The organism is Pseudomonas sp. NFPP04, from assembly GCF_900113815.1.
GTDB lineage: Bacteria > Pseudomonadota > Gammaproteobacteria > Pseudomonadales > Pseudomonadaceae > Aquipseudomonas > Aquipseudomonas extremorientalis.
In genome coordinates this window covers 1-56,901 of the sequence record NZ_FOQS01000006.1, presented here as the reverse complement: position 1 = coordinate 56,901, position 56,901 = coordinate 1, and the positions used below count along the sequence as shown (strand labels likewise).

Below are 56,901 nucleotides of genomic sequence, written 5' to 3'. Positions count from 1 at the left end.
CTGGGCGATCAGTTCCTTGGCCCGCTGGATGCGCTGTTGGCGGATCCATTCCTGCGGCGACAGCCCGGTGGTGCACTTGAAGGCACGGGAAAAATGGCTGCGCGACAGGGCGCAGGCCTGGGCGATGTCGGCAATGGCCAGGCTTTCGCCGAGGTTGGCCAGGATCAGTTGCTTGGCGATGCGCTCGCGTCGGGGGCACAGGCCCCCGGTGGCGGACAAGCGAGGGGAGTATTGATCGAGTCGGGCCATGACAGATATCCGCAGTCGATGGGAGCGTTCCCGGTGGATGGATGCAGTGTAGACGTGGCCAATCTTGTTGCCGGACCGTCCGGCTGACGAGTTAATCGTTGTTAATTTCGCCAGGTGCACACCAGGAAAAGACAGCACAGGCGTGCAATGTGGCCGGCGCCTGGCGTGGTTATCTGTGAGCTTGCCAACCGTGTGGATATCACCATGAATCGCAACGACCTGCGCCGCGTCGACATGAACCTGCTGGTGATTTTCGAGGCGTTGATGTTCGAGAAGAACCTGACCCGGGTCGCCGAAAAACTCTTCATGGGCCAACCGGCGGTGAGTGCGGCACTGGGACGCTTGCGCGATCTGTTCGACGACCCGTTGCTGCTGCGCAACGGGCGGGGCATGGAACCCACGCCACGCGCCGTGGCGATACTCAAGGAGTTGCAACCGGCCATGGACACCATTTCCGGCGCGGTCAGCCGTGCCAAGGATTTCGACCCTTCCACCAGTTGTGCAGTGTTTCGCATTGGCCTCTCGGACGACGCTGAATTTGGCCTGTTCCCACCGTTGCTCAGCCAACTGCGCGAAGAGGCACCGGGGATCATCGTGGTGGTGCGTCGGGCCAATTACCTGTTGATGTCGTCGCTGCTGGCCAGCGGCGAGATTTCGGTGGGGGTGAGCTACACCACGGAATTGCCGGCGAATGCCAAGCGCAAGAAACTGCGGGATATTCCGTGCAAGGTCTTGCGTGGGGATGACGGTGTTGAACCGTTGACCCTCGACGACTACTGCGAACGGCCCCATGCGATGGTGTCGTTTTCGGGGGATTTGAGCGGCAACATCGACCTGGACCTGGCGCGCATTGGTCGTACCCGCCGGGTGGTGCTGGCGGTGCCGCAGTTCAGTGGGTTGCGGGCGTTGCTTGCCGGTACGCAGATTATTGCGACGGTGCCGGATTATGCTGCGTGTGCGTTGACGGAGGGCACATCGCTACGGGCGCAGGACCCGCCGTTTGCGATCGATGCGGCGGAGTTGTCGATGGTGTGGAGTGGGGTGCATGACAATGATCCGGCGGAGCGGTGGTTGAGGGGCAGGATTGGGGAGCATATGGCTCGGGTGGTTTGACTGAGTACATATCCGATGCTTCGGTAATGGCTACTTATGGTTCCGCTCTTACAGCGGCTCACTTTTGAAGAGCGCAAAAGTAAGCAAAACGCTCTTGCCCCAAGGTGTGCCCTCTCTCCGGCTTGAATCCGTGGGCCACGGATTCAAGCCTGCGTTCGGCCAGCGTGTTTGACGGGGCGATCCCAGATCAAAAGCAAGAGCGCGGCGGCCTTAGAGCCGACCGGATTGTATGGCCGGTACTCGGTCAAAGTGTGGGAGGGGGCTTGCCCCCGATGGCAGTGGGTCAGTCACTGATGAGTTGGCTGACACACCGCCATCGGGGGCAAGCCCCCTCCCACAGTTTGATCTTCATGTATCAGTTGAAGGGTGGTTTGCTCTGGCTCTGGCTTTTGATCTGCTTTTGATTTTGATCTTAGGCCCCCCAAATCACTGTCGGATTACGGGCACACCGAGCCTAGGCGAGGTGCCGAGTGTTGGGGCAAGAGCCTTTTGCTTACTTTGGGCTGGGCCGGCATTCCGGCTTTTCCAAAGTGAGCCGCTCTAAGGGCGGAGCCATAAGCGGCCGTTACCTAAATAACGGATATGTACTCACAAAAATTGGTCACCCATTCTTACCCAGAATTGGCTATTTCTCCCCCAAGGCCCGATGACTAACCTAGCCATCAATCCCCACTGCCCTGGAGCATCACCATGCAACCCCGTACCGATTTCTACACCGCTTCCCCAGACGCCATGAAAGCCATGCTCGCCCTGGAAGCCGCCGTGGGCAAACTCTCCATCGAGCTGCCACTGCTGGAACTGATACGCCTGCGCGTCTCGCAGATCAACGGCTGCGCCTTCTGCCTCGACATGCACACCGCCGACGCCCGCAAAGGCGGCGAGACCGAACGTCGCCTGTACACCGTGTCAGCCTGGCGCGAAACGCCGTTCTTCACCCCGCGTGAACGCGCTGCATTGGCTTGGGCTGAAAGCCTTACCCTGATCAGCCACACCCACGCGCCCGACGAAGACTTCAACGCACTGGCCGCCGAATTCAGCGCCCAGGAGCAGGTCGACCTGAGCGTGGCAATCACCACCATCAACAGCTGGAACCGCCTGGCCGTTGGCTTTCGCAAGATGCCCAAATGAGGTCTCAACCTGATTTGAAATAACCGCGCGGCGTGGTGCCGGTCATGCCCTTGAAGAAGGCGATCAACACGCTGTCGCTGGCAAACCCCAGCTCAAAGGCGCAGTAGCCGAGGCTGCGCCCAGTGGCGAGCAACTCGATGACACGCATCAAGCGCCACTGCTGGCGCCATTGCTGATACCCCAGGCCGGTTTCTCGCAGGAAGATCCGGCCGATGGTCTTGGTGCTGGCGCCGATCTGCTTTTCCAGGTCTTGCAGCGTCGGCGGCAATCGCTCCAGATTGGCCAGCAAAGGCGCCAGACGTTTGTCCCTTGGCAAGGGCAGGAGCAGCGGTTGCTCGGCCGCCTCCTGAATTTCTTCCAGGCACAACGCCAGCAAATGCGCGTAGCGGCCTGTCTGCCAATGGGTCTCGAAAGGGGCCATGGCCATCGGTTCCAACACCGCCCGCAACAACCCGCTCACTTCGATCACTCGCACCTGTGCCGGCAACCGGGCCGCAATGGCCGGGCTTACATACAGCGAACGGTAATCGACGGTCTTGCTCATCACCGCACGGTGATGCACGCCGCAAGGGATCCACGCCGCACGGGTCGGCGGCAGCAGGCACAGTTGATTGTCCAGGGTAATGCGGGTGCAGCCCTGCTGGGTAAACAGCAGTTGACCGCGCTGGTGCTGGTGCAGGCCGGAGTCGTGGTCGCCGAGCAGGGCGGCGATGCCAATGACGGGCGCCGGGTACTGGTCCGGGTCGAATGATGCGTCGGCAGCGAGCCAGGCCATGGGTTGTCCGATTTGATGGGTAATTTGTCGAAGTCTGGATAATACCCCAAGCCAGTCTGCTTAGAATCCTCACGCTCTTTTCTCGTGAAGGATCTGTTCATGTCATCTAAATACTTGCTGGTACTGGCCGTGGCACTGCTGATGTTCCCGCAGTTGGCTCAAACCCTCTATAGCCCGGCCCTGGGTGATATTGGCCAAGCCTTCGCGGTCGGGCCTGAACGGGCCGGGCAGGCCCTGTCGGTGTACTTCCTGGCGTTTGCATTCGGCGTGGTGATATGGGGCCGCTTGTGTGATCGCTGGGGCCGGCGCCCGGTGATATTGGCCGGGCTGGGGTTGTATGTCGCCGCCATGCTGCTGGCCTTGACTGTGAGTACGTTCAACGGCTTGTTGTTGGCCCAGGCCATCGCCGCCTTTGGCGCGGCAGTCGGTTCGGTGGCGACGCAGACGCTGTTGCGCGACCGATTCCAGGGCGCACAGTTGGCCCAGGTGTTTTCCATAATGGGCATTGCCTTGGCTGCCAGCCCGGCAATTGGCCTGTTCACTGGTGCGACGTTGGTGCAGTACTTCGGCTATCGCGGCGTGCTCACAGGCCTGTTGCTGATGGCAGGGCTAGTGTGGACCACCTGCCTGTGGGCATTACCCGAGACGCGTCCCGCCTCCTTGGCGAACTCGCCGTTGGGCGAGACCGTGGGCCTGATGCTCAGGGACGCCGGAGTGTGGCGTTCCGTCGGCCTGGTGGCGGCGTTCAATATTGCGCTGTTCAGCTACTACAGCGTGGGGCCGTTTATCTTCGCGCGGCTGGGATTGTCCGCTGCCGAATTCGGCTACAGCGGTGTGTTGCTGGCGCTTGGATCAGGACTCGGGGCGTGGCTGAACAACGGCTTACTCAAGCGTGGGCTCAATAGCGATCAGTTGGTGTTGGCCGCCGCCGTGCTGGCACTGCTGGGCGGCCTGTCAGTCCTGATGCTGCAACACAGTTGGCTATTCGTATGGTCGATGCTGCTGGTGGTGCTGGCATTCGGCATGGCGATTCCCAACGTGCTGGGGGCGGCGCTGGTGGCTTATCAAGACCGCCTGGGCACCGCCGCCGCGATATTTGGCTTGCTCTATTACCTGGTGATTGGCGCCGGGCTTACCCTGGTCGCCTGGGCACAGGACCTTGGCTGGAGCCTGTTGACCTGCGGCCTGACGGCATTGTGGCTAGCGGCGGCGCGGGTCTTCAGAAGTTGACCGAAGCACTCAGGCGCGCCGTCAATGGCGCGCCCTGGAACAGGTAGTCATCGCCCATGTACTCGCCCGCGTCGCGCCAGTAGCGCTTGTCGAACAGGTTGTCGACGCTCAGGCGGAACACCGTGTCATAGCCGCTCACCTGGGTGGTGTAGCGGCTGCCCACATTCACCACCGCGTAATCCCCCACTTGCACATTGCCGCTGCGGTTGGCGTACTTCTTGGCGCTGTATTGCACACCGCCCAGCACCGCCAGGCCGTTCACCCAGGGCAACGCATAATCGGCATACACACTGGCGCGCAGCTTGGGCACGTTGATCGCCTGGTGGCCTTCGTAGTCCGCTGTGCCGCTGCCGGTCACTCGCGCACGAAACGCCGCCACGCTGGTTGCGATCTGCAGGCGTTCGGTGGCCCAGCCGTTGGCTGACAATTCCAGCCCGGTGTTCTTTTGCTCGCCTTGCTGCACGTAGTCGAATTTGCCCGTGCCATCTGGCTTGGCGTACTGATAGGCCTGGCGGGTCTGGAACACGGCGGCGGCAAAGCTGATTCGGCGCCAGTCGTATTTCACCCCGGCTTCGATTTGGCGTGAGGTGGTGGGGGCGAGGGTTTCGTCGGCGTTGTTGGCGAACCACGGCGCGGTGCCGCCCAGGGACAGGCCTTTGCTGTAGCTGGTATAGAGCGAGATGTTCTCGACAGGTTTGTAGATCAACGAGGCCTGCGGCAAGAACACGTATTGCTGGGTGTGCCTGGCCTGGTTGCCGGTGACGCTGTCGAAGGCCTTCTCATCCAGGCGTACTTCGCGACCGCCCAGAATGGTTTGCCATTGCTCGTTGAAGCGGATGCGGTCGGTGACGAACAGGCCGTACTGGCGACTGTCGAGGTTGCGGTGGCTGTCGTTCAGTGGCTTTTCGGTCGGGGTAAACGTCGGGGCGTCCACGTCGATGCTGGTGGTGCCGATGTATTCATTGACGGATTTGCGCTTGTCGATCACCCGGCGGAACGCACTGGTGCCGAAGGTCAGTTCATGGCCCAGGCCGGCGGTGTCGAACAGCCCTGTCATGGCCGCCTGGATTTCATCGTCACGGCGGGTGTCGTCAGGGCTGCGGTAGTCGTAGACATCATAGTTGCCTTCGGGGCTGAAGTAGTTCGGCACGCTCGACGTGCAACGGGTCGAGCCATAGCAGCCCCACGCAAACGAACTGTAGTCATCGATCACCACCTTGCTGCGCGCCGCGCTCACGCTGCCTTTCCACTGATCATTGAAGCGGTATTCAAACTTGCCGTTGAGATTCAGCGAATCAATGCCCACCTGCCTGGACCCGCTCTGGTGCCCCAGCAGTTTCTTCGGTGAGGCCCCGTGTGGCACCTCGGTGCCGCCCAGCAATTGGTAGCCCGGCACCGAGCGTTGTTGCTTGTCCTGGTACTCGGCGTCCAGTTGCAATACGGCATCGGGGCTGATGTTCCAGTCAAAGGCCAGGGACACAAAATCGCGCTGGCCATTGGCGTGTTCCACGTAGGAGTTGAGGTCTTCGTGGGCGACGTTGGCGCGCAGGCCGAATTGTTGCTCGCTGCCGAACCAGCCACCGACGTCGGTGGCGACATAGCCGCTGCCGCGATCATCGGTGGAGACGGTCACCGAGCGCACGTCTTCCGGGCGCTTGGTCACGTAGTTGATCACGCCGCTGGGCTCGGAAATCCCGCTCTGCAGGCCGGCCAGGCCCTTGAGCACTTCGACCTGCTGCTTGTTCTCCAGGGCAACGTTCTGCTCGCCGGTGATGGTGCGTCCATTGATTTTGTAGCTGCTCGCCGCATTCAGCGAAAAGCCGCGCACCACGAAGTTCTCGTAGTAGCCGATGGGCGCATAGCTGTCGCCCACCGAGGCGTCGTTGCGCAGTACTTCACTGAGCAGGCGTGCTTGCTGGTCCTTGATCAGTGCGGCGTTGATCACCGTGATCGAGGCCGGGGTGTCGAGCAGTGGCGCTTCGTCGACGCCGCTCACCGAGGCGGTGTCGCTGCGGTAGCCGGACGCATCCTGGCCCTGGACCTTTACCGCCGGCAGTTCAAGGTCTGCCGCCAGGCTGTGACCGATGCCGCCGCTGAGCAGCAGACCGAGGGCGAAACGTGAGGTGACGACGGGACGAAAACGCAAAACCATGGGGGCAGGGCCTTAAAGCGCGGGCGGGGGGCGCATAAGCTAGGCATAAGTGCGCACTTTTACAAGAATGATTCGCACCTTGAGACATCCCGTCTCAGGCCGCATGCCAATCCATGTGCACCTCGACAGCCCGCAGCGCACCTGCGATAGACAAGGCTTCCCTCATCAATTGCAGGAGAACGCCATGAGTATTGCTGGAAAAGTCGCGCTGGTGACCGGCGCCGGGCAGGGCATTGGCCGGGCCATCGCCTTGCGCCTGGCACAGGACGGTGCCGATATCGCCCTGGTGGACATCAATGGCGCCAAGCTCGAAGCCGTGGCCGCCGAAGTCGTCGCGCTGGGCCGCAAGGCCTCTGTGTTCGTCGCTGACGTGTCCAAGCGCGAACAGGTGGTGGCGGCGGTGGAGCATGCGCACCTGACCCTGGGTGGCTTCCACATCATCGTCAACAATGCCGGTGTGGCGCAGATCGATTCGCTGTTGGACGTCAGCCCGGAACAGGTCGAGCGCACCCTGGGCATCAACGTGCAGGGCGTGTTGTGGGGCATCCAGGCCGCCGGCAAGAAATTCAAGGCGCTCAAGCAGAAGGGCAAGATCATCAACGCCTGCTCCATCGCCGGCCATGAAGGTTTTGCGCTGCTGGGGGTGTACTCGGCCACCAAGTTTGCCGTACGTGCCTTGACCCAGGCGGCGGCCAAGGAGTTGGCGAGCGCCGGGATTACCGTAAACGCCTACTGTCCGGGCGTGGTGGGCACCGATATGTGGGTCGAGATCGACAAGCGCATGGCCGAGATCACCGGCGCCGAAGTCGGTGCAACCTACAAGAAGTATGTGGATGGCATCGCCTTGGGCCGGGCGCAGACGCCGGAGGATGTGGCAGGGCTGGTCGCGTACCTGGCCGGGCCGGATGCGGACTACATGACCGGGCAATCGCCGCTGATCGACGGTGGCCTTGTCTACCGCTGACATCTCAGATGTACCCAGTCCAATGTGGGAGGGGGCTTGCCCCCGATAGCAGTGTGTCAGCCACTGGAAGTATTAGCGGGTCCACCGCCATCGGGGGCAAGCCCCCTCCCACAGTGTTGACCCCGTTGTATCAGCGGGTTTTGTTCGGCATGTCGATGCCCAGTTGGTTGACGCGGCGGTACAGGGTCGCCCTTGAGATTCCCAGCGCCTGCGCGGTCGGTAACGGCTTCCAGCGATGGCGAATCAGCGCATCCAGCACCACCTGGCGCTCGGGGCTCACGCTCGCTTCAACCATCTCCCGCACCCGCTCCCCACGCACTTCCACCGGCAAATCCGCCACCTGCACCGTCCCGCCCTCACACACCGCACAGGCATACGCCAGCACATGTCGCAGTTGCCGCACATTGCCCGGCCACGCGTACCCCAACAGCAACTCCAATGCCGCCTGGCCGATACCCACCGTGATACCGCTGTTGCGCGCTTCCTGTTCCAGCAAACGGTTGATCAGCGCCAGTTTGTCGGTGCGCTCGCGCAGCGGCGGCAGGCAGAAGCGCGCGCAGCCGAGGCGAAAGTACAGGTCCTCGCGAAAGCGGCCCTCATTGACCAACACCGACAAATCGCGGTGACTGGCGCAAATCACCTGGATATCGACGGTGCGGGTTTTCGCCGCGCCCAACGGTGCCACTTCACCTTCAGCCATCACCCTCAGCAGGCGCGTCTGCAGGGCCAGAGGCATGTCGCCGATTTCATCGAGGAACAAGGTGCCGCCATCGGCCTGCACCAGCAGCCCGGCCATGCCTTTGCTGGCAGCGCCGGTAAAGGCGCCGGCCACATAGCCGAACAGCTCGCTCTCGATCAGGTTTTCCGGAATCGCCGCGCAGTTCACCGCCACGAACGGCCCACCGCGCCGGGCGCTGCGCTCGTGCAGTTGGCGGGCGAAGACTTCCTTGCCGGCGCCGGTTTCGCCTTGCACCAGTACCGGCAGGTTGCGGTCCTTGACCCGCACGGCCAGGCGCAGGTGTTCTTCGACACGGGCATCCACCAAGGGCACCAGCGGCGCACGCGCCTGTTTGCGTCGGGGCGCGTTGACCCGCACGTGTAGCGCACCCGGTTCTCCCAGCCAATGCAGTTGCTGGGTGGACTGGTCGGTGACGGCGCGCAAGGCGCTCAGGTCGAACACCTCGCCGATGTGCGCCGGCACCTGGCCAAAGCGCCGGCGCAAGGCCTGGCGCGCCTTGCTGTTCAAGGCCTGCAGGCGGCCGTCCTGGTCCCAGGCCAGCAGCAGGTCGGGCTGGCTGTCCACATAACCCGGTGTGCTGTGGGCTTGCAGCACCCAGTGCTGCTGGGCGCTGTGCATGAAGAAGGCGTTCTCGATGGCCTCGGCACTGTGCGCCACCAACTGGCGTATCAGGTGCTGGCTGCGGCGGTCATCCGGCGATTTGAGCGCCGAGGCGTCCATCACTCCCAGCAGGTTGCCCTGGGGATCGAAGATCGGCGCGGCGGAGCAGGTCAGGCCGATGAAGGCGGCACGGAAGTGGTCGCGTTTGTGCACTGTCACCGCCGATTGACTGGTGAGCACGGTGGCCACGCCGCAGGTGCCTTCTTCGGCTTCCGACCAGCAGGTGCCGAGGTACAGGCCGGCCTTGCGGCAATCGCTGCGGATCGAGGCGTCCACGCGGTGGTCGATGGTCTGGCCCTGGGCATCGGTGAGCATCACGCAGTAGTCGGCCTGGCGCACACGGTGATGCAGTTGCCCGACGGCTTCGCCGGCAATGCGCATGAACAGTTCGGCGCGTTCGCGGCATTCCTTGAGCAAGGGTTCGCTGAGGATGCGTGGCCCCTGCAGGGAGCCGGGGTCCAGGTGGTGTTGCTCCATGGAGCGCCGCCACGAATCGAAGATCAGCGACGGCACCGGCGCCTGGGGCAGGCGGTCGGCATTGCGGACCACGCGACTGACGCAGTCGACGTGCTCCCTGGAGTTCGCGGCGAGCATAAGGCCTCCGGTTCTCGGTCTTTGTTGTTATGCCCGCCATTAAGCGCGCATGTGTCGGGCGCGACAAGCGCGGCCTGACCAACAGCCCGGGCTGAGACGCAGCGTCTCAAACCGGCTGAGACGCCGCCTTCGAGTCGCAATGCCGCGTCTCATTCTGCGATCCCGGCCCGGTTGCGACAACCGCTCTGGATCAAGGTTATGCCAGGTTTTTTACGGCCTTGGCACAGGCTGTGCTGAAGGCCCTGTAGCTGACCATGATCAGCCTTCTGTGTGCCGAGACAACCTGGAGAACAACAAGATGTCCACTCACCTGTCCACCGATCAACTGCTGCATGCCTACACCGTGATGCGCACCATCCGTGATTTCGAAGAACGCCTGCACGTGGAATTCGCCACCGGCGAGATCCCCGGTTTCGTGCACCTCTACGCCGGCCAGGAAGCCAGTGCCGCCGGAGTCATGGCTCACCTCAACGATGAAGATTGCATCGCCTCCAACCATCGTGGCCACGGCCATTGCATCGCCAAGGGCGTGGATGTGTTCGGCATGATGGCCGAGATCTACGGCAAGAAAACCGGTGTGTGTGGCGGTAAAGGCGGCTCCATGCACATCGCCGACCAGGAGAAGGGCATGCTCGGCGCCAACGGCATTGTCGGCGCGGGTGCACCGTTGGCGGCCGGTGCGGCGCTGGCCTCCAGGCTCAAGGGCAGCCAGGGCGTGGCCGTGGCGTTCTTTGGCGACGGTGGCTCCAACGAAGGTGCGGTGTTCGAAGCGATGAACCTGGCCTCGATCATGAAACTGCCGTGCCTGTTCGTTGCGGAAAACAACGGCTATGCCGAGGCCACCGGATCCGGTTGGTCGGTGGCGTGCAAGGACATCGCCGAGCGTGCCGTGGGGTTTGGCATGCCGGGGGTGATCGTCGATGGCAATGATTTCTTCGCCGTGCACGCAGCGCTTGGTGTTGCCGTGGAACGTGCGCGCAAGGGCGACGGGCCAACCTTGGTCGAAGTGAAATTGAGCCGCTTCTACGGCCATTTCGAAGGCGATGCACAAACCTATCGTGGCCCCGATGAAGTGAAAAACCTGCGGGAAAACGCCGACTGCCTGGCGCTGTTCCGCCAGCGTTGCAGCACTGAAGGCTGGCTGGACGCGGCGCAATTCGAGCGCATCGATGGCGAGGTCGCCCAGCTCATCGACGACGCCGTGCGCCTGGCCAAGTCGGATCCCAAGCCCCAGGCCGCCGACCTGCTCAGCGATGTCTACGTCGCCTACCACTCATAACAACAATTCGTGGAGAGAATTTCATGGCTCGCAAAATCAGCTACCAGCAGGCAATCAACGAAGCCCTGGCCCAGGAAATGCGCCGCGACCAGAGCGTGTTCATCATCGGCCAGGACGTGTCCGGCGGCACCGGTTCCCCTGGCGAGCAGGACGCCTGGGGCGGTGTGCTTGGCGTGACCAAGGGCCTGTACCCGGAGTTTCCCGACCGCGTGCTTGATGCGCCGCTGTCCGAAGTCGGCTACGTGGGCATGGCCGTCGGCGCCGCCACCCGTGGCATGCGCCCGGTGTGCGAACTGATGTTCGTCGACTTTATCGGCTGCTGCCTCGACCAGTTGCTCAACCAGGCCGCCAAGTTCCGCTACATGTTCGGCGGCAAGACCACCACGCCGCTGGTAGTGCGCGCCATGTACGGCGCCGGGCTGCGGGCGGCCGCCCAGCATTCGCAGATGCTCACCTCGATGTGGACCCACATTCCCGGCCTCAAGGTGGTGTGCCCGGCCACGCCCTATGACGCCAAGGGCATGTTGATCCAGGCGATCCGCGACAATGACCCGGTGATCTTCCTCGAGCACAAGATGCTCTACAGCCTGCAGGGCGAAGTGCCCGAAGAGCTGTACACCGTGCCTTTCGGTGAAGCCAATTTTGTCCGCGAGGGCAGGGATGTGACCCTGGTGACCTACGGGCGAATGGTGCACATCGCCCTGGAAGCCGCGACCAGCCTGGCGCGACAAGGCATCGATTGCGAGGTGCTGGACCTGCGCACCACCAGTCCGTTGGATGCAGACAGCATCCTCGAAAGCGTGGAAAAAACCGGGCGCCTGGTGGTGATCGACGAGTCCAACCCGCGCTGCTCGATTGCCACCGATATCAGTGCATTGGTCGCCCAGCAGGGTTTTTCTTTCCTGCGCGCGCCAATCGAAATGGTCACTGCGCCGCACACGCCGGTGCCGTTCTCCGATGCGCTGGAAGACCTGTACATCCCCAACGCCGCGAAGATCGAAGCCGCGGTGCTGAAGATCGCCGACAAGAGGAACGCCGCATGATCCATACCTTGACCATGCCCAAGTGGGGGCTGTCGATGACCGAGGGGCGCATCGATGTCTGGCTCAAGCAACCCGGCGACCGGGTGGAGAAGGGCGAAGAAGTGCTGGACGTGGAGACCGATAAGCTCTCCAGCAGTGTCGAGGCGCCGTTCAGTGGCGTCCTGCGCCGTGTGTTGGCACTGAGCGACGAAACCCTGCCGGTGGGTGCGTTGCTGGGGATTGTGGTGGAGGGCGAAGCCACCGAAGAGGAAGTCGATGCGGTGATCGACAGCTTCAATGCCGGGTTTGTCTCCAGCAGTGCCGAAACCGAAGCTTCGGGACCGAGTGCGCAGAAAGTCGAGATAGGCGGGCGTCTGTTGCGCTATCTCGAGCTGGGCGAGGGTGGCACGCCGTTGGTACTGATTCACGGATTCGGGGGGGATCTGAACAACTGGCTGTTCAACCAACCGGTATTGGCCGCCGAACGCCGGGTAATTGCCCTGGACCTGCCAGGGCATGGCGAGTCGGGCAAGCAACTGCGCAGCGGCGATGCCGAGGAGCTGAGCCTTGCGGTGCTGGCCTTGCTCGATCACCTCAGGCTCGACCGCGTACACCTGGCCGGGCATTCCATGGGCGGGCTGGTCGCACTGACCGTTGCCGACCAGGCGCCCGCGCGTGTTGCCTCATTGACTCTGATCGCCAGCGCCGGCCTCGGCCAGGAGATCAACGGCGATTACTTGCAAGGGTTTGCCGACGCCAGCAACCGCAATGCGCTCAAGCCGCCACTGACCCAACTGTTCAGCGACCCCACGCTGGTGACGCGGCAGATGCTGGAGGACATGCTCAAGTTCAAGCGCCTGGAAGGGGTGGACAAGGCGCTGCAGCAGCTCAATACCGCGTTGTTCGAGGGCGGACGACAGAAGCTGGACTTACGTCATCGCGTGGGCCGGCAGCCGAGCCTGGTGATCTGGGGCAGTGACGATGCGATCATCCCGGCCCGGCATACCGAGGGGTTGGATGCCCAGGTGGAGATTCTGCCGAGGCAGGGGCATATGGTGCAGTTGGAGGCGGCGGAGCGGGTCAACCAGGTGATGGCCGCCTTCCTCAAATCCCAACCTTGAAATGCAATCAACTGTGGGAGGGGGCTTGCCCCCGATAGCGGTGGTTCAGTCAATCTTTGTGGCGACTGACACACTGCAATCGGGGGCAAGCCCCCTCCCACCATTTGGATTGGATTTCAAACGGAACGCTTCAGGGTCTCGCTCGGCAGTTCTTTGAACAACGCCCGGTAGCTATTGGAAAACCGCCCCAAATGCCAGAACGACCAATTCATCGCCACCTCGGCCACGGTGGTCCCGGTTGAATTGAGCAACTCCCGCCGCGCCCCATTCAACCTGCGCAAGCGCAACCACTGCGCCGGGCTCATTCCGGTGTAGGTCTTGAACCCCTGTTGCAATTGGCGCAACGGCACCCCGGCAATCTGCGCCAGTTCCAGCAGGTTGACCGTTTCGTCCGGCGCGTCTGCTGCCCATTCGCCGATGCGCGCCATCAGCCGGCGTTCTTCGTTGCGGCGCTGCAAGGAGCTGCGGTCCAGGCACACGCAGGCGTTGTCGAGGATGAACAGGCAATCGTCGAGCAATTGCTGGATAAGCGCGGCGGGGTCGCTGACCGTGGACAAGCGTGTCAGCGTGCCACTGAGCCAACGGGCGAACAACGCGTTCTGCTGGCCGGTCAGCGGCGCCATGAACAAACCTTCCAGCGTCGCCACCTCCAACCCATGGCGCTGCACGAACTGCGGGCCGAACACCACCGCTACTTCACGATAGTTTTCCGGGGTGATCCAGGTGTTGCGGCTTTCGCCATTGAGCAGGTACAGCGCGTTGTCGCTGCCGTCGAAACAGAACGCCAGGGAGCCGGCGGGCGCATTGAAATGCTGTTCGACGCGGGTGTTCATGCTCTCTTCGTACACCTCCACGCCTTGCAGGTCGAGGTAGCGGATGCGCCCGGCAAAATGCCCCGGGGACATCTGTTGGTACTGCTGCACCCAGCCGGGTGTCGCACTGCATTGAGCGGCCACATCACCGGTGGTGAAGGCCTGTACGCGCAAAGCGGTTGCCTTTGTCATGGGAAGCCTGGGCGCACTCTATTGGTGCGTTGTGGTGCGTGCAAAGTGGATAGATGCCGGGGTGCGGCGGCCTCAAGATAGACCTCAATGCGCCAGGAGTACAAGCCGGTGCATGCACCCAACCCATGACGAGGTCCTTATGAACGCCCCCTTCGATCAGCTGTCCGCCTGGCTGAAAGAACACAAGATTACCGAAGTCGAATGCGTGATCAGTGATTTGACTGGCATCGCCCGCGGCAAGATTGCGCCCACCAATAAGTTCCTGCATGAGCGAGGCATGCGCCTGCCGGAAAGTGTGCTGCTGCAAACGGTAACCGGGGACTTTGTCGACGACGAGATCTACTACGACCTGCTCGACCCCGCCGACATCGACATGGTCTGTCGCCCGGTGGCCCACGCCACTTATGTGGTGCCATGGGCCATCGAGCCCACCGCGATCGTGATCCACGACACCTTCGACAAACAGGGCAACCCCATCGAGCTGTCGCCACGCAATGTGCTGAAGAAAGTCCTGCAGCTCTACACCGACAAAGGCTGGCAGCCGATTGTCGCGCCGGAAATGGAGTTCTACCTGACCCAGCGCTGCGAAGACCCGGACCTGCCGCTGAAAACCCCCATTGGCCGCTCCGGCCGCGCGGAGACAGGCCGCCAGTCGTTTTCCATCGACGCCGCCAACGAATTCGACCCGTTGTTCGAAGACGTCTACGACTGGTGCGAAGCCCAGGGCCTGGACCTCGATACGTTGATCCACGAGGACGGCCCGGCGCAGATGGAAATCAACTTCCGCCATGGCGACGCCCTCGACCTGGCCGACCAGATCACCGTGTTCAAGCGCACCCTGCGCGAGGCCGCGCTCAAGCACAACGTGGCTGCGACCTTCATGGCCAAACCGGTGGCCGACGAGCCGGGCAGCGCCATGCACCTGCACCAGAGTGTGGTCGACATAGCCACCGGCAAACCGGTGTTCGTCGACGCCGAAGGCAACAAGAGCCCGTTGTTCCTGCATCACATCGGGGGCCTGCAGAAGTACATCCCCAAGCTGCTGCCGATGTTCGCGCCCAACGTGAACTCGTTCCGCCGCTTCCTGCCGGACACTTCGGCGCCGGTCAATGTCGAGTGGGGCGAAGAAAACCGCACCGTCGGCCTGCGCGTGCCTACTTCCAGCGCGGACGCCATGCGCGTGGAAAACCGCCTGCCCGGCGCCGATGCCAATCCGTATCTGGCGATTGCGGCTAGTCTGCTGTGTGGCTACCTGGGCATGGTCGAGCAGATCGAACCGAGCGCAGCGGTGGAAGGCCGCGCCTACGAGCGTCGTAACCTGCGCCTGCCGTTCACCCTCGAGGATGCGCTGGCACGCATGGAGGACTGCGACACGGTCAAGCAGTACCTGGGCGATAAATTCGTGCGCGGCTACGTCGCGGTCAAACGCGCCGAGCACGAGAATTTCAAGCGGGTGATCAGTTCCTGGGAGCGTGAGTTCCTGCTGTTGAGCGTCTAAAAAACCAATAAAGGGGTGTCGATATGCGTCTAGTGAAACAGCTTCTCCCGCTGGCCCTGATGGCCGCGTTCAGCGCTGGCGGCCAGGCGGCGCCGACAGTCAGTATTTATAACTGGACCGACTATATCGGCGAGACCACCCTGGCCGACTTCCAGGCCAAGACCGGGATCAAGCCGATCTACGATGTGTTCGACTCCAACGAAACCCTGGAAGGCAAGTTGCTCGCCGGCCGCACCGGTTATGACGTGGTGGTGCCGTCGAATCACTTCCTGGCGCGCCAGGTCAAGGCCGGCGCGTTCCTCACGTTGGATCGTGCGCAATTGCCCAACTTCAGGAACCTCGACCCCAAGCTGCTCGCGCTGCTGGAGAAAAACGATCCGGGTAACGCGCATTCGGTGCCGTACCTGTGGGGCACCAATGGCATCGGCTACAACGTCGACAAGGTCAAGCAGGTGCTGGGCATCGACCACATCGATTCATGGGCGGTGCTGTTCGAACCGGAGAACATCAAGAAGCTCAACCAGTGCGGCGTGGCCTTCCTCGATTCGGCAGATGAGCTGTTCCCGGCGATCCTCAACTACATGGGCAAGGACCCGCGCAGCGAGAACCCGCAGGACTACAAGCAGGCCGAGGCCAAGCTGCTGACGCTGCGGCCGTACATCACCTACTTCCATTCGTCCAAGTACATCTCGGACCTGGCCAACGGTGATATCTGCGTGGCGTTCGGGTATTCCGGCGACGTGTTCCAGGCCGCCAACCGCGCCAGGGAGGCCAAGAACGGCGTGAACATCGCCTATTCGATTCCCAAGGAAGGTTCCAACCTGTGGTTCGACCTGCTGGCGATTCCCGCCGATGCGAGCAACCCCAAGGAAGCTCATGCGTTTATCAATTACCTGCTCGATCCTGAGGTGATCGCCAAGGTCAGCGCCTCGGTGGGCTATGCCAACGCCAACCCGGCGGCCAAGGCGTTCATGGCCCCGGAACTGGTGAACAACCCCGAGGTGTACCCGCCGCAGGCGGTGCTCGACAAACTCTACATTTCGACCACGCCGACCCCGGCGACCATGCGCCTGATGACCCGCGCCTGGAGCAAAGTGAAGACCAACAAATGATGCAGTCAACCGACCACGCCCGGTCTTACTACCGGGCTACGGCCAACGCCATGCCCGAGCGCCCCGCACTGGGCGGCGACCTGACCGCCGATGTGTGCGTGATCGGCGGCGGCTTCACCGGCGTCAACACCGCCATCGAGCTGGCGCAACGCGGGCTCTCGGTGATCCTGCTGGAAGCCCGGCGCATCGGCTGGGGCGCCAGCGGGCGCAACGGCGGGCAACTGATTCGCGGCATCGGCCATGACGTGTCGGGGTTTGCCAAGTACGTGGGCGAGGAGGGCGTGCGTTACCTGGAGCGTGCCGGTATCGAGTCGGTGGCGCTGGTGGGTGAGCGCATTCGCGAACACGGCATTGACTGCGACCTGCGCTGGGGCTTTTGTGAATTGGCGAACACGTCCGCGCAGTTCGCCGCGTTCAAGGGCGAGCAGGCGCACCTGGCAGCGCTCGGGTATGCCCACGAAACCCGCCTGGTGGGTCCGCAGGATATGCAGCAAGTGGTGGGCTCGTCGGTGTATGCCGGCGGCCTGGTGGACATGGGCTCCGGGCACCTTCACCCGTTGAATCTGGTGCTGGGTGAAGCGCAGTTGGCCGAGTCTCTTGGAGTGCGGATCTTCGAGCACACTGAGGTGCTTGAACTGATCCACGGCGACACGGTGCAAGTGCGCTGCTCAGGCGGCACGGTACGCGCCGACCACCTGGTGCTGGCCTGCAATGCCCATCTGGAGGAACTGGAACCGCGCCTGAGCGGCAAGGTGCTCCCGGCGGGCAGCTACATCATCGCCACCGAGCCGTTGTCGGAAGATGTGGCCAACCAGTTGATCCCGCAGAACCTGGCGCTGTGCGACCAGAAAGTCGGCCTGGATTACTACCGATTGTCCGCTGACCGCCGCCTGTTATTCGGCGGCGCCTGTCATTACTCCGGCCGCGATCCGGTGGACATCGCCGCTTATATGCAGCCGAAAATGCTCAAGGTGTTCCCGCAACTGGCCCAGACCACCATTGAGTTTCAGTGGGGCGGCAAGATCGGTATTACCGCCAACCGCTTTCCGCAGGTGGGGCGGTTGAAGCAGTACCCTAATGTGTTTTATGCCCAGGGCTATTCCGGGCATGGGTTGAACGTGACGCACTGGTGTGCGAGGCTGCTGGCCGAAGGTATTCATGGCGGGCACAGCACGGGCCTGGATATTTTCAGCCAAGTGCCGCATATGACCTTTCCGGGGGGGAAGGCATTGCGGTCACCGTTGTTGGCGTTGGGGATGATGTGGTTTCGGTTGCGGGAGCAGTTCTCCTGGAATTGAGGGGGCATTTTTCATTGGATTCGCCGGACTTATGGATGTTGTTTGTTAGTGTATAGCGAGTTCCCTGGCAATTTAGTAAAAGAACCCAGAAATCGCGGCAGTGCCGTCAGATTTTCAGCTATTACATCACTGTCTCTGATAGCGCCCTTATGGACGTACCTATTATTCAAAAAAAATCTATTTTTTTCCGGGCTATAGAGTGGTGCTGCAGTCACACCCGTAACCACGCTGACTCCAAAGCAGATCGATGCCGCAAGGCACAGCTCACGGGTATTGAGCCTGAATGTTGTCCATAGGACCTGAATAACGCTTTTTCTTGGCTTCATGGCAACTTGGCCCCCACCGCAGTGAAGTTGAAGGTGGCGCCGGTCGCCGACCCGACTACATAGGTGCCTGCGGGTGAAATAGCGTTCAAGTAGCTCGCCAGCCCGCCTGAAATGGGCGATATGGGGACTGTTCCCAGCAATGGAGTCCAATAGCAGCCGGTTGGGTATTCGCTGCTGTTCACGCAATTCAGGGCGACGGTGTCGTTATCGGCAAAGGCAGCCACTTGAACCACATCGCTACCAGGTAGCGGGGGAATGGACTGCACGCTGAAGGAATTTGTGGGGTCGTTCCAGTAAAGAGGTCTCTGAAATCCCGTAGGGTCATTGCCATAGGCCAATACATGCCCAAGGTTGTTGATTGCCACCGCGTGGTTTTGCGCGTTCAAGGGCATCGTCAACAGTAAAGGCGTGCTGCTTGCGGTACTCCAGAATGCGGTTTGTTGGGTGTCGGCGGCGGTTCCTGGAAACGTGCAGGTGCCAACGAATTGACCCTGGTCATTCATGTCGACCCCCTCGCAGTCAAGTGCACCCGCTGGTAGCGACGCCGGTGTTAACACGTACTGATTGCTGCCTGTACTCCAAGTGGCCAGGGTGAGAACAGGCTTGCCACTTGGTCCTGGGCAATTCAAGAGAATGCGCGGCCAACCATTGGTCAAGGTTTCCGTCAAGTCGACGCCATAACAGTTGTCGCCCCAGTCTGATACGCGTTGGGGAGTAGTGCTGCCTGCGCTATAAACCACCACAGTTGCGTCAATATCCGCACTCAGGCTCACCGCTAGGACGGCTCCATTGCGGTTCTGTGCAGTGGGTGCTGTTTGCGTATCGGCAGGGCGCACTTGAATCAGCAACAACCACCTGGCCGGTAGCGGAGCCAGGGTGATCGGCGTGATACCTGGTGTCGCTGCATTCCACAACACGGCGAAAAACAGATTATTGGCATTGGCACAATTGCCTACCACCCAACCACCATTGTTGGAAATAGCGCTCACCTCACAAGGTTTCCGTGAGGACAACGGCGCCAGGGCTTGCTGGGGACCTGCCAGTGTCGACGAGTACCATGGGATGGCATTGGCACTGGGGGTGGCCGAATTGCATTTTCCGACAGTTTGTTCACTGTCGTTTACCCAAACCGTCTCACATTGCGGCCCGGCCGGAAAAGCTGAAGGCACGTAGGTCGCCGCACTGGCACTCAATCCATACCCGCAAAGCAACACACCCACACTCAACACCATCGGTGCAATCAGTTGTCTCAACAAACGTTGCATAATCCGGCCCTCCCTGGCTGACAAAATGACCCTCTGGGGGTGAACCCCACAGTCCCTGATCACCAGTAAACGCCCGGTTCGATGGACGCACAACTGTCACTTCTGACAGGTACAGGACGAGTTGCTTAAGCCTCGGTCAACACCTTCCTGAACGTCTCCACCAACGGCCGCAAATTGACCCGATGCCACGCTGCCCACAGCGGCGTGGTGTAGCTCAGCCACGGCAACTCCCGCAACACCACACCGGGTGGTGCATTGCGACTCAGGCCTTTTTGTACCATCGCCACGCCCAGCCCTGAAGCCACCAAACCCAACGCGGTAAAGGGTTCACCGGCTTCCATTGGGATCTGCGGGGTGAAGCCGGCGCGGATGCAGGCGGCGACGAAGTCGTCGGCGGGGTTGGCGCCGGGTTTGCGCTGCACGCCGATCCACTCCTGGTCGGCCAGGTGTTCGGGCAACAGTTCACTCAGGTGTGCGAGGGGATGGTGCTCGGGCAACGCCAGCAGCATCGGCTCGTCCAACACTTGCAGTGCGATCAGGTCCGGATCATCCGCAGCCGGCGGTTCGCCAACCAGGGCGATATCCAGGCTGCGTTGGCGCAGGCCTTCGAGTTGTTCGAGGGACGGCAGGTTATACAGCTTGATGTGCACGTTCGGCCGGTCGTCGCGCAGTACCCGCAGCGCGTTGGGCAGCACACCGGCATGCATGGCGTTTTCGATATAGCCGATGCACAGGCCACCTTCTTCACCGCGGCCCAGGCGCTTGCCCAGTGATTCCAGGCGGTTGGCGTGAGTCAGCAGCGCCTTGGTTTCTGCCAGGAACGTCTGGCCGTCACGGGTCAGGCGGATGCGTTGCTGGCTGCGTTCGAACAGGGTCAGGCCCAGGCGTTCTTCGAGCTGGGCGATCTGCCGGCTCAGCGGCGATTGGGAGATGTGCAGGCGTTCGGCGGCGCGGCCGACGTGTTCGCGACCTCGGCGAAAAAAGCGGTGTGTTCGAACACGGTCGCCCGAACAAGATGCTCAACGACTACAGCGCCGATGCCACACTGCGTTCGATTGAAGACAGCCTGACTCGCTTGAAAACCGATCGGCTGGACATCGTGTGGATCCATGACATCGCCCAGGACTTCTACGGCGACCAGTGGCTGGAGTATTTCAACCAGGCCCGCACCGGTGCCTTCAAAGTGCTGACCCGTCTGCGCGAAGAGGGTGTGATCAAGGCCTGGGGCCTGGGCGTGAACCGCGTCGAGCCGTGCGAACTGACCCTGGACCTTACCGAAGCCCAGCCCGACGGCTTTTTGCTGGCCGGCCGCTACACGCTGCTGGACCACGACCGCGCCCTGCAACGCCTGATGGATGCGGCCCTGGCACAGAGCGTCGAGATCGTCGTCGGTGGCCCCTACAGCTCCGGCGTCCTCGCCGGTGGCGCGCACTTCGAGTATCAGCCAGCGAGCCCGGCGATTATCCACAACGTCGAGCAGATCAAGGCGATTGCCCAGGGGTTCGGCGTGAGCGTGAAAGCCGCCGCGCTGCAATTCTCCCTAGCCCATCCGGCGGTGGCCGCAGTGATTCCAGGTGCCAGTCGTCCGGGGCGGATTGCCGAAGACGTCGCGGCGTTGTCTGAACAGATCCCGGCAGCCTTCTGGCAGGCCCTGCGCGAGGCCCGACTGGTTTCGGACCGTGCGCCCCTGCCGCTTTAAATTCAGGAGTTCAACCGATGAAAATTGATGTGAGCGGTAAAGTAGCGATTGTCAGCGGCAGTACCGCCGGCATAGGCCTGGGAATCAGCCAGGCGCTTGCAGCCTCTGGCGCCACGGTGGTGGTGATCGGACGTGAAGCCGGCAAGGTCGACGATGCACTGGCGAGCATCCGTCAGGCTGTCCCGGGCGCAGACCTGCGTGGGCTGGTGGCTGACCTTGGCACCGCAGAGGGCGCAGAGAAACTGTTTGCCGCCGAACCGCGTGCCGACATCCTGGTCAACAACCTGGGCATCTTCAACGATGTGGATTTTTTCGAGGCCTCGGACAGCGAATGGACGCGTTTCTATGAGGTCAATGTGATCTCCGGCGTGCGCCTGGCGCGGCATTATGTGCCGGGCATGGTCGGGCAGGGCTGGGGTCGGGTGATCTTCGTGTCGTCGGAGTCCGGCGTGGCGACACCGGCGGACATGATCAATTACGGCGTGACCAAAAGCGCCAACCTGGCGGTGTCCCATGGCCTGGCCAAGCGCCTGGCGGGCACGGGAGTGACGGTGAACGCCGTGCTGCCCGGCCCGACCTTTACCGACGGCCTGGAGCAGATGCTCAAGGAAGCCACACAAAAATCCGGGCGCAGTGCGCGGGATGAGGCGGATGTGTTTGTGCGCAATGCGCGGCCGACGTCGATCATCCAGCGGGCGGCGAATGTGGATGAAGTCGCCAACCTGGTGGCGTACATTGCTTCACCGCTTTCTTCTGCGACCACAGGGGCTGCATTGCGCGTCGACGGTGGTGTGGTCGACAGCATGGCGATCTGAGTTGTTTTTCATTTTCTGGAGTATTTATCGTGGCAACAGCGTCTTCTGTGATTGAAATCCCGGTGTCGGCCGATCAGGTCTGGCAATTGGTCGGCGGCTTCGACGGCCTGCCGGACTGGTTGCCGTTTATTGTCAAAAGCGAGGCGGGCGATGGCGGCCGTGTGCGTCACCTGCAAACGGCGGATGGCGCAGTGGTCGTCGAGCGTTTGCAGCGCTTTGATAACGTCGGGCGTACCTACAGCTATACCATCGAGCAGTCGCCGTTTCCGGTGAGTGCGTACCTGGCGACGTTGCAGGTCGAGGCGCTGGGCGAGGCGTCAGCGAAAGTGACCTGGTCAGGTGTGTTCACGCCGGTGGCGGGGACTACGGATGCGGCGGTGGAGGAATTGTTTGCCGGTGTCTACAGCGGTGGCCTTGAGGCCCTGCGCGCCAACTTCCCGGCCTGATCCAGTCCAATGTGGGAAGGGCAAGTCCCCTCCCATATTGGGACACCAGTGGTCTCAGGCCTCGGGCATCAGTTGCTGGCGGCACTCCAGGACTAACCGGGCGCCGCCTTGTTCGCTCGTACCCACGTCCAACTTGAACCCATGCAAGTTGATGATCGCCGCCACAATCGACAGGCCCAAGCCGAACCCGCCTTGCTGGTCGCTTTCATCCACCCGATAGAAACGCTGGAATACCGCATCCCGCTCCGCCGCCGGTATGCCCGGCCCGGAGTCGTGCACTTCGATGCGCGTGCTGCCCGCATCATTGACCCCGCGCAGGATCACCGTGCCGCCCGGTGGGGAGAACTTGATCGAGTTGCTCAGCAGGTTGGCCAGGGCTTCGAACAACAGGGCGCGGTCGCCGGTGATCCACGGCAGGGACTCCGGGGTTTCGAGCTTCAGTTGCAGCTCGCCTTCCTCGGCCAGGGGCAGGTAGAAGTCGTGCAATTCGCGCAGTAGCGGCAACGGGTCCATGACCAGGAAACCTGAGCGACGCTGATGGTCTTCCAGCTCGGAGATACGCAACAGCCCGCGAAAACGCGCCATCAGGGTGTCGGTCTCGGCAATCGCGTCGTCCAGTTTCACCGCGTAGCCAGACTCTGCTTCGGCCTCCTGTTTGATGCGATACAGCTGCGCACGCAGGCGCGTCAGCGGGGTGCGCAGGTCATGGGCGATGTTGTCGCACACGCCCTTGACCTCGTTCATCAGCTTCTCGATACGGTCGAGCATGGCGTTGACGATGGCCGCGAGCATGTCCAGTTCGTCACGTCGGTTGGACAGTGGCAGGCGGTGAGTCAGGTCGCCGGCGACGATGGCTTCGGCACTGGCCTGGATCCCACGGATTCGCCGCAACGGGCGGCGGCGCAACAGGTGCCAGCCGGCGGCGCCCGGAATAATTGTCAGGGACAGTGCCCAGAGCAGGGCGTGCCAGATGATGCGGGTCACACCGAACAGTGAGCCGTTGGCCCGCACCAGCACCAGCCAGCGGCCGTCTTCGGTGTGGGTGGCCACGGCATCGCAGCTGTCCTTGGGCAACTTGGGGTCGTCGGACTCGACACAGTTGACCAGGGCGTGGATCTTGCCGTCCAGGGGCAGGTCCGGCGGCACCGCGCGGATCGGCCCGCTCAAGGGGCGGAATTGCTCATCGAACAGGCCGTAGGCATCCACACCCTTCATGTCGAAGGTCATGCTGGTGGTCAGGGCTTCCACCAGTTCTTCGCCGTCGAAGCGCTGGAACAGGTGCTGGCGTTGCATCAGGGAGTGGCGCGACAGGTCGCCCAGGTAACCGGACACCTCGTAATACAGCACCCCCATGAGGATGCAGCTCCAGGCCACGAACAGCGAGCTGTACAGCGCCAGCAAACGGCTGCTGGAAGAGCGCCAGCCCTTAGAGGGGTTCAGCAATGACATAACCGGAGCCTCGCACCGTGCGGATCAGCGGCGGGAGGCCCGGTGGGTCGATCTTTTTGCGCAGACGGCCGATGTGCACGTCGATAAGGTTGGTACCCGGGTCGAAGTGATAGCCCCAGACTTCCTCGAAGATCATCATTCGCGACAGGATCTGCCCGGTGTTGCGCATCAGGAATTCCAGTAGCTTGTATTCGGTGGGCAGCAGGCTCAGGGGTTGATCGGCGCGGCTGGCTTCGCGGCTGATCAGGTTCAGTTCCAGATCGGCCACGCGCAGGGCGGTTTCGAATTCCTGGACCGTGCTTTTGCGCCGCAGCAGCACTTCGACGCGCGCCGCCATTTCATCCGAGGCGAACGGTTTGGTGAGGTAGTCATCACCGCCGGCACGCAGGCCACGCACACGTTCGTCCACATCGGAGAGGGCGCTGATCATCAGGATCGGCGTGGAGACGCCGATGGTGCGCAGGGTGGTGACGATGGCCAGGCCATCGAGTTCCGGCAGCATGCGGTCGAGGGTGATCAGGTCGTAATCGCCGCTCACGGCGCGGACCAGGCCTTCGCGGCCGTTGTCTACCCAATCTACATCCAGTCCATGGCTACTCAGCTCGGCGACAATCTCGCGGGCCGTTACGGCGTCATCCTCGATGGTCAAAATTCGGGTCATGGGATTACCTTTACACTGGAAGACCGCAATCGCCGGTAAGCCGGCTCCTACAGAAGTGGGGGCATTTTGCCAAGAAATGGCTGAATGCTTCCTAAATAAAACTTCATGTTGGCAAAACTGACACAGATTTCATCGCCGGGCCGGGGAGTGCATAACGCCCGCTTCAAACCGCCATTTCTTGCAAGTTGCATGGATCAGGTTAGTTCAATTTACTTAACTATCTGAAATGTAAGGGATTTATTTTTTGCGCCGACTGGCATGGTGCCTGCACTGTCTGTTTTGAGACTTGTAACACTATTTTTCTGCCTTGGAGCAAAACAACAATGATCACATCCTCATCCACGCTGCAAGAGTCGAGCGCGCTCTCCGGGGTTTCCTGGGGGGCGATTTTTGCCGGGGCCGCCGCCGCGGCTGCGTTGTCGCTGATCCTGGTGCTGCTGGGCTTCGGCCTGGGCTTTTCGGCGGTGTCGCCGTGGGCCGACAGCGGTATCAGCGCGAAAGGGCTGGGCATTTCCACGATTGTCTGGCTGGCCTTTACCCAGATCGTCGCATCCGGCCTGGGTGGCTACATCGCCGGTCGGTTGCGTGTGAAGTGGGCCAATATGCACGGTGATGAGGTGTACTTCCGCGACACCGCCCATGGCTTCCTGGCCTGGGCTGTTGCCACGTTGATCACGGCGGTGCTGGTAGTCGGTTCGGTCGGCAGTGTGGTCAGCGGTGGTGTGAAAGCCGGCGCCAGCGTTGCAGCCGGTGCAGCCAGTGGTATCACCCAAGCCGCCGGCAGTGCCGCCAAAGGCGTCAACGGTGGCGATTTCGACTACTACGTCGACAGCCTGTTCCGTGATGATCGCCCGGTCGCCGTCAGCGATGACGCCGCCCACGGTGTGGTAGCGCGCATCTTCACCCGCACCCTCAGCAACGACGGTCAGCTTGCGCCAGAAGACCGTGCCTACCTGGCACAGCTGATCAGCCAGCGCACCAACCTCAGCCAGGCGGATGCCGAAGCGCGTATCGACAAAGTCTACGGCGATGCCCGTAAAGCGGTGGAAGACGCCAAGCTCAAAGCCAAGCAAGCCGCGGAAACCGCCGCCAAAGTCGCTGCGTACACCTCGCTGTGGACCTTTGTCGCGCTGTTGATCGGTGCGTTCTTCGCCAGCCTCGCCGCTACCTTCGGCGGTCGCCGCCGCGATGCCGTGGTGTATGTCGAAACCGAACACTTCGTTCGTTAATCAATTCAAGGAGAACAACATGCGCTCATTACTGCTCTGGTTCCTCGGCGTGCCTATCCCGGTGATCATCCTGATTGCGATCTTCATGCACTGATCCCGAGCCTGGCTCGATCCCTGGTGGGAGCGGGCTTGCTCGCGAACGGGGTGTGTCAACAACTGCTGCGTTGACTGACACGCCCCGTTCGTGAGCAATTCCGCTCCCACATTTGTTTAATGGTGGCTTAACCCGCGCTTGGCTAGACTCGCGCCCCATGAGCCGCCTTCTGCGTTTAGTCCTCGTCCTGTTGTTGAGCCTCACGCTTCCCCTGACCGGGATGGCGGGGATGCCGTCAAGCACCGAGCCGTGCCCGATGAAGATGTCGGACATGCCGATGATGAGCGACATGTCGCCTGACTGCTGCCAGGACGGCGCGGATCATGGCAAGGCCTGTAAACCCGGTCAGGAATGCAAGACCGGTGGCGTGCTGCAATTCTCCCTGCCGCTGCTCAAGGCTCCCTTGAGCCCGGCCCATCCGCTGCTCGTCGGCACCGCTTCCGATTTTATCCCCGACCGCACGCCGTCCGGCGTCTGGCGCCCACCCCGGGCCTGATTCCTGTTGCACCTCAAGACGCATCCCCTGACCGGGATGGTTTTGCTGTGGGCCGCCTGACGCGGTGCACAGCGCAACGGAACAGGAATTTTCAACATGAATGCCTCCTACATGCGCGCCCTGGTGGTGGGCGTGCTGGCGTGGCCGGCGTTGGCGAACGCGCTGACCCTGGACGACGCCCTGCGCCTGGCGCAAAACAATGCACCGTCGCTGCTGGCCGAGTCGGCCAAGTTGCAGGCCGCCACCCAGGCGGCGATCCCGGCGGGCGAATTGCCTGACCCGAAGCTGGTGGTCGGCCTGCAGGACTTTCCCATTGGCGGGCCCAATCGCGGCACGTTGTATGGCGACTAGATGACGCAACAGATGATCGGCATCCAGCAACAGGTGCCTAGCCGCGACAAACGCAAGGCCCGGGTCGAGCTGGCCGATGCAACCGTCGAGCGGGCGGCCGCCGAAGGGCGCATCGAGCGCCTCAACGTGCGCCAGGCCACGGCCCAGGCGTGGATTCGTGCGTATGCGGTCGCGCGCAAGCAAGCCCTGTTCAAGGACTTCTACCAACAGAACCGCCTGTTGCAAGACACCGTGCGTGCGCAGTTGGCCGGCGGCCGTGGCCAGGCCGCCGACGCGGTCATCCCCCGGCAGGAAGCCGCGGAGCTGGCCGGGCGCGAAGATGAGTTGACCCAGCAACGTACCCAGGCCCGCGCCGCGCTCAAGCGCTGGATCGGCCCGGCCGCCAACGAAGCCCCCAGCGGGCAACTGCCCGACTGGACCTTCGACCCCCATAGCCTGAACCACAACCTGCATCAGCATCCGGCACTGCAAGCCTACGTGCCGCGCACCCGTGAAGCGCAGGCGCGGTTGCAGGAGGCCAAGGCGCAAAAGACCTCGGACTGGAGTTGGGAGGTCGATTACGGGCACCGCAGCCGTGAGTTCGGTGACATGGTCAACGTGCAGTTCACCTTTGACTTGCCGATCTTCCCCGGCCGTCGACAAAACCCCGGCATCGCCGCCAAGCAGGCCGAGTTGGACCAACTCGACGCCGAGCGCGAAGCCGCTACCCGTGAGCATATCCAGATGCTCGATGATGACCTGGCCGACTACCAGCGCCTGGACCGTGCGGTGCAGCGCAGCCAGGACAGCCTGGTGCCGCTGGCCGAGGAAAAAGTCAGCTTGAGCCTGGCCGGCTATCGCGCCGGCAAAGGCGACTTGATGACGCTGGTCAACGCGCGCCGTGAACTGATCGAAGCCCGTTTCAAACAGATCGATGCCATCGAGCAACGCGCCCTGGTCGGTGCGCAGCTGTATTTCGCCTATGGGGAACCCGCCAATGAATAATTCAATCGTGGCCGCTGTATTGCTGCTGGGCCTGGGAGCGGGCTACGGGCTGGCGCAGTGGCAGCCCGGCGCCTCATCCATGCCCGCCAAGGCCGACAGGCGGGCGCTGTACTGGTACGACCCGATGTTCCCGCAACAACAGTTCGATAAGCCCGGCAAGTCGCCGTTCATGGACATGCAGTTGGTGCCGCGCTACGCCGACGGGGCCGCATCGGCGGCTACGCCGGCGGTGCAGATTGACCCAGGCCTGGCGCAGAACATCGGCGTGCGCCTGGCGAGCGTGAGCCGCGGCGTGCTGACGTCCCGCCTGGAGCTGTCGGGCATTCTGGCCTTCAACGAGCGTGATGTGGCGGTGGTGCAGGCGCGGGCGGCGGGGTTTGTCGAGCGGGTCTACGCACGGGCACCGGGGGATGTGCTCAAGGCTGGCGCGCCATTGGTGGACCTGCTGATACCCGAGTGGGCGGCCGCCCAGGAAGAGTTCCTGGCCCTGCGGCGCAGCGGCGAGCGCGGCTTGATCGACGCTGCCCGCCAACGCCTGCGTCTGAGCGGGATGCCGGCGGGGTTGATTGCGCAGATGGAGCGCAGCGGCCAGGTGCAGTCGGTCCTGACCGTGACCAGCCCGATCAGCGGCGCACTGCAAACCCTTGAGGTGCGCGAAGGCATGACGGTGACGCCGGGGCAGACCCTGGCGCGGTTCAACGGCCTGGATCAGGTGTGGTTGCAGGTCGCCGTGCCTGAAGCCCAAGGCGCAATGTTGAACGTGGGGCAACGGGTGCAGAGCCACTTTGTCGGTTTACCGGGCAAGACGCTCGACGGCACGGTCAGCGCGATCTTGCCTGCCACCGCCATGGACAGCCGCACTGTGCAAGTGCGGGTCGAGCTGCCCAACCCCGACGGCGCCCTGCGCCCTGGCATGACCGCCCAGGTCAGTCTGGCGCAGACCGGCGGGCAAGCGCTGTTGCAGGTGCCCAGCGAAGCGTTGATCCGCACCGGCAAGCGCGTGCTGGTGATGCTGGCCGAGGAGGGCGGGCACTATCGTCCGGTCGAGGTTGAAACCGGGGTAGAAAACCAGGACCACACGGTGATCCTCAGCGGCCTGCAGGAAGGTCAGCAGGTGGTCGCCTCCGGGCAGTTCCTGCTCGACTCCGAGGCCAGTCTCAAGGGCGTTACGGCCACCGCGGCCGAAGCAGCGATGAACATGCAGCCGGGAGCCCAGCCATGATCGCCCTGTTGATTCGCTGGTCGGTGGCCAATCGTTTTCTGGTGCTGCTCGCCACCTTGTTCATCACCGCGTGGGGTGTCTGGTCGGTGCAGAACACACCCGTCGACGCTTTGCCAGATCTCTCGGATGTGCAGGTGATCATCCGCACCCCGTACCCGGGCCAGGCGCCGCAGATCGTCGAGAACCAGGTCACGTACCCGATGACCACCACCATGCTCTCGGTGCCGGGGGCCAAGACCGTGCGCGGTTTTTCGTTCTTCGGCGACAGCTACGTGTACGTGTTGTTCGACGAAGGCACCGACCTGTACTGGGCGCGCTCGCGGGTGCTGGAATACCTCAGCCAGTTGCAGGCGCGGCTGCCCGCATCAGCCAAACCGTCATTGGGGCCGGACGCCACCGGCGTGGGCTGGATCTACCAGTACGCCTTGGTGGACCGCACCGGCCAGCACGACCTGGCGCAATTGCGCGCGTTGCAGGACTGGTTCCTCAAGTTCGAACTCAAGACCCTGCCAAACGTGGCGGAGGTCGCTACCATCGGCGGCCAGGTCAAGCAATACCAGGTGCAGCTCGATCCGCTGGCCCTGGCCAGTCGCGGCATCACCCAGGTACAGGTGAAAGCAGCGATTGACCAGGCCAACCAGGAAGCCGGCGGCTCGGTATTGAACCTGGGCGAGTCCGAGTATGTGGTGCGCGCCTCCGGCTACCTGAAGAATCTCTCCGACTTCCGTGCCATCCCGCTGCGCCTGGACGCCAACAATGTGCCGGTCACCCTCGGCGACGTGGCGAACATCCAGCTGGGCCCGGACCTGCGCCGGGGCATCAGTGAGCTGGACGGTGAGGGCGAAGCGGTCGGCGGCGTGGTAATCCTGCGCAGCGGCAAGAATGCGCGGGAAGCCATCGCGGCGGTCAAGACCAAACTGGAACAGTTGAAAAGCAGCCTGCCGCCCGGTGTGGAAATCGTCACCACCTACGACCGCAGCAAGCTGATCGACCGTGCCGTGGATAACCTCAGCCATAAACTGCTGGAAGAGTTCCTGGTGGTGGCGCTGGTGTGCGGGATTTTCCTGTGGCACCTGCGTTCGTCCCTGGTGGCGATCATCTCGTTGCCGGTGGGCGTATTGATCGCGTTTATCGTCATGCGTTTCCAGGGCATCAACGCCAACATCATGTCCCTGGGCGGCATTGCGATCGCCATTGGCGCGATGGTCGATGCGGCGGTGGTGATGATCGAAAACGCCCACAAGAAAATCGAAGCCTGGCACCACGCCCATCCCGGCCGGGAACTCAAGGGCGATGAGCACTGGAAGGTGATGACGGACGCCGCGGTCGAGGTGGGCCCGGCGCTGTTTTTCTGCCTGCTGATCATTACGCTGTCGTTTATTCCGGTGTTCACCTTGCAGGCCCAGGAAGGCCGTCTGTTCGGGCCGCTGGCCTACACCAAGACCTACGCCATGGCGGCCGCCGCCGGGTTGTCGGTGACCCTGGTCCCGGTGCTGATGGGCTACTGGATTCGCGGGCGCATACCCGACGAGCAACGCAACCCGCTCAATCGCAGCCTGATCAAGCTCTACCAGCCGGCGCTGGAGGCGGTGCTGCGCTGGCCGCGCATGACCTTGCTGGTGGCGCTGCTGATGGTAGCGAGCGCGCTGTGGCCGGTGTCGAAACTGGGCGGGGAATTCCTGCCGCCGCTGGATGAGGGCGACTTGCTGTACATGCCTTCGGCGCTGCCGGGCTTGTCGACACAGACGGCGGGTGAATTGCTGCAACGCACCGACCGCCTGATCAAGACCGTGCCCGAAGTCGCTCACGTATTTGGCAAGGCCGGTCGCGCTGAAACCGCCACCGACCCGGCGCCGCTGGAGATGTTCGAGACCACCATCGCGTTCAAGCCCAAGGATCAATGGCGCCCCGGCATGACCCCGGACAAACTGGTCAAGGAGCTGGACCGCGTGGTGCAGGTGCCGGGCCTGACCAATATCTGGATTCCGCCGATCCGCAACCGCATCGACATGCTGGCCACCGGGGTCAAGAGCCCGATTGGCGTAAAGGTCGCAGGCACCCGCCTGATGCAGATCGATGCGGTGACCCAGGCCGTGGAGAAAGTCGCCAAGACCGTGCCGGGCGTGAGTTCGGCGTTGGCCGAACGCCTGACCGGCGGGCGCTACATCGATGTCGACATCGACCGTGCTGCCGCCGCGCAATACGGGCTGAACATCAGCGATGTGCAGTCCATCGTGTCGGGCGCGGTGGGCGGTGAAACCATTGGCGAAACCGTGGAAGGCCTGGCGCGTTTCCCTATCAGCCTGCGTTACCCGAAAGAATGGCGCGACTCGGTGGAGGCGCTACGCAACCTGCCGGTGTACACGCCGCAGGGCAGCCAGATCACTTTGGGCACGGTCGCCAGGATCAAGGTCAATGATGGTCCGCCGATGCTCAAGAGCGAAAACGCGCGGCCTTCCGGCTGGGTCTATATCGACGTGCGTGATCGTGACCTGGCCTCGGTGGTCAGGGACCTGCGTGCGGCGATCAACCAGCAGGTGCAACTGCAACCGGGCATGAGCCTCAGTTATTCGGGGCAGTTCGAGTTCCTCGAACGCGCCAATCAGCGCCTGAAGCTGGTGGTGCCGGCCACCTTGCTGATCATCTTTGTACTGCTGTACCTGACCTTTCGCCGGGTGGGGGAGGCGTTGCTGATCCTGGCGACCTTGCCGTTCGCGTTGACCGGCGGCGTGTGGCTGCTTTACTGGCTGGGCTTCAACCTGTCGGTGGCCACGGGCGTGGGCTTTATCGCGCTGGCGGGGGTGTCGGCGGAGTTCGGCGTGATCATGCTGCTGTACCTGAAGAACGCCTGGGCCGAGCGCAACGATGGCAATCTATTGGCGGCCATCACCGAAGGCGCAGTCATGCGGGTTCGGCCCAAGGCAATGACGGTGGCGGTGATCATCGCCGGGCTACTGCCGATTTTGCTGGGCAGCGGCACCGGCAGTGAGGTGATGAGCCGGATTGCTGCGCCGATGATTGGCGGGATGCTGACGGCGCCGTTGCTCTCGCTGTTCGTCATTCCCGCAGCCTACTACCTGATGCGCCGCCGATAAACATGTGGGAGGGGGCTTGCCCCCGATAGCGCAGGATCAGGCACAAATCCAGTGACTGACACCGCTATCGGGAGCAAGCTCCCTCCCACAGAGGAACTCCAATGCCGGCAGCTTCAGTCGTCGAACCCGACCTGCTCGTGAATCTCATCCACCTTCAACTCCAACCGGTACGCCACCGCAATAAACAACGCCTGGCACAGGCACAAGGTGGCACTCAACGAGCGGAAGGCGAACGACGAGCCTTCATTCACCAACAGCACCGCGTTAGCCCGCTTGGCCAGGGGCGACAGGTTGCTGTCGGTGATGATCAGCGTCTTGGCCTGGTGGTGCTGGGCGATGCGCAGGCAGTGCTGGGTCTCTTTGCCGTAGGGCGTGAAACTGATGGCGATCACCAGGTCATTGGCGCGCACGCTGCGCATCTGCTCGCGATAGCTGCCGCCCAGGCCCGAGATCAGGTGGATGCGCTTGTTGGTGTGCTGCAGGTTGTAGACCAGGTAATCGGCCACCGCAAAAGAGCGGCGCACGCCGACTACGTAGATATTGTCGGCATTCACCACCAGGTCCACGGCTTTGTCGAACGCGGCATCGTCCAGCTCCAAGCCCAAGCGCTCGATGCCCGACAGTGTGGCGTTGACGCATTCGCGCGCCAGGTCGCCGCCGCTGGCTTTCTGCGACTTGTTGGCGATCATGCTGCGAATGCGTTGCTGGTAGTTCTGCACCGGCGTGGTCTTGTGGGTGTAGGCCTCGCGGAACAGCGCCTGCATCTCGCTGAACCCACTGAACCCGAAACGCTGCGAGAAACGCACGATGGCCGACGGGTGCACTTCGCATTCACGGGCGATGTCGCTGATGCGGTCGACCATGATCCGGTCGCTCTGCTGGCTCATGTAGCTGGCGATGCGCTTGAGCTGGCGCGGCAGGCTCTCGTATTCGTCGGTGATCAGCTGCAACAGGCGCTCGGCATTGATCGGAGGGCTGGCGATAGAGTCTTCCAGGGTGGTCTCGGGATCGGTGCGGGACATGGGCAATCCTTCTGGCGTATTCGTCTGTTGCGCTGATGGGTGGCGCAAGTCTACAGGGTAGGCGCAAAAAAATACCCCGGCATCACGGCTGGCGTGGCCTGCTGAAACGATGCACTGTGGTGGGAGCGCCCCTGCAGGAGCTTAATGGAAAAAATATTCCAATGAAAAAATATATGGAATAAATATTGATTGGTGCCGCCGGACGTTCTAGTCTGCTCCCACCAAGAGCGTTTGCCGCCCCACGGCGGCACAACGCAGGCTGATAAAAATAACAGGAGCCAGCATGGGCCAGACTCGTTTTGCCAGTGGGCGTCAATTGGATCTGATTTGCCTCGGGCGCCTGGGCGTCGACCTCTATGCACAGCAAGTCGGTGCGCGCCTTGAGGACGTGTCCAGCTTCGCCAAGTACCTCGGCGGGTCCTCCGCCAACATCGCCTTCGGCACCGCCAGGCTCGGGCTCAAGTCGGCGATGCTGAGCCGGGTCGGCGACGACCACATGGGCCGCTTCCTGGTGGAGTCCCTGGCCCGCGAAGGCTGCGATGTCAGCGGCATCAAGGTCGACCCGGAACGCCTCACCGCCCTGGTGTTGCTCGGCCTCAAGGACCGTGAAACCTTCCCCCTGGTGTTCTACCGCGAAAACTGCGCCGACATGGCCCTGCGTGCCGAAGACGTCAACGAAGCCTTTATCGCGTCCAGTAAAGCCCTGCTGATCACTGGCACGCATTTCTCCACCGACGGCGTGTACAAGGCCAGCATCCAGGCGCTGGATTACGCGGCCAGGCACAACGTCAAGCGTGTGCTGGATATCGACTACCGCCCGGTGCTGTGGGGCCTGGCGGGCAAGGCCGATGGCGAAACCCGTTTTGTTGCCGACCAGAATGTCAGCCAGCACGTGCAGAAGATCCTGCCGCGCTTCGACCTGATCGTCGGCACCGAAGAAGAATTCCTCATCGCGGGCGGCAGTGAAGACTTGCTCGCTGCCTTGCGCAAGGTGCGTGAACTGACCCCGGCGACGCTGGTGGTCAAGCTTGGCCCGCAAGGCTGCACGGTCATCCACGGCGCCATCCCCGCTCGCTTGGAAGACGGCGCCATCTACCCCGGCGTGCGCGTGGAAGTGCTTAACGTGCTGGGGGCCGGCGATGCGTTCATGTCGGGCTTTCTCAGTGGTTGGCTCAACGATGCCAGCGATGAGCGTTGCAGCCAGTTGGCCAATGCCTGCGGCGGCCTGGTGGTTTCGCGTCACGCCTGCGCACCGGCCATGCCGACGCCGGCGGAGCTGGAATACCTGTTCAACAGCCCGGTGCCGATTACCCGTCCGGACCAGGACGTGACCCTGCAACGCCTGCACCGTGTGACGGTACCGCGCAAACGCTGGAAGCAGCTGTTCGTGTTTGCCTTCGACCACCGCTGGCAACTGGTGGACCTGGCACAAAAGGGCGGCCAGGATCTTGCGCGCATCAGCGAGGCCAAGCAACTGTTTATCCAGGCCATCGAACGCGTCGAGCAAAAGCTCGCCGAACAAGGCGTAGAGGCCGATGTCGGCCTGCTCGCCGACCAGCGCTTCGGCCAGGACGCACTCAACGCCGCCAGCGGTCGTGGCTGGTGGATCGCGCGCCCGGTGGAAGTGCAGAACTCGCGGCCGCTGGCGTTCGAGCATGGCCGTTCGGTGGGCAGCAACCTGATTGCCTGGCCCCAGGAACAGATCATCAAGTGCCTGGTGCAATTCCACCCGGACGACGAACCCTTGCTGCGCCTGGAACAGGAAGCGCAACTGAAAGCGGTGTACGAGGCGTCGATTGTCAGCGGTCATGAACTGCTGCTGGAAGTCATCCCACCCAAAGACCACCCGTCCACCTATCCCGACGTGCTCTATCGCAGCCTCAAGCGCCTGTACAACCTGGGGATCTACCCGGCGTGGTGGAAGATCGAGGCGCAATCGGCCGAGGACTGGCGCAAGCTCGACGCCCTGATCCAGGAGCGCGACCCGTACTGCCGAGGCGTGGTGCTGCTGGGCCTGAATGCCTCGGCCGAATGCCTCGCCGATGGCTTCCAGCAGGCCCGCCTGAGCACCACCTGCCGAGGCTTTGCCGTGGGCCGCACGATCTTCCAGGAGCCGAGCCGGGCGTGGATGGCGGGGGAGATCGACGATGAAACCCTGATCCAGCAGGTGCAGGCCACGTTCGAACAACTGATCAACGCCTGGCGCAGTGCCCGAGGCTAAACCCGGTTCTTGATTTGAAATGCAATCCAATGTGGGAGGGGGCTTGCCCCCGATTGCGGTTGTTCAGTGACAGCAGTGGTGTCTGACACTCAGCTATCGGGGGCAAGCCCCCTCCCACATACAGCAAAAAGCAGATCTCAGTGATACCTGAAAATAATAAAGGTGCAGCCATGCCCGCAATCCGAATTGGCATCAACCCGATCTCCTGGAGCAACGACGACCTGCCGGCCCTGGGCGGTGAAACGCCCCTGAGCACCGCCCTCAGCGAAGGCAAGGAAATCGGCTACGAAGGCTTCGAGCTCAACGGCAAATTCCCCAAGGACGCCAAGGGCGTCGGCGATGTGTTGCGCCCGTATGACCTGGCGCTGGTCTCCGGCTGGTACTCCAGCCGCCTGGCCCGGCGCTCGGTGGCGGAAGAAATCGAGGCCATCGCCTGCCATGTCGAGTTGCTCAAACAGAACGGCGCCTCGGTACTGGTCTACGGCGAAGTGGCCGATTCGATCCAGGGCTCGCGCATCCGCCTGATCGAACGTCCGCGTTTCCACAGCGAACAGGCCTGGCAGGACTATGCCGACAAACTCACCGAACTGGCGCAGTTCACCCTGTCCCAGGGTGTGCGCCTGGCGTATCACCACCATATGGGCGCGTACGTCGAGTCCCCGGAAGACATCGACCAACTGATGCAACGCACCGGCCCCGAAGTCGGCCTGCTGTTCGATTCGGGCCATTGCTACATGGGCGGCGGCGAGCCTCTCGCGGTGCTGCGCAAACATATCGACCGCGTCTGTCATGTGCATTTCAAGGACGTGCGCAAACCGGTGGTGCAGCTGGCGCGCAACCAGATGTGGAGTTTTCCCGACTGCATCGTCAACGGCACTTTCACCGTGCCCGGCGATGGCGATATCGACTTCGCCGAACTGCTCGATGTGCTGCTGGCCGCCCACTATGAAGGTTGGCTGGTGGTGGAAGCCGAACAGGACCCGGCCGTGGCGCCCAGCTATATCTATGCGAAAAAAGGCTACGACACCTTGCGTGCGCTTCTGAATGAGAGGACCGGACAATGAGCTTGTTGGTCAAAAGCAGCAAACGCGGGCAGACCATGGTCGCCCTGGAGCCCGGGCGCCTGGAGTACGTAGGGTTCGCCGCCTACCGCCTGAGCCTGGGCGAAACCCTTCCGGTCAGCGCCGGAGACCAGGAGTTGTGCCTGGTATTGCTCAGCGGCCGCGTAAACATCGAGGGGGAGGGCTTCAACTGGCAGAACCTGGGGGATCGCCAGTCGGTGTTCGAAGACAAATCGCCGTTCGCCGCTTACCTGCCGCCGGGCACCGATGCCCAGGTCACCGCCTTGAGCGATGTGCAGATTGCGGTCTGCGCCGCGCCCGGCGCCGAAGGCTACGAACCGCGGCTGATCCGCCCGCAAACCTGCAAGCGCAGCGTGCGCGGCAAAGGTGCCAACACCCGCTACGTGTGCGACATCCTGCCCGACAGCGAGCCAGCCCATTCGCTGCTGGTGGTGGAGGTGCGCACGCCGTCCGGGCATTCGTCGAGCTACCCGCCGCACAAACACGACACCGATGACTTGCCGCGCCAGAGCTTCCTCGAAGAGACCTACTACCACCAGATCAATCCGCCCCAGGGCTTTGTGTTCCAGCGCGTCTATACCGACGACCGCAGCATCGACCAGGCCATGGCCGTGGAAAACAGCGACCTGGTCGTCGTGCCCAAGGGCTATCACCCGGTCAGCGTGCCCTATGGCTACGAGTCCTATTACCTGAACGTGATGGCCGGCCCCAAGCGCGCCTGGCATTTCCACAACGACCCGCAGCACAGCTGGCTGCTGGACCTCTAATCAGCGGTTCCGGACGGAGAATAACAACAATGAAGTCGCCTCTACGTTTCGCCCTTAACCGCATGGTCGCGCCCAACCTGTCCCTGCCGGATTTCATCCAGTTGGCGGCGGCGCTCAAGTGCGATGCCATCGAGTTGCGCAATGACCTGGCGGACAAGCAGATCGAGTTCGGCACCCCGGCCAGCCGCGTGCGTGAGTTGTGCGCGGTGCAGGGCATCACGGTGCTGTCGATCAACGCGCTGTACCCCTTTGATGTGTGGAACGACGAGCGCCGTGCCCAGGCAATCCAGATGGCGACCTACGCCCGCGAGTGCGGCGCCCAGGGCCTGGTGATGTGCCCGCTCAACGAGCCGGGCGACACCCGCAACGAAGCCCAGCGTGCAGCCGGCTTGCGCACGGCCTTGAGCGAGCTGGCGCCGATCCTGCGCGAGTACGGCATCCTCGGGTTTATCGAGCCCCTGGGCTTTGAAGAGTGTGCGCTGCGGCGCAAGCGCGTGGCGGTGGACGCGATCATGTCTATCGGCGGCCTGGATGTGTTCCGCCTGGTGCACGACACCTTCCATCATCACCTGGCCAGCGAACATGAGTTCTTCCCGGAGTTGACCGGCCTGGTGCATATCTCCGGCGTCGAAGATGCCCAAGCGCCGCTGAGTTCGATTCGCGACGGCCACCGCGTGCTGGTGGGCGAGGGCGACATCCTCGGCAATGCGGCGCAGATCGACACCTTGCTCAGCACCGGCTACAGCGGCTACCTGTCGTTCGAGCCGTTTGCCGAGAGCGTGCACGGGCTGGTGGATATCCAGCAGGCCTTGGGCGCAAGCATCGCCCACCTGCAGAAACGATAAGGGGCGCGACATGACCACAACCCGACTGACCATGGCCCAGGCCCTGGTGAAGTTCCTGGACAACCAATACATCGAAGTCGATGGCGTGCAGAGCAAGTTCGTCGCCGGGGTGTTCACCATTTTCGGCCACGGCAACGTGCTGGGCCTGGGCCAGGCCCTGGAGCAGGACAGCGGCGACCTGGTGGTGCACCAGGGTCGCAACGAGCAAGGCATGGCCCATGCGGCGATCGGGTTCGCCAAGCAGCACCTGCGCCGCAAGATCTACGCGTGTACGGCGTCCGTCGGCCCAGGCGCTGCCAATATGCTGACCGCCGCCGCGACCGCCACGGCCAACCGTATCCCGTTGTTGCTGTTGCCCGGCGATGTGTACGCCAGCCGCCAGCCTGACCCGGTGCTGCAACAGATCGAGCAGTTCCACGACTTGAGCATCAGCACCAACGATGCCTTCCGCTCGGTCAGCAAATACTGGGACCGCATCAACCGCCCCGAGCAGTTGATGAGCGCCGCGATCCACGCCATGCGTGTGCTCACCGATCCGGCTGAAACCGGCGCGGTGACCCTGGCATTGCCCCAGGATGTGCAGGCCGAGGCCTGGGATTATCCGGATTATTTCCTGCACAAACGTGTGCACCGTATCGAGCGTCGCCCGGCCACCGGCGCGATGATCGGTGATGCATTGGCCGCCTTCCGGGGCAAGCGTAAGCCGCTGATCATCTGCGGTGGCGGTGTTAAGTACTCCGGCGCGAATGCCGCGCTGCAAGCCTTTGCCGAACGCTTTGATATTCCCTTCGCCGAGACCCAGGCGGGCAAGAGCGCCGTGGTCTCCAGCCATCCGCTGAACGTGGGTGGCATTGGCGAAACCGGCTGCCTGGCGGCCAACCTGCTGGCGCCCGAGGCCGACCTGATCATTGGTGTGGGCACGCGTTACACCGACTTCACCACCTCGTCCAAATCGCTGTTCAAGCACCCTGAGGTGACGTTCCTCAACCTCAATGTCAGCCCCTGCGATGCCTTGAAGCTCGACGGCGTGCAAGTGCTGGCCGATGCGCAGGTCGCCCTCGAAGCATTGGCCGATGCCCTCGGCGATTACCGCTCCGGCTGGGGTGGGCAGGTCGTCGCGGCCAAGGCGCAGTTGGACGCCGAAGTGGATCGTGTGCACCAGGTGGAATATGACGGCGACGGGTTTGTGCCCGAGGTCGACGACCGTCTCGACCGTGGCGTGCTGCGTGAATTCATCGAGCTGACCGGCTCGTGCCTGACCCAGAGCCGTGTACTGGGTGTGCTCAACCAGACCCTGGCCGACGACGCGATCATCGTCGCCGCCGCCGGCAGCCTGCCCGGCGACCTGCAACGCGCCTGGCGCAGCAAGGGCGTCAACACCTACCACGTCGAATACGGCTACTCGTGCATGGGCTACGAGATCAACGCGGCGCTCGGCGTGAAACTCGCCGAGCCGACTAAAGAGGTGTACGCGCTGGTCGGCGATGGCTCCTACATGATGCTGCACTCGGAGCTGGCCACCTCGATCCAGGAGCGGCGCAAGATCAACGTGGTGCTGCTCGACAACATGGCGTTCGGCTGCATCAACAACCTGCAGATCGGCAACGGCATGGACAGCTTCGGCACCGAATTCCGCTACCGCAACCCCGAGAGCGGCAAGCTTGACGGCGGCCTGGTGCCGGTGGACTTCGCCATGAGCGCGGCGGCCTATGGCTGCAAGACCTACAAGGTCAGCACCGTGGAGCAACTCGAAGCCGCGCTGGCGGATGCGCGTATACAAACGGTGTCGACGCTGATCGATATCAAGGTGCTGCCCAAGACCATGGTCCACGGCTACCTGTCGTGGTGGCGAGTGGGTGTGGCGCAAGTGTCCACCAGCGAACGCACGAATGCCGCTGCGAAAAAACTCAATGAACACCTGGCGAAGGCCCGGCAGTACTAATAACAAGAGGAGTGTTTGTATGTCTTTGAAGCTAGGTGTCATCGGTACAGGCGCTATCGGCCGGGACCATATCCGTCGTTGCAGCCAGACCTTGCTCAACAGCCAGGTGGTGGCGGTGACTGACATCAACCTGGAGCAGGCCGCCAAGGTCGTCGCCGATTTGAAGCTGGACGCCGAGGTGTACGCCGACGGCCATGCGCTGATCAACTCGCCGCAGGTCGAGGCCGTGCTGGTGACGTCCTGGGGACCGAGCCACGAAGAGTTTGTGCTCGCAGCGATTGCCGCCGGCAAACCGGTGTTCTGCGAGAAACCCCTGGCGGTCACCGCCGAGGGCTGTCGCAGGATCGTCGACGCCGAAGTCGCCTACGGCAAGCGCCTGGTGCAGGTCGGCTTCATGCGCCCGTATGACGAAGGCTATCGCGCACTCAAGGCCGTGATCGACAGCGGCCAGATCGGCGAGCCGCTGATGCTGCACTGCGCGCACCGTAACCCGACGGTGGGCGAAAACTACAAGACCGACATGGCGATCACCGACACTTTGATCCACGAGCTGGATGTGTTGCGTTGGCTGCTCAATGACGACTACGTGTCGGTGCAGGTGGTGTTCCCGCGCAAATCCAGCAAGGCCCTGGCCCACCTGCGTGACCCGCAGATTGTGCTGCTGGAAACCGCCAAGGGCACGCGCATCGACGTGGAAGTGTTTGTGAATTGCCAGTACGGCTACGACATCCAGTGTGAAGTGGTGGGGGAGACCGGCATCGCCAAGCTGCCGGAGCCTTCCCAGGTGCAACTGCGCAGTGGCGCGAAGCTGTCCAACGCGATCCTGATGGACTGGAAGGATCGGTTTATCGGTGCGTATGACGTGGAATTGCAGGCGTTCATCGACAGTGTGCGCGCGGGGCAGGTCGGGGGGCCGTCGGCGTGGGATGGCTTTGCCGCGGCGGTGGCGGCGGATGCGTGTATTGAAGCGCAGGGCAGTGAGCAGATTGTGAAGGTGAGCTTGCCGGATCGCCCGCGTTTCTACGGCTGAATCACTGAAGAAATGCTGTGAAAAATGTGGGAGGGGGCTTGCCCCCTCCCACATTTGAATCGGGTTTTCACTTCAAGCAAGGAGTGTAGGTATGCGAATCGGACTAGTCGGCTACGGCCATGGAGGGCGCTTCTTTCATGCGCCGCTGATTGCCACATTGGCCGGTGCCACATTTGTCGGCGTGGTCACCAGGTCTGCGGAACGCCGCCAGCAACTGGCAACCGACCACCCAGGCCTCAAGGCCTTCGACTCTATCGGCCAGATCGTCGAAGCCGGCGTCGACGCCCTGGTCATCTCCACCACCCTCAAGGGCCGCCCCGCGCTGGTACTCGAGGCCATCGAACACGGCGTAACCGTGGTCAGCGACAAACCCTTCGCCGCCAGCGCCGAACAGGCCCAGGCATTGATCACAGCCGCCGAACGCCAGGGCTCGCTGCTCAGCGTCTACCAGAACCGGCGCTGGGACTCGGACTACCTGACCCTGCGCAAACTCATCGATGCCGGCGCCCTGGGCACAATCACCCGCTTTGAATCCCGCGTGGAACGCTACAGCCCGCAAGCCGTGGGCAACGCCAGCGGTGGCGGCTGGCTGCGCGACTTGGGCAGCCACCTGGTCGATCAGGCCCTGCAACTGTTCGGCCCGGTGGATCGGGTGTTCGCCCAGTTGCACTACACCGCCGAACACCCCACGGTGGACCACGGTTTTTTTGTCTCCCTGACCCATGCCAACGGCGTCATCTCGCACTTGTGGGGCAATGCCTTGCAGAACTGCCAGGCCCCGCGTTTCAGAGTCAGTGGCACCGCCGGTTGCTACACCGTCGACGGCCTGGACGGTCAGGAAGAAGCGTTGATGGCCGGCAAGTCGCCGAAAACCGAAGGCGAGCATTGGGGGGCAGAGGAACACCGACGCTGGGGCTGGTTCGAGCAAGGCGCGGAACGCGAGCGAGTGCCGTCGGAGAAAGGCTGCTGGACGCAGTTCTATCGCCAGTTGCAAATAGCCGTGCAAGGGCAGGGACCGCTGCCGGTGGATGCGTATGAGGCGCTGGAAACCACTCGCCTGTTGGACGCCGCGCGCCTGAGCGCGGAGCGCCGACAAGTGATCGAGACAGCTCTGCTGTAGGAGATTTCGATAAAAATAGAACAAAATTCTAAATAGTGTTGATATGGAAATTATTTTCCAATAAAGTCTTTTCCAGGTTGCAGAAGGTACGTCCGGACTCGATCCTGGCGACTCAACAAAAACAAGATCAAAAACAACCAGGTACCGTCAGATGAAAATCTTCAACGCTGTACTGCGAGTTTTACGCCCTGCCCACACGCCACGCGGACTGCCCCGCGCTCGGCCGTTCTACTTCTCCTTCCTTAATGTGCTGTGCGTCGAAAACCAGGGCGCGCTGGTGTGCTGCATTCCCGGCGCGCCGGTCGTCCGGCTGCCTGCCGAGCTCTGATAAACGCAACGTCCAGAAAACCAACAAGAAAGTGGAGACAGACCGTTCATGAAGACCCCGATCCGTTTTACCGCGCTGGCCTTGTCCATGCTGCTCGCCAGCGGTGTTGCCGCGGCTGCCGATCTCAAGATAGGCGTGAGCATGTCCGCCTTCGATGACACCTTCCTCACCTACCTGCGCGAAGACATGGACAAGCAAGCCAAGTCCTACCCCAAGGGTGACGGCGTGCAGTTGCAGTTCGAAGATGCCCGTGCCGACGTGGTCAAGCAGTTGAGCCAGGTCGAGAACTTTATCAGCCAGAAAGTCGACGCGATCATCGTCAACCCGGTGGACACCGCGTCGACAGCCAACATCATCAAGGCCGCCACGGCGGCGAAAATCCCCCTGGTGTTCGTCAACCGCCGTCCTGACAGCCCGACCCTGGCGCCGGGCGTAGCGGCGGTGACCTCCGACGACGTCGAGGCCGGCAAGCTGCAGATGCAGTACATCGCCGAAAAGCTCGGCGGCAAGGGCAATATCGTGATCCTGCTGGGCGATCTGGCGAACAACTCCACCACTAACCGCACCAAGGGGGTCAAGGAAGTCCTGACCCAATACCCGGGCATCAAGATCGAACAGGAACAGACCGGGATCTGGTTGCGTGACAAGGGCATGACCCTGGTCAACGACTGGCTGACCCAGGGCCGTGAATTCAACGCGGTGTTGGCCAACAACGATGAAATGGCCATTGGCGCGTCCATGGCGCTGAAATCGGCGGGCAAGAAGGGCGTGTTGATCGCTGGTGTCGATGGCACGCCGGACGGCTTGAATGCGATCACCAAGGGGGACATGACCGTGTCGGCCTTCCAGGATGCCAAGGGCCAGGCGGACAAGTCGGTGGAGACCGCGCGCAAGATGGCCCGGAACGAGCCCATCGAGCAGAACGTGGTGATCCCGTTCCAGCTGATCACCCCGGACAACGTCAAAGACTTCAAGTAGTCCCTACATAACAACAATAAGCCGGCAGGGCGGTCGTGCCCGCCTTGCCGATGGAGTACCTCCCTATGCTCGCTCAAGCCGCTGTCTCGCAGCCTCCCGGTATCCAGCCGCTGCCGCTGGACGAACCCTACCTGCTGGAAATCGTCAACATCAGCAAAGGCTTTCCCGGCGTCGTGGCCCTGGCCGACGTGCAGTTGCGCGTTCGCCCTGGCACGGTGCTGGCGCTGATGGGCGAGAACGGTGCGGGCAAGTCGACGCTGATGAAAATCATCGCTGGCATCTACCAGCCCGATGCCGGCGAGATTCGCCTGCGCGGCAAGCCGATTGTGTTTGAAACCCCCCTGGCGGCCCAGAAGGCCGGGATCGCGATGATCCACCAGGAACTCAACCTGATGCCGCACATGAGCATCGCCGAGAACATCTGGATCGGCCGCGAGCAGCTCAACAGCCTGCACATGGTCAACCACCGCGAAATGCATCGCTGCACCGCCGAGTTGCTGGCGCGCCTGCGCATCAACCTGGACCCCGAGGAACACGTGGGCAACCTGAGCATCGCCGAACGGCAGATGGTCGAGATTGCCAAGGCGGTGTCCTATGACTCCGATATCCTGATCATGGATGAGCCGACCTCGGCCATTACCGAGAAGGAAGTGGCCCATCTGTTTTCGATCATTGCCGACCTCAAGGCCCAGGGCAAAGGCATCGTCTACATCACGCACAAAATGAACGAAGTGTTCGCCATCGCCGATGAAGTGGCGGTGTTCCGCGACGGCCAGTACATCGGCCTGCAGCGCGCCGACAGCATGAACAGCGACAGCCTGATCTCGATGATGGTCGGCCGTGAGCTGAGCCAATTGTTCCCGGTGCGCGAGACGCCCATCGGCGATCTGCTGCTGTCGGTACGCGACCTTAGCCTGGACGGCGTGTTCAAGGACGTGTCCTTCGATCTGCATGCCGGCGAGATCCTCGGCATCGCCGGGTTGATGGGCTCGGGCCGTACCAACGTGGCCGAAACCATTTTCGGCATCACCCCCAGCAGCGGCGGCCAGATCATCCTGGATGGCAAGGCGGTGCGCATTACCGACCCGCACATGGCCATCGAGAAAGGTTTTGCCCTGTTGACCGAGGACCGCAAGCTCAGTGGCCTGTTCCCGTGCCTGTCGGTGCTGGAAAACATGGAAATGGCGGTGCTGCCGCACTACACCGGCAACGGCTTTATCCAGCAGAAAGCCCTGCGGGCGCTGTGCGAAGACATGTGCAAGAAGCTGCGGGTGAAAACCCCGTCCCTTGAGCAGTGCATCGACACCTTGTCCGGCGGCAACCAGCAGAAGGCCTTGCTCGCGCGCTGGCTGATGACCAACCCGCGCCTGCTGATCCTCGATGAACCGACACGGGGCATCGACGTGGGCGCCAAGGCCGAGATCTACCGGCTGATCTCGTTCCTCGCCAGCGAAGGCATGGCGGTGATCATGATTTCTTCCGAGTTGCCCGAAGTGCTGGGCATGAGCGACCGGGTCATGGTGATGCACGAGGGCGAATTGATGGGCACCCTGAACCGCAGCGATGCGACCCAGGAAAAAGTCATGCAGTTGGCCTCCGGGATGACCGCAGTCCACTGACGTACAGAATAAAAAGGTGATGGGCTATGAACGCAATAACGGATAACAAACCTGCGACGGTGCCAACCAAAAGTCGTCGACGCATGCCCACCGAGCTGAGCATCTTCCTGGTGCTGATCGGCATTGGCCTGGTGTTTGAATTGTTCGGCTGGATCGTGCGCGACCAGAGCTTCCTGATGAACTCCCAGCGCCTGGTGCTGATGATCCTGCAAGTGTCGATCATCGGCCTGCTGGCAATTGGCGTGACACAGGTGATCATCACGACGGGGATCGATCTGTCTTCGGGCTCGGTGCTGGCACTTTCGGCGATGATTGCTGCCAGTTTGGCGCAGACGTCCGATTTTTCCCGGGCGGTGTTCCCCAGCCTGACCGACTTGCCGGTATGGATTCCAGTGGCCATGGGGCTGGGCGTAGGACTGTTGGCGGGGGCGATCAACGGCAGCATCATTGCTGTCACCGGCATTCCGCCGTTCATTGCCACCCTGGGCATGATGGTCTCGGCCCGTGGCCTGGCGCGTTACTACACCGAAGGCCAGCCGGTGAGCATGCTCTCGGACTCGTACACGGCCATTGGCCACGGCGCGATGCCGGTGATCATCTTCCTGGTGGTGGCGGTGATCTTCCACATAGCCCTGCGCTACACCAAGTACGGCAAGTACACCTACGCGATCGGCGGCAACATGCAGGCGGCGCGCACCTCTGGGATCAACGTCAAGCGCCACCTGATCATCGTGTACAGCATCGCCGGTCTGCTGGCAGGTCTGGCCGGGGTGGTGGCTTCGGCACGTGCTGCGACCGGGCAGGCGGGCATGGGCATGTCCTATGAACTGGATGCGATTGCCGCAGCGGTCATTGGCGGTACCAGCCTGGCGGGCGGGGTAGGGCGCATTACCGGCACGGTGATCGGCGCTCTGATCCTCGGGGTGATGGCCAGCGGGTTTACCTTTGTCGGGGTGGATGCGTATATCCAGGACATCATCAAGGGGCTGATCATTGTGGTGGCTGTGGTCATCGACCAATACCGCAACAAGCGCAAGCTCAAGCGCTGAGGCGCAGCGGCAAGCCTCAAGCTGCAAGCATGCTGATGTTTGCAGCTTGTCGCTTGCCGCTTGCGGCTTATAGCTGCTTCACGAACTTTCCTGCTATAAACGCACTCCGATAACCATTCGCCAAGCCCTTCCTGGTGCCTTTTGGGGTTATCTGGGAAAAAATGCCTGTCATTTCAGTTGCTGCGCCCTCAAGTCGGCCTTAGACTGCCGCCCCTCGTAAATTGAGTGCCGGGTGGCGCTTGAAATGGACGGCGCCTTTCCGAGACCTGCAGAGGCCTTCCGGAACGCTCCCTTATTCGCCTTAATGCACGTATTTTTTATAGAGAAATCAATGACAAAGGAAAAGTTGCTGGCCATGCCGGCGGATGACTACATGAATGCCGAACAGCACGCTTTTTTCGAGAAGTTGCTGCAAGACATGAAAGTGGAACACCACGAGCGCATTGAACAGAACCGTATCGCCATTGAAAGCCTGGACACCCCGGCCGACCCGGCCGACGCCGCTTCCGTTGAAGAAGAGCGTACCTGGCTGGTCAACGCCATCGACCGCGACCAGCGCATGCTGCCGCAGCTTGAGCGCGCGTTGGAACGCATCAAGGAAGATTCCTTTGGCTGGTGTGACGACAGCGGCGAGCCTATCGGCCTCAAGCGCCTGCTGATCAGCCCCACCACCAAGTACTGCATCGAAGCGCAAGAGCGCCACGAGCAGATCGACAAGCACCAGCGCCAAGCCTGATGCGTTGAAGCTGGGGAGCCGCCACGCGGTTCCCCAGGGCAAGATCCGTTACACCCTGTCTATTGATCTGCTGCAAGCTACCCCACTAAAGGCCCATGGATAATGGCCCGATAGTGGCGTTTAATGCAGTGACAATAATGACAAGCAGTGGGGTAACGAAGATGGCTGGAGACGGACCTCTGATGGGTGCAGCCGTGTCACCGCAACCGGTGGCGCGCGGGCTGCCCGGCTGGCTCACGCCGTTGTTGCAGAGCACCGCCCTGGTGCTGGTACTGCTGGGCCTAGCGTTCGCCAGCTTGCCGCTCTACCTTTGCCTGCCACTGGTCCTATTGGTGATCTGGCTGCCTCGCCTGAAAAATCGCACACCAGTGATTGCAGCTTCCGACGCCGCCGATGCTATTGGCGAGCTGACCCGCGACCTGTCGTATACCACCAGCCATAACGCACTTTCCGCCGCCGGCGTGGCCTATTCGGTCAAGCAACTGGCGGCGCGCCTGCAGTCGCAGTTGAGCGCGGCCAGGCAGATCGTCAGCAGTGCCGAGGTGATGATCGGCACCGAAAAAGTCACCTCCCAGCTCAGCCGTGAGGCGTTGGGGGCTGCGAGCCAGGCCCATCAGCGCAGCACCGAAGGCCGTGAAGTGCTGGCTCAGTCGATCAACCGCATGCACCAGCTCAGCCAGCGGGCCAATGCCAGCCGTGAGTTGATTGAGGCCTTGAGCCAGCGCAGCGAGGAAATCCAGCGGGTGACCCTGGTGATCCAGTCCATCGCCAGCCAGACCAACCTGCTGGCACTGAACGCGGCGATTGAAGCGGCGCGGGCCGGTGAGCATGGTCGCGGGTTTGCCGTGGTGGCGGATGAAGTGCGTGGGTTGGCCGGGCGTACTGCCACGGCCACCGATGAAGTCGGTGTGATGGTGGCCGACATCCAGCAACGCACTGCTCAGGTGGTAGAGCAGATTCGCCAGCTCTCGGCGGACCTGCACACCGGTGTCGAGCAGGTAGAGCACGCTGGCGAGCAACTGCAAAATATCGCCAGCCTGGCGGCGGATGTGGAAGGCCAGGTCAATGAAATCGCCCAGGGTACCGACACCAACCGCACCCAGCTCGACAGCCTGTTCCATGCCGTTGAGCAGATGCGCAGCGACCTGGCCGTCAGCGATCAGCAAACCCGCCAGCTGGCGGATGCTGCCGTACAAATGGAAGGCCAGGCCGAAACCATCAGCGAGCGCCTGGCGGAAGTCGGGCTGGATGACTATCACCAGCGCATCTATGACCTGGCCCGCGAAGGTGCCAGTCGGATTGCCGCGCAATTCGAAGCCGATGTGCAACAGAACCGCATCAGCCTGGACGACCTGTTCGACCGCAGCTATACGCCGATCGCCAATACCAGCCCAATCAAGTACCACACCCGCTTCGACGGCTACACCGACCAGGTATTGCCAGCGATCCAGGAGGCGCTGTTGCCGCGTCATGAAGGGTTAGTGTTCGCCATTGCCTGCACGCCCCAGGGCTATGTGCCGACCCACAACAAGGCTTTTTCCCAGGCGCTGACCGGCGATGCGCAGGTGGACGCCGTGCAGAACCGCACCAAACGCAAGTTTGAAGACCGTACCGGAATCCGCTGCGGCAGCCATCAGCAGGCGGTGTTGTTGCAAACCTATACCCGCGACACGGGTGAGCTGATGCACGATCTGTCGGTGCCGATCATGGTCAAGGGCCGGCACTGGGGCGGTTTGCGCCTGGGTTACAAGCCCGAGGCCGCGAAAGGCTGACGTTAGGATTATTGCCGTTTATGCAAGGGAGCTATTCCGGGAATAGCTTTTTCAAGCGGACGTAAAACCGTAGCATGGGCAACATTGTTAGCCAGCTAACTAATGCTGCGGAGAAGCGCCATGCAAAACAAAGTCGATGTCGCCGTGATGATTGGCAGTGGTGTACCGCATGCCTTGCGGGCATTGGGTCAAAAGGCCTGTTGGGTGGTATTGCTCAACGGTGAGCAGCGCGGCACGGCGTTCGCCAGTCGCGATGAGGCAGAGGAGTGCAGGGCTGCCTGGCAGGCGCTGATGCGCCTGGAGCAGTCAGACAGCCTGCATTGAGGGGTGTTTATTGCGATTGATGCAGGCGCTGGTTCAGCTCATCCACCGCGATAGCCCATTCGGCGTCGTCACGCAGTTCTTCCTTGAGAAAGCTGGCTTGTTGTGCAGACCAGAATGGCGCATCGATCAGTTTCACGTCTTCAGGCAACGGATGGGCGACGATAAATGCATCGATGGCGTCCGGGGTTGAATCCAGGCCCAATTGTTCAAACAGGGTTTCAAGGGTGGGGATTGGCGCGTCCATTTCGTTCTCCATGCAGGGGGGCGTTATGCATGGGAGGGTTGTAGCGCGGCGGAGTTCTATCGAATGTTCAGGAATTAAGGGCCCCGGCATCCACGGCAGTCTTTAACGCCCTGGCGGCCTCTTTTGCAGCGGCGGCGGCTGCGTCGACGGTTTTGAACCAGCGGTCTTTTTCCACTTGGTGCGTGCTGACAGTGGTCAGCGGTGGCTTGGCCCGCATCACGATCACTGCTTGAAACTCACCGTCTACTTCCCTTGCGTCGCCATGGATGAAAAATTCGCCGATATCAAATTTCGTCACGTAGAGCCTTCCCTTGGAGATAACTGCACTGGAGAAACCTGGCCCGTGGGGCGCAAACTTCAGTGGACGGGCCAGTATGGCAGTTGTTGCGGGTCGGCGGCGCGGTAAAGTTACCGGGCGGACGAAACGATAGCTCCATGTTGGGCGTGCAACACGGCTTCGAGTTTTTTGGCCAGTTCGCAGGCCTTGACATGGTCGCTGCGGAAGCCTTTGATGCGGCCACTTAGCACTTCGCGCACGTGGAAGAAGTTCCGGCCGGCAGGTACAACTTGGTAAAGAACCGAATCCGGGTACCCCTCGAAGCTGTTCAAGCGGTAGTATTGGGCCTCGTCCTGACAGGATGAACGGGTTTGCGAAGACATAGCGCTGTAGGGTGATCGTTGCATGGCCTGCTCCTTTTCGATCTTGCGGGATGACTGGATTGCAGCGTTTTGAGTGGTCTTGATCCATGCTGCTGTTTTAGTATTGTCGTCAGCAGTCAGCGTCCGGTTCCATGACAACGTGTTTATTTGTGTATGCATGTCGGAAAACTGCATTTTTAATTGGGTTATTCTCTGAAGTTGGTCGACCCGTATTCTCGGGCCGTTGAACCTGTGATCTCCTGTGGCGCCTGATGACCTTGCACAAGGCCCATCGCGCATGTCTGTACTAGTCTTTCGGCTCGACAGCAGGATTTTCTTCAGTTTTTCAAAGAATGAGTTGTGTGATCGTGCCGTGATGGCCGTTTTTTGTGCTGCCCGCTCTGGCGGACAGCGCTCTTTTCCATGTGGGGGCGTTTCCTTGGCAGTCAGTAATCTGGATATGCACGCGTTGTTCGTGCTGGGTGATTTGCGCGCAAAGTTGGTCAAACAGTTCCAGTCCCGTTTTGTCTACATCACCGAGCAGACGCCGGAGGGCATTTACATCGCCGAAATCGATACCGAGGCGGCGATGGTGGTGGATGACAAACCACGCCTTGAGCTCAAGGTCGGCGACCATTTTCGTGCAGCGGTATTGCCCAGTCGTGAGGGCGGCAAGTTCGAATTGAAGTTCCGCGACATCAAGTTGACGGTGTATGGCCTGGGCGACTACGCCTTTGTGTCGTCGGCCGAAGGCCAGGGCATCGTGTTCAAGGAAGGCCACAGCGTGATGCTGGTGTTCGCCGCCAACGAGCAATTGCAGGAAGGCCTGACCAAAACCCTGAAGGCTGTGACCGGCAAGGCCGCCAAATGGCGCAAAGGCGAACTGGTCACCTTCAAGGCCAGTGAATAATCAGCAAAAAAACGCGAACACCCGTTATCTCCCGGAACCTCTACTACAGTTGAGTTGACTTAACTATTCAGAGGCTTCGCGCATACGCAGCAAAGCCGTCCGCCATTGGCTGCGATATCGCGAGGTGCGAAGGCATGAAAGGATTGAAAACGCTGTTGGCTGCGTCCCTGACGACCCTGGGGCTGTCAGTGGCCACGTTGCCGGTAAGCGCCGCCGAGGCGCCGGTACATTTTGCCGACCTGAACTGGGAAAGCGGCAGCCTGATCACCGAAGTGCTGCGGGTGATTGTCGAGAAGGGCTACGACCTGCCCACCGATACCTTGCCCGGCACCACCATCACACTGGAAACCGCCCTGGCAAAGAACGACATCCAGGTGATCGCCGAAGAGTGGGCCGGCCGCAGCCCGGTGTGGGTCAAGGCCGAGGCCGAAGGCAAAGTGGTGGGCCTGGGTGACACGGTCAAGGGTGCGACCGAAGGCTGGTGGGTGCCGGAATACGTAGTCAAGGGCGACCCCGCCAAAGGTATCAAGCCCCTGGCGCCGGACCTCAAGAGCGTGAAGGACCTGGCACGCTACAAGGATGTGTTCAAGGACCCCGAATCCCCCGGCAAGGGGCGCTTTCTCAACAGCCCCATCGGCTGGACCTCGGAAGTGGTCAACAAACAGAAGCTCAAGGCCTACGACCTGGACGACAGCTACGTGAACTTCCGCAGTGGCTCGGGCGCGGCACTGGACGCGGAGATCGCTTCATCGATCCGGCGCGGCAAGCCGGTGCTGTTCTATTACTGGTCGCCGACGCCGCTGATGGGGCGTTACAAGTTGATCCAGCTGGAAGAGCCGCCGTTTGATGCCGAGGCGTGGAAAACCCTGACGGATGCGGATAACCCTGATCCGAAGCCGACCCGGTCATTGGCGTCGAAGTTGAGTATCGGGGTCTCGACGCCGTTCCAGAAAGAGCATCCGCAGATTGTGCAGTTTTTCGAGAAGGTCGAGTTTCCGATTGAGCCGTTGAACAAGGCATTAGCGAGCATGAGTGAGAACCACACGGCGCCACGTGAGGTGGCCCAGGCGTTTCTCAAGGAGCATCCCGAGGTGTGGAAGGCCTGGTTGACTGAGGATGTGGCGCAGAAGGTTGAGGCGAGCCTGAAATAACCACGGATCTTTAAGTTCAATGTGAAGCAAGTGTGGGAGGGGGGTGTTACCGATTGCAGCGAGTCAGTCACCGCGTGGTTGACTGCTCCAGCACTATCGGGAGCAAGCTCCCTCCCACATTTAGTTGCATTCGAGGATCAGAACCGGGTCTGCACCGCCAACTCAAAGGTTCGTGGTGAGCCCAAGTAATAAGCCGGCGACACATGGGCAAACTCGGCATACACCTCATTCGTCAAGTTGCGCACCCGGCCCGTCACTGAGGTGTGCGAATCCACCTTATAGCGCAGGAACGTTCCGAACAGGGTGTAGGCCGGCACTGTCTGGGTGTTGGCGTTGTCTGCATACACCTGGGCTACATATCGCGCGTCCACACCCCCTTGCCAGTCCTCGGCAAAATCATAGGTCAGCCACAGATTCCCCACGCGCTTGGGCACGTTGGTTGGCGTGTTGCCCTTGCGCGACACCACGGCGCCACTGGCGATTTTCTCGTTGAAGTCATCGTACTCGGCATCCACCCAGGCGAAGTTGCCTTCCGCCAGCAGCCTTGGCGTGATGCGCAGCGAGCTGGCCAGTTCGATCCCCTTGGATGACTGCGCACCGACCGGAATGCTGTTGGTGGGGTCCTGCGGGTCGGTGACGGCAAAGTCCTTGCGCTCGATCTTGTATGCGGCAACGGTGGCCGAGCCACGCCCGTCCAGGTAGTCGAATTTGCTGCCCACTTCCCACTGCTTGCCCGTCGAGACATCAAACACTTGCGTGGTGGTGTTCGGTTGCTCGGCGGCGGTGCTGTATTGCACATACACATTAGCCGTTGGGATGAACTGATAGGTCAAGCCTACACGGCCGGTCACCGGTTCCCAGTTGCGTTTGAAGTGGCGGGGGTTGGTGGCGGTTATCGCACGGTGGTTGGTCACATCCAGGTCGATGGCGTCATAACGCAGGCCAGTCAGCAGCGACAATGTGTCGGTAAGGCCCAGGCGATTTTCCACGAACAGTGCCTTGGTGGTGACTTCGTTGGTCTTGTCCTTGCCGAAGCGTTCCCGGGTCCGCGGGAGGTCAAAGAAGTGTCCGGGGTCGAAGTTGTTCGGGTCTATCGTGCTGTTGCCTGGCACATTCCACGGAGTGTTGGTGGTGCTGTTGACTTTGTACTCGAAGCCGCCGGACCAGGTAGTCGACAGGCCGAAGAGGCTATCGTCGTGGCGCAGTTCGAACTGGTTGCCGTTTTGTTCGCCCTGATGACGTACCTGATAGGCCGTCGAGCGGTTTACCGCCGTGTTGTTCGCGTTGTACTGATAGGTTTCCAGGTTGCGGTAATCGCGTTGGCTGTCCAAATGGTAAAGGGTGTTTTTCAGCGTGGTGCTGTCGTTGAGCCGGTAGTCGATGATCGAGCGCGCCCAGATCGTGCGTTGTTCGTAGCGCCCGTCGGCGACGTTGTAGTTGTTGAAGCGGTTGTGTCTGTCGATCTTCAACTCGCCTGCCTTGGGGTTGAGCACCGGTGTGCCCCAGTAGGGGCTGTCTTCGTGCTCATCCTGGTATTCCAGCGCCAGGGTGTGGGACAGGTCGGGCGTGAGGTCACTGAGCAGGGAAAACGCCAGGCTCCACGCGTCGCGCTGATCGCGGTCGATATAGCTGTGGTTGGTGTTGCGGCTCACATCCAGGCGTGCGTAATGTTGCACCTCGGCGCCAGGTTCGGTCAGGGCATGATTGACGCCGAAGGCCATGCCGGCGGTGTTGTAGCTGCCATAGGTGAGCTGGCCTTCGGCGGCCTGTTCCTCACGGGTGGCCAACTTGGTCACGTAGTTGAGCGAGCCGCCCACGGAGCCTGCGCCGTTGATCAGCGAGGAGGGGCCGCCCACCAGTTCCACCCGGTCATAGATCCACGCATCCACGGGGCGGGCCAGGCCGGTGGCGACGTTGATACCGTTGAACATCTGGGTGATCTGGCTGCTGGTAAAGCCGCGATAGGAAACAAACCCGCCAAACCCGGGCGGGGCGCTGGCGTTGACGCCGGGCAAGGTGTTGGCGGCATCGCGGAAGGTCTTGGCGCCATGGCGCTCGATGTCACTGCGACTGGCGATGGCCACCGACGCCGGGGTTTCCCGCACGCTCATGCCCAACCGCGACGCCACGCCGCTGGATTGATCCAGGGCCAGGCCGGGTTCGGCGGCTTGCTCGCCATCGATGGTGGTCGGGGCCAACTCAAGGGCCCAGGCGCAGACAGGCAGGCAGCCGAACAGGCCTGCCAACAGGGGTAGATGTTTCATGGTTGAATCCTGAAAAACTTGGCTTGAAAACAACGCACAGCCGCCCGTACTTCCTTGCGGAAACGGTACTCAGTGCAGATCGGAAAGCGAAGGCATCAGGCGAAGGCAGGCGGCGCGCGCGGATTGGCCGCAGGCCAGGTGAAGCGGGCAGGGATATCGGCAGCCAGGACGATGGCAGGCGGTGGAGCATGGGGCTGTGGCAACACCGCCACGTTCAGGCTGGAACTCAGCGCCGGGCCCATGCCGCCCGTGGAACACAGCGGGCAGCCAAACGCCTTGGACAGCGTCGGCAAATTCTCTTCAGTGGAATTGGACGGCTTGGGCGCCTGGGTACGTGGGTCCACCGTACAAAACTGGCCGCCGATGCCATTGAGCTGCATCCCGACCATCTGCCCATGCCCGATACTGCAGGCGAACACATTGAACAGGACGCAGCAGTAGAGCATCCAGGCAATGAGCGAGCGGTCGGCACGGGCAAGTTTCATGGGGCGGCACTTTACCATCAGCCGCCGACGAAATGCCTGCAAAAAATCTCAGGGCGACTATCCTGTTTCGCACCTTTTCAGGGAGAGCCAGCCATGAGCTTCGTTGTCGCACGATGGATTGTCGGCGTTTTTACCTGCATCAGCATGGTCCACCTGTACTGGGCCGCCGGCGGCAAACTCGGCTTCCAGGCCGCCATTCCCCAACTGCCCGGCGAATTTGCCAACGGACCCAGACCTGCATTCAAGCCCTCGGCACTGGGCACGTTCCTGGTGGCGATGGGGTTGGTGGCCATTGCGCTGTTGGTGTGCCTGCGCGCCGGCTTGTACTTCTCGGCGGTATCCCATGGGGCGTTGCAGTGGGGCATCAGCGCGATTGCCGTACTGATGTTTGCCCGTGCAATTGGGGATTCGGAGTTGGTAGGGTTCTTCAAGAAGGTCGGTGGGTCGAGGTTTGCGAGGTGGGATACGTATTTTTATTCGCCGTTGTGTCTGGTGTTGGGGGTGGGGTTGTTGGTGGTGGCGTGGGGGTGAGGGATTAATGGATGGGTTCTAATCAGCTAGAAGAAAAAAAAGAGGCCTGTTCGGCTTTTGATCGCAAAGATGTTTAGGTCGATTACTTTTCTTATGGTTGATGAGTTTGCAGGCATCTCGATGTAAATATTGCCCATTCTTGGCTCTGAGGTAGAAGGTATTAAATGTTTGTTGGATACAACAGGACTCTGGTTGCTCTCACGTCAACATAGCCTGATTTTTGAGTGATGGGGCCGTCTAGCTCAATCAGGAGTACTGAGCCGCCAAGCTTTAGTGCTGCACAATCTTTGTCCGAGGCGTGAATCAGCTCAGCTGTTATTTGAGTGACGCCGTTTGTATGGGATATTTTCGGAACTTTACTGGAGGAGGGGGTAATGTTTTTCCCCCAAGAGAAAATTTCATCCAGGTCGAACTCGACATCCACCTCATCGCCTAAATTTGGCGCGATGCCCACCCATAAAGCTGTGCCGCTACCCGCAGGTGAGTGGAAACTCACAAGCAAAGTTTCCGCATCAGGCATCGCCTCGATAATTTGTATCTTCATTTCACTTCTTCGGTAGTGGGACTCTAACAACGGTGTTGTCTACATTTATGGTGCTGGTTTTAAGCTCAAGTGTCCATGTCTCCTCATGGTAGTGATGCTTGCTTGGTTTGCTGCTCATTTCGTGAGAGCCATAACGAATACTTCTTTTTGCATCACCGGAAACAATCCTGTCGCGATCGGGTTTTCCAGTGCGTGGATTGATGTTCGTGTGAGGACCTGGCCCTAGAAACTCATCCCACTTCCGGACGGTTTCTTCCGGTTTAATTGGTTTATTTGCATAGGTTTCTTTGTGGTATCCCATTTTAGGTGGGGTATTTGAGGTCGAGGGGCTGAATGGTTCGCCCTCATTGGTATTTGCTTTAGTTTCTGGTTCTTTAACTTCGGTGGTTGGTTTGCACTTATCTCCACCTGGACAGGCACTCAGTCCTAAAGGATCCACCCATCCCGTAGGATTAGGCACGTACTGGTATGCATTGATCCCACCCGCCAACTTCACCGGGTCCGGCGTCAGGTAACGACCAACATCCGGATTGTAGTAGCGATGGCGGTTGTAGTGCAGTCCGCTTTCCTGATCGAAATACTGACCCTGGAAGCGCAACGGGTTGTCGACTTTTCCGATGTCGACTCGGCTGATTTCGCCATAGGCGCGGTAATGCGCGGACCAGACGATTTCGCCATCCGGGGCGGTGAGTTCCTGCGGGGTGCCCAGATGGTCAAGTTGGTAGTGATAGGCCTTGGTTTCCTTGGGGCCGAAGCCTTCCAGCAAGGCTAGCGGACGAAAGCTGTCCGGTTCGTACAGGTAGCTGCGGTGGCGGTCCTGGTGGTGTTCGGCGATGAGTTTGTCGCCTTGCCAGAAGAACTCGGTAGTAATCCCATCCACGGTTTTACTGATACGCCGCCCAAACGGGTCGTAGCGGTAGCTGGCGGTCTGGCCGTTGGGTTTTTTAATACCGATCAGACGATGCTGGCAGTCGTAGCGATATTCGGTGACGAGTGCGTGACCTTTGCCGCGTCGTTCGCGAATCAGGTTGCCGAAGGCGTCGTAGTCGTAGTGGTGGTCGCCCTGGATCATCAGGCGGTTGCCGGCGACGATGTCGGGGCCGGGGCGGTTTTGCATGAGTAGGTTGCCGGCGGGGTCGTGGCCGAAGCGTTCCTGATCGGCTTGGGTGTGGTCGGCGCGGGTGAGGCGGTTGAGTGGGTCGTAGTGGTAGCGGTGTTCGCCCTTGCG

General features: G+C 61.6%; 49 protein-coding genes and 3 pseudogenes (1 of these 52 only partly in view). 35 read left to right on the top strand and 17 right to left on the bottom strand.

Going from position 1 to position 56,901, the window contains the following annotated elements:
* Window positions 1-249, bottom strand: the 5' portion of a protein-coding gene (locus BM017_RS14895) for a helix-turn-helix domain-containing protein (protein WP_092245636.1). The gene continues 150 nt to the left of window position 1, outside the view; the window shows 249 of its 399 coding nt (coding positions 1-249); it begins with the start codon at window positions 247-249; its stop codon lies beyond the left edge, outside the window.
* Between the two features lie 204 nt (window positions 250-453).
* Between BM017_RS14895 and BM017_RS14890 the strand changes: the two genes are divergently transcribed.
* The gene (locus tag BM017_RS14890; protein WP_071490112.1) at window positions 454-1,362 is read left to right on the top strand and encodes a LysR family transcriptional regulator; all 909 of its coding nucleotides are present in this window, start codon (window positions 454-456) and stop codon (window positions 1,360-1,362) included.
* A gap of 690 nt (window positions 1,363-2,052) precedes the next feature.
* Entirely contained in the window at window positions 2,053-2,490 is a 438-nt protein-coding gene (locus BM017_RS14885) for a carboxymuconolactone decarboxylase family protein (RefSeq protein WP_092245633.1), read from the top strand.
* 4 nt (window positions 2,491-2,494) lie between these two features.
* Here the strand turns inward: BM017_RS14885 and BM017_RS14880 are convergent, their stop codons facing one another.
* On the bottom strand, window positions 2,495-3,265 hold the full coding sequence (locus BM017_RS14880; RefSeq protein ID WP_092245630.1) for an AraC family transcriptional regulator: 771 nt from the start codon (window positions 3,263-3,265) through the stop codon (window positions 2,495-2,497).
* Between the two features lie 99 nt (window positions 3,266-3,364).
* Here BM017_RS14880 and BM017_RS14875 point away from each other — a divergent pair, with 99 nt between their 5' ends.
* On the top strand, window positions 3,365-4,495 hold the full coding sequence (locus tag BM017_RS14875; RefSeq protein ID WP_092245627.1) for an MFS transporter: 1,131 nt from the start codon (window positions 3,365-3,367) through the stop codon (window positions 4,493-4,495).
* Here the strand turns inward: BM017_RS14875 and BM017_RS14870 are convergent.
* Window positions 4,485-6,647: a TonB-dependent siderophore receptor gene (locus BM017_RS14870; RefSeq protein ID WP_092245624.1), complete on the bottom strand. Its 2,163-nt coding sequence runs from the start codon at window positions 6,645-6,647 to the stop codon at window positions 4,485-4,487. The two genes, BM017_RS14875 and BM017_RS14870, sit on opposite strands and share 11 nt — an antisense overlap.
* A 184-nt stretch (window positions 6,648-6,831) precedes the next feature.
* Between BM017_RS14870 and BM017_RS14865 the strand changes: the two genes are divergently transcribed.
* Window positions 6,832-7,611 (top strand): acetoin reductase, encoded by a 780-nt coding sequence (locus BM017_RS14865; protein WP_058425756.1) that lies wholly within the window; start codon window positions 6,832-6,834, stop codon window positions 7,609-7,611.
* A 130-nt stretch (window positions 7,612-7,741) separates the two neighbouring features.
* On the opposite strand, the gene BM017_RS14860 is transcribed toward BM017_RS14865, so the two are convergent.
* On the bottom strand, window positions 7,742-9,604 hold the full coding sequence (locus BM017_RS14860) for a sigma-54-dependent Fis family transcriptional regulator (RefSeq protein ID WP_092245621.1): 1,863 nt from the start codon (window positions 9,602-9,604) through the stop codon (window positions 7,742-7,744).
* A 298-nt stretch (window positions 9,605-9,902) separates the two neighbouring features.
* Here BM017_RS14860 and BM017_RS14855 point away from each other — a divergent pair, with 298 nt between their 5' ends.
* From BM017_RS14855 to BM017_RS14845, 3 genes are read left to right on the top strand one after another with little or no spacing between them, the layout of a single operon-like run.
* A complete protein-coding gene (locus BM017_RS14855; protein WP_092245618.1) occupies window positions 9,903-10,883 on the top strand; it encodes a thiamine pyrophosphate-dependent dehydrogenase E1 component subunit alpha in 981 nt (326 codons plus the stop codon).
* Between the two features lie 23 nt (window positions 10,884-10,906).
* Window positions 10,907-11,926, top strand: a complete 1,020-nt coding sequence (locus BM017_RS14850; protein WP_071490080.1) for an alpha-ketoacid dehydrogenase subunit beta — start codon at window positions 10,907-10,909, stop codon at window positions 11,924-11,926.
* A complete protein-coding gene (locus tag BM017_RS14845) occupies window positions 11,923-13,026 on the top strand; it encodes an acetoin dehydrogenase dihydrolipoyllysine-residue acetyltransferase subunit (RefSeq protein WP_092245615.1) in 1,104 nt (367 codons plus the stop codon). The genes BM017_RS14850 and BM017_RS14845 overlap by 4 nt, the downstream gene beginning before the upstream one ends.
* 116 nt (window positions 13,027-13,142) lie before the next feature.
* Here the strand turns inward: BM017_RS14845 and BM017_RS14840 are convergent, their stop codons facing one another.
* On the bottom strand, window positions 13,143-14,030 hold the full coding sequence (locus BM017_RS14840) for a helix-turn-helix domain-containing protein (RefSeq protein ID WP_092245612.1): 888 nt from the start codon (window positions 14,028-14,030) through the stop codon (window positions 13,143-13,145).
* 139 nt (window positions 14,031-14,169) lie between these two features.
* Between BM017_RS14840 and BM017_RS14835 the strand changes: the two genes are divergently transcribed.
* The 3 genes from BM017_RS14835 to BM017_RS14825 are packed head-to-tail and all read left to right on the top strand — an operon-like array spanning window position 14,170 to window position 17,938.
* On the top strand, window positions 14,170-15,528 hold the full coding sequence (locus BM017_RS14835) for a glutamine synthetase family protein (protein ID WP_092245609.1): 1,359 nt from the start codon (window positions 14,170-14,172) through the stop codon (window positions 15,526-15,528).
* 23 nt (window positions 15,529-15,551) lie between these two features.
* Window positions 15,552-16,640, top strand: coding sequence for a polyamine ABC transporter substrate-binding protein (locus BM017_RS14830; RefSeq protein ID WP_092245605.1), 1,089 nt, complete (start codon window positions 15,552-15,554; stop codon window positions 16,638-16,640).
* Complete coding sequence (locus tag BM017_RS14825) at window positions 16,637-17,938, top strand: NAD(P)/FAD-dependent oxidoreductase (RefSeq protein WP_092245602.1); 1,302 nt, start codon at window positions 16,637-16,639, stop codon at window positions 17,936-17,938. Before BM017_RS14830 ends, BM017_RS14825 begins: the two co-directional genes overlap by 4 nt.
* A 322-nt stretch (window positions 17,939-18,260) precedes the next feature.
* Here the strand turns inward: BM017_RS14825 and BM017_RS14820 are convergent, their stop codons facing one another.
* A complete protein-coding gene (locus tag BM017_RS14820) occupies window positions 18,261-19,529 on the bottom strand; it encodes a hypothetical protein (RefSeq protein ID WP_092245599.1) in 1,269 nt (422 codons plus the stop codon).
* A gap of 125 nt (window positions 19,530-19,654) precedes the next feature.
* Window positions 19,655-20,494: pseudogene (locus BM017_RS14815) on the bottom strand (LysR family transcriptional regulator); the annotation flags it as partial.
* On the opposite strand from BM017_RS14815, the pseudogene BM017_RS14810 reads away from it, so the two are divergent.
* From BM017_RS14810 to BM017_RS14800, 3 genes and pseudogenes are all read left to right on the top strand, one after another.
* Window positions 20,491-21,228 (top strand): annotated as a pseudogene (locus BM017_RS14810) (aldo/keto reductase); the annotation flags it as partial. The pseudogenes BM017_RS14815 and BM017_RS14810 sit on opposite strands and share 4 nt — an antisense overlap.
* Window positions 21,229-21,245: 17 nt before the next feature.
* Complete coding sequence (locus BM017_RS14805; RefSeq protein WP_092245595.1) at window positions 21,246-22,043, top strand: SDR family NAD(P)-dependent oxidoreductase; 798 nt, start codon at window positions 21,246-21,248, stop codon at window positions 22,041-22,043.
* A 29-nt stretch (window positions 22,044-22,072) separates the two neighbouring features.
* Window positions 22,073-22,489, top strand: a complete 417-nt coding sequence (locus BM017_RS14800; protein WP_092245592.1) for an SRPBCC family protein — start codon at window positions 22,073-22,075, stop codon at window positions 22,487-22,489.
* Window positions 22,490-22,543: 54 nt separating this feature from the next.
* Here BM017_RS14800 and BM017_RS14795 read toward each other — a convergent pair whose 3' ends face one another.
* Window positions 22,544-23,938 carry a sensor histidine kinase gene (locus BM017_RS14795; RefSeq protein ID WP_071490070.1) on the bottom strand — a complete coding sequence of 465 codons (1,395 nt, stop codon included), beginning with the start codon at window positions 23,936-23,938 and terminating at the stop codon, window positions 22,544-22,546.
* On the bottom strand, window positions 23,916-24,599 hold the full coding sequence (locus BM017_RS14790) for a response regulator transcription factor (protein ID WP_071490069.1): 684 nt from the start codon (window positions 24,597-24,599) through the stop codon (window positions 23,916-23,918). Before BM017_RS14790 ends, BM017_RS14795 begins: the two co-directional genes overlap by 23 nt.
* Window positions 24,600-24,922: 323 nt before the next feature.
* On the opposite strand from BM017_RS14790, the gene BM017_RS14785 reads away from it, so the two are divergent.
* From BM017_RS14785 to BM017_RS14765, 5 genes and pseudogenes are all read left to right on the top strand, one after another.
* The gene (locus BM017_RS14785) at window positions 24,923-25,828 is read left to right on the top strand and encodes a hypothetical protein (RefSeq protein WP_071490068.1); all 906 of its coding nucleotides are present in this window, start codon (window positions 24,923-24,925) and stop codon (window positions 25,826-25,828) included.
* 251 nt (window positions 25,829-26,079) lie between these two features.
* Window positions 26,080-26,418: a hypothetical protein gene (locus BM017_RS14780; protein ID WP_092245589.1), complete on the top strand. Its 339-nt coding sequence runs from the start codon at window positions 26,080-26,082 to the stop codon at window positions 26,416-26,418.
* 96 nt (window positions 26,419-26,514) lie between these two features.
* Window positions 26,515-27,753 (top strand): annotated as a pseudogene (locus BM017_RS14775) (TolC family protein).
* On the top strand, window positions 27,746-28,975 hold the full coding sequence (locus BM017_RS14770; RefSeq protein ID WP_256575411.1) for an efflux RND transporter periplasmic adaptor subunit: 1,230 nt from the start codon (window positions 27,746-27,748) through the stop codon (window positions 28,973-28,975). The pseudogene BM017_RS14775 and the gene BM017_RS14770 overlap by 8 nt, the downstream one beginning before the upstream one ends.
* Window positions 28,972-32,070 carry an efflux RND transporter permease subunit gene (locus tag BM017_RS14765; RefSeq protein ID WP_092245583.1) on the top strand — a complete coding sequence of 1,033 codons (3,099 nt, stop codon included), beginning with the start codon at window positions 28,972-28,974 and terminating at the stop codon, window positions 32,068-32,070. The genes BM017_RS14770 and BM017_RS14765 overlap by 4 nt, the downstream gene beginning before the upstream one ends.
* 113 nt (window positions 32,071-32,183) lie before the next feature.
* Here BM017_RS14765 and BM017_RS14760 read toward each other — a convergent pair whose 3' ends face one another.
* Window positions 32,184-33,092, bottom strand: a complete 909-nt coding sequence (locus tag BM017_RS14760; RefSeq protein ID WP_058425739.1) for a MurR/RpiR family transcriptional regulator — start codon at window positions 33,090-33,092, stop codon at window positions 32,184-32,186.
* 283 nt (window positions 33,093-33,375) lie between these two features.
* Between BM017_RS14760 and iolC the strand changes: the two genes are divergently transcribed.
* The 14 genes from iolC (at window position 33,376) to BM017_RS14695 (ending at window position 48,905) form a co-directional block, all read left to right on the top strand.
* Window positions 33,376-35,313 carry a bifunctional 5-dehydro-2-deoxygluconokinase/5-dehydro-2-deoxyphosphogluconate aldolase gene (gene iolC, locus BM017_RS14755; RefSeq protein ID WP_092245580.1) on the top strand — a complete coding sequence of 646 codons (1,938 nt, stop codon included), beginning with the start codon at window positions 33,376-33,378 and terminating at the stop codon, window positions 35,311-35,313.
* 170 nt (window positions 35,314-35,483) lie between these two features.
* The gene (gene iolE / locus BM017_RS14750; RefSeq protein WP_092245577.1) at window positions 35,484-36,377 is read left to right on the top strand and encodes a myo-inosose-2 dehydratase; all 894 of its coding nucleotides are present in this window, start codon (window positions 35,484-35,486) and stop codon (window positions 36,375-36,377) included.
* Window positions 36,374-37,162 (top strand): 5-deoxy-glucuronate isomerase, encoded by a 789-nt coding sequence (gene iolB / locus BM017_RS14745; RefSeq protein WP_092245574.1) that lies wholly within the window; start codon window positions 36,374-36,376, stop codon window positions 37,160-37,162. The genes iolE and iolB overlap by 4 nt, the downstream gene beginning before the upstream one ends.
* Window positions 37,163-37,191: 29 nt before the next feature.
* Complete coding sequence (locus BM017_RS14740; RefSeq protein WP_092245571.1) at window positions 37,192-38,007, top strand: TIM barrel protein; 816 nt, start codon at window positions 37,192-37,194, stop codon at window positions 38,005-38,007.
* Between the two features lie 10 nt (window positions 38,008-38,017).
* Window positions 38,018-39,949 carry a 3D-(3,5/4)-trihydroxycyclohexane-1,2-dione acylhydrolase (decyclizing) gene (iolD, locus tag BM017_RS14735; RefSeq protein ID WP_092245568.1) on the top strand — a complete coding sequence of 644 codons (1,932 nt, stop codon included), beginning with the start codon at window positions 38,018-38,020 and terminating at the stop codon, window positions 39,947-39,949.
* Window positions 39,950-39,968: 19 nt separating this feature from the next.
* Entirely contained in the window at window positions 39,969-40,979 is a 1,011-nt protein-coding gene (locus tag BM017_RS14730) for a bifunctional inositol 2-dehydrogenase/D-chiro-inositol 1-dehydrogenase (protein WP_092245565.1), read from the top strand.
* Between the two features lie 91 nt (window positions 40,980-41,070).
* Complete coding sequence (locus BM017_RS14725) at window positions 41,071-42,099, top strand: Gfo/Idh/MocA family protein (RefSeq protein ID WP_092245562.1); 1,029 nt, start codon at window positions 41,071-41,073, stop codon at window positions 42,097-42,099.
* Window positions 42,100-42,250: 151 nt separating this feature from the next.
* Complete coding sequence (locus BM017_RS29135; protein WP_163033238.1) at window positions 42,251-42,427, top strand: hypothetical protein; 177 nt, start codon at window positions 42,251-42,253, stop codon at window positions 42,425-42,427.
* Between the two features lie 48 nt (window positions 42,428-42,475).
* Window positions 42,476-43,405, top strand: coding sequence for a sugar ABC transporter substrate-binding protein (locus BM017_RS14720; protein ID WP_071490055.1), 930 nt, complete (start codon window positions 42,476-42,478; stop codon window positions 43,403-43,405).
* Between the two features lie 65 nt (window positions 43,406-43,470).
* Window positions 43,471-45,024 carry a sugar ABC transporter ATP-binding protein gene (locus BM017_RS14715; RefSeq protein WP_092245559.1) on the top strand — a complete coding sequence of 518 codons (1,554 nt, stop codon included), beginning with the start codon at window positions 43,471-43,473 and terminating at the stop codon, window positions 45,022-45,024.
* A 26-nt stretch (window positions 45,025-45,050) separates the two neighbouring features.
* Window positions 45,051-46,073, top strand: coding sequence for an ABC transporter permease (locus BM017_RS14710; protein ID WP_016975559.1), 1,023 nt, complete (start codon window positions 45,051-45,053; stop codon window positions 46,071-46,073).
* 331 nt (window positions 46,074-46,404) lie between these two features.
* On the top strand, window positions 46,405-46,809 hold the full coding sequence (locus BM017_RS14705) for a TraR/DksA family transcriptional regulator (RefSeq protein ID WP_003191666.1): 405 nt from the start codon (window positions 46,405-46,407) through the stop codon (window positions 46,807-46,809).
* Window positions 46,810-46,904: 95 nt separating this feature from the next.
* Window positions 46,905-48,581, top strand: a complete 1,677-nt coding sequence (locus BM017_RS14700; RefSeq protein WP_371914598.1) for a methyl-accepting chemotaxis protein — start codon at window positions 46,905-46,907, stop codon at window positions 48,579-48,581.
* A gap of 120 nt (window positions 48,582-48,701) precedes the next feature.
* Window positions 48,702-48,905 (top strand): hypothetical protein, encoded by a 204-nt coding sequence (locus tag BM017_RS14695; RefSeq protein ID WP_071490052.1) that lies wholly within the window; start codon window positions 48,702-48,704, stop codon window positions 48,903-48,905.
* Between the two features lie 7 nt (window positions 48,906-48,912).
* On the opposite strand, the gene BM017_RS14690 is transcribed toward BM017_RS14695, so the two are convergent.
* The 3 genes from BM017_RS14690 to BM017_RS29360 all read right to left on the bottom strand — a co-directional run bounded on the left by BM017_RS14690 (window position 48,913) and on the right by BM017_RS29360 (window position 49,983).
* A complete protein-coding gene (locus tag BM017_RS14690; protein WP_092245554.1) occupies window positions 48,913-49,149 on the bottom strand; it encodes a DUF2789 domain-containing protein in 237 nt (78 codons plus the stop codon).
* A 67-nt stretch (window positions 49,150-49,216) separates the two neighbouring features.
* Window positions 49,217-49,447 (bottom strand): hypothetical protein, encoded by a 231-nt coding sequence (locus BM017_RS14685; protein WP_092245550.1) that lies wholly within the window; start codon window positions 49,445-49,447, stop codon window positions 49,217-49,219.
* Between the two features lie 110 nt (window positions 49,448-49,557).
* Window positions 49,558-49,983, bottom strand: a complete 426-nt coding sequence (locus BM017_RS29360; RefSeq protein WP_256572997.1) for a hypothetical protein — start codon at window positions 49,981-49,983, stop codon at window positions 49,558-49,560.
* Window positions 49,984-50,248: 265 nt separating this feature from the next.
* Between BM017_RS29360 and BM017_RS14675 the strand changes: the two genes are divergently transcribed.
* Together BM017_RS14675 and BM017_RS14670 are read left to right on the top strand one after the other, a co-directional pair.
* Window positions 50,249-50,698 carry a hypothetical protein gene (locus BM017_RS14675; RefSeq protein WP_050554011.1) on the top strand — a complete coding sequence of 150 codons (450 nt, stop codon included), beginning with the start codon at window positions 50,249-50,251 and terminating at the stop codon, window positions 50,696-50,698.
* 134 nt (window positions 50,699-50,832) lie between these two features.
* Entirely contained in the window at window positions 50,833-51,849 is a 1,017-nt protein-coding gene (locus BM017_RS14670; protein WP_092245547.1) for an ABC transporter substrate-binding protein, read from the top strand.
* A gap of 137 nt (window positions 51,850-51,986) precedes the next feature.
* On the opposite strand, the gene BM017_RS14665 is transcribed toward BM017_RS14670, so the two are convergent.
* Window positions 51,987-54,113, bottom strand: a complete 2,127-nt coding sequence (locus tag BM017_RS14665) for a TonB-dependent receptor (protein ID WP_092245544.1) — start codon at window positions 54,111-54,113, stop codon at window positions 51,987-51,989.
* 95 nt (window positions 54,114-54,208) lie between these two features.
* A complete protein-coding gene (locus BM017_RS14660) occupies window positions 54,209-54,598 on the bottom strand; it encodes a DUF2946 domain-containing protein (RefSeq protein WP_058425722.1) in 390 nt (129 codons plus the stop codon).
* Between the two features lie 93 nt (window positions 54,599-54,691).
* Here BM017_RS14660 and BM017_RS14655 point away from each other — a divergent pair, with 93 nt between their 5' ends.
* On the top strand, window positions 54,692-55,129 hold the full coding sequence (locus tag BM017_RS14655; protein ID WP_058425721.1) for a DUF3995 domain-containing protein: 438 nt from the start codon (window positions 54,692-54,694) through the stop codon (window positions 55,127-55,129).
* Between the two features lie 160 nt (window positions 55,130-55,289).
* Here BM017_RS14655 and BM017_RS14650 read toward each other — a convergent pair whose 3' ends face one another.
* Both BM017_RS14650 and BM017_RS14645 read right to left on the bottom strand, forming a co-directional pair.
* Window positions 55,290-55,673, bottom strand: a complete 384-nt coding sequence (locus BM017_RS14650) for a hypothetical protein (protein WP_092245540.1) — start codon at window positions 55,671-55,673, stop codon at window positions 55,290-55,292.
* Between the two features lies 1 nt (window position 55,674).
* Window positions 55,675-56,901 (bottom strand): RHS repeat domain-containing protein (locus BM017_RS14645; protein ID WP_139216860.1); only part of this gene is annotated, 1,227 nt, incomplete at its 5' end.

Bases quoted from the DNA above. Each gene is read 5' to 3' on its own strand.
- BM017_RS14875 (WP_092245627.1), top strand. From the start codon at position 3,365: ATGTCATCTAAATACTTGCTGGTACTGGCCGTGGCACTGCTGATGTTC.
- BM017_RS14725 (WP_092245562.1), top strand. From the start codon at position 41,071: ATGCGAATCGGACTAGTCGGCTACGGCCATGGAGGGCGCTTCTTTCAT.
- BM017_RS14705 (WP_003191666.1), top strand. From the start codon at position 46,405: ATGACAAAGGAAAAGTTGCTGGCCATGCCGGCGGATGACTACATGAAT.
- iolC (WP_092245580.1), top strand. From the start codon at position 33,376: ATGGGCCAGACTCGTTTTGCCAGTGGGCGTCAATTGGATCTGATTTGC.
- BM017_RS14675 (WP_050554011.1), top strand. From the start codon at position 50,249: ATGCACGCGTTGTTCGTGCTGGGTGATTTGCGCGCAAAGTTGGTCAAA.
- BM017_RS14700 (WP_371914598.1), top strand. From the start codon at position 46,905: ATGGATAATGGCCCGATAGTGGCGTTTAATGCAGTGACAATAATGACA.
- BM017_RS14795 (WP_071490070.1), bottom strand. From the start codon at position 23,938: ATGTCATTGCTGAACCCCTCTAAGGGCTGGCGCTCTTCCAGCAGCCGT.
- BM017_RS14665 (WP_092245544.1), bottom strand. From the start codon at position 54,113: ATGAAACATCTACCCCTGTTGGCAGGCCTGTTCGGCTGCCTGCCTGTC.
- BM017_RS14825 (WP_092245602.1), top strand. From the start codon at position 16,637: ATGATGCAGTCAACCGACCACGCCCGGTCTTACTACCGGGCTACGGCC.
- BM017_RS14710 (WP_016975559.1), top strand. From the start codon at position 45,051: ATGAACGCAATAACGGATAACAAACCTGCGACGGTGCCAACCAAAAGT.
- BM017_RS14660 (WP_058425722.1), bottom strand. From the start codon at position 54,598: ATGAAACTTGCCCGTGCCGACCGCTCGCTCATTGCCTGGATGCTCTAC.
- iolD (WP_092245568.1), top strand. From the start codon at position 38,018: ATGACCACAACCCGACTGACCATGGCCCAGGCCCTGGTGAAGTTCCTG.
- iolB (WP_092245574.1), top strand. From the start codon at position 36,374: ATGAGCTTGTTGGTCAAAAGCAGCAAACGCGGGCAGACCATGGTCGCC.
- BM017_RS14885 (WP_092245633.1), top strand. From the start codon at position 2,053: ATGCAACCCCGTACCGATTTCTACACCGCTTCCCCAGACGCCATGAAA.
- BM017_RS14890 (WP_071490112.1), top strand. From the start codon at position 454: ATGAATCGCAACGACCTGCGCCGCGTCGACATGAACCTGCTGGTGATT.
- BM017_RS29360 (WP_256572997.1), bottom strand. From the start codon at position 49,983: ATGCAGTTTTCCGACATGCATACACAAATAAACACGTTGTCATGGAAC.
- BM017_RS14740 (WP_092245571.1), top strand. From the start codon at position 37,192: ATGAAGTCGCCTCTACGTTTCGCCCTTAACCGCATGGTCGCGCCCAAC.
- BM017_RS14870 (WP_092245624.1), bottom strand. From the start codon at position 6,647: ATGGTTTTGCGTTTTCGTCCCGTCGTCACCTCACGTTTCGCCCTCGGT.
- iolE (WP_092245577.1), top strand. From the start codon at position 35,484: ATGCCCGCAATCCGAATTGGCATCAACCCGATCTCCTGGAGCAACGAC.
- BM017_RS14670 (WP_092245547.1), top strand. From the start codon at position 50,833: ATGAAAGGATTGAAAACGCTGTTGGCTGCGTCCCTGACGACCCTGGGG.
- BM017_RS14865 (WP_058425756.1), top strand. From the start codon at position 6,832: ATGAGTATTGCTGGAAAAGTCGCGCTGGTGACCGGCGCCGGGCAGGGC.
- BM017_RS14690 (WP_092245554.1), bottom strand. From the start codon at position 49,149: ATGGACGCGCCAATCCCCACCCTTGAAACCCTGTTTGAACAATTGGGC.
- BM017_RS14845 (WP_092245615.1), top strand. From the start codon at position 11,923: ATGATCCATACCTTGACCATGCCCAAGTGGGGGCTGTCGATGACCGAG.
- BM017_RS14765 (WP_092245583.1), top strand. From the start codon at position 28,972: ATGATCGCCCTGTTGATTCGCTGGTCGGTGGCCAATCGTTTTCTGGTG.
- BM017_RS14855 (WP_092245618.1), top strand. From the start codon at position 9,903: ATGTCCACTCACCTGTCCACCGATCAACTGCTGCATGCCTACACCGTG.
- BM017_RS14650 (WP_092245540.1), bottom strand. From the start codon at position 55,673: ATGAAGATACAAATTATCGAGGCGATGCCTGATGCGGAAACTTTGCTT.
- BM017_RS14850 (WP_071490080.1), top strand. From the start codon at position 10,907: ATGGCTCGCAAAATCAGCTACCAGCAGGCAATCAACGAAGCCCTGGCC.
- BM017_RS14860 (WP_092245621.1), bottom strand. From the start codon at position 9,604: ATGCTCGCCGCGAACTCCAGGGAGCACGTCGACTGCGTCAGTCGCGTG.
- BM017_RS14805 (WP_092245595.1), top strand. From the start codon at position 21,246: ATGAAAATTGATGTGAGCGGTAAAGTAGCGATTGTCAGCGGCAGTACC.
- BM017_RS14695 (WP_071490052.1), top strand. From the start codon at position 48,702: ATGCAAAACAAAGTCGATGTCGCCGTGATGATTGGCAGTGGTGTACCG.
- BM017_RS14790 (WP_071490069.1), bottom strand. From the start codon at position 24,599: ATGACCCGAATTTTGACCATCGAGGATGACGCCGTAACGGCCCGCGAG.
- BM017_RS14830 (WP_092245605.1), top strand. From the start codon at position 15,552: ATGCGTCTAGTGAAACAGCTTCTCCCGCTGGCCCTGATGGCCGCGTTC.
- BM017_RS14715 (WP_092245559.1), top strand. From the start codon at position 43,471: ATGCTCGCTCAAGCCGCTGTCTCGCAGCCTCCCGGTATCCAGCCGCTG.
- BM017_RS14655 (WP_058425721.1), top strand. From the start codon at position 54,692: ATGAGCTTCGTTGTCGCACGATGGATTGTCGGCGTTTTTACCTGCATC.
- BM017_RS14780 (WP_092245589.1), top strand. From the start codon at position 26,080: ATGAGCCGCCTTCTGCGTTTAGTCCTCGTCCTGTTGTTGAGCCTCACG.
- BM017_RS14770 (WP_256575411.1), top strand. From the start codon at position 27,746: ATGAATAATTCAATCGTGGCCGCTGTATTGCTGCTGGGCCTGGGAGCG.
- BM017_RS14730 (WP_092245565.1), top strand. From the start codon at position 39,969: ATGTCTTTGAAGCTAGGTGTCATCGGTACAGGCGCTATCGGCCGGGAC.
- BM017_RS14785 (WP_071490068.1), top strand. From the start codon at position 24,923: ATGATCACATCCTCATCCACGCTGCAAGAGTCGAGCGCGCTCTCCGGG.
- BM017_RS14840 (WP_092245612.1), bottom strand. From the start codon at position 14,030: ATGACAAAGGCAACCGCTTTGCGCGTACAGGCCTTCACCACCGGTGAT.
- BM017_RS29135 (WP_163033238.1), top strand. From the start codon at position 42,251: ATGAAAATCTTCAACGCTGTACTGCGAGTTTTACGCCCTGCCCACACG.
- BM017_RS14820 (WP_092245599.1), bottom strand. From the start codon at position 19,529: ATGCAACGTTTGTTGAGACAACTGATTGCACCGATGGTGTTGAGTGTG.
- BM017_RS14720 (WP_071490055.1), top strand. From the start codon at position 42,476: ATGAAGACCCCGATCCGTTTTACCGCGCTGGCCTTGTCCATGCTGCTC.
- BM017_RS14760 (WP_058425739.1), bottom strand. From the start codon at position 33,092: ATGTCCCGCACCGATCCCGAGACCACCCTGGAAGACTCTATCGCCAGC.
- BM017_RS14880 (WP_092245630.1), bottom strand. From the start codon at position 3,265: ATGGCCTGGCTCGCTGCCGACGCATCATTCGACCCGGACCAGTACCCG.
- BM017_RS14835 (WP_092245609.1), top strand. From the start codon at position 14,170: ATGAACGCCCCCTTCGATCAGCTGTCCGCCTGGCTGAAAGAACACAAG.